The sequence below is a fragment of the Nocardia sp. PE-7 genome, assembly GCF_030486425.1.
In the GTDB taxonomy this organism is placed as follows: Bacteria; Actinomycetota; Actinomycetes; order Mycobacteriales; family Mycobacteriaceae; genus Nocardia; species Nocardia salmonicida_A.
This window is the reverse complement of record NZ_CP129614.1, coordinates 2,352,717-2,409,139: the sequence shown is the minus strand read 5'-3', so window position 1 is coordinate 2,409,139 and position 56,423 is coordinate 2,352,717. Positions and strand designations below refer to the sequence as shown.

The following is a 56,423-nucleotide window of genomic DNA, read 5'->3' as shown; positions in this document are numbered from 1 at the left end:
GTTGCATCGCAGCTCCGACGGAGCGGTGCCGGGAACCGAGGCGATTCCGACCCGACCGCCCCTGGCACATGTGGTGTTTACGATTCGAAATCGACTACAGGCGACAGGACCGGGTACGCGGCGGCCGAGGAGACCGATCGAGTACCATCCGGCCCCTTCCGCTTAAGTTACCAGCCATACTGCACATGATGGTCAGAGCAGTCGATCGCCGGTTCGGCTGGACCGCTGCGGGCACACCCCCATCGAGACTTGGACATTTCTGCATGTCAGAGCCATGTCTTGCTAGAGCTGCGGCGTGTCACACCGTTCAAATTCCAGCGGTTGCAAGGCGCAAGTCCGCATAACGTAGACACCACGCCGAGCGCCTGTTAAGTTACTGCACATTCTAGTCCGACTCGGGGCGGTACATCGAGTGCTCACGAGGTGGTCTGGAGGTCTGATTGTGCTCAATGAGGAGTCATGACATGGATAGTCTCAATAGGCGTAACGCGCTGAAGGCCGGCGGAATGCTCGGCGTCGCAGGCGCTATCGGATTGGGCGCGACCGCACGGGCCGATCCGTGGACGTGGTCGCCGGAAGGATCGATAGCCGGATCCGGAGCCGGTGTCGACCCGTTGACGGTATGGGATCCCGAAGCCGACGAACTCGTCGCCGGACTCATCGATCGCGGCGAAGTCCCCAAGATCAACGAGTTGTTGCGGACCTGGACCAGGAACGGCCAGGCACTGCCGGACGGTTTGCCCACGGAGTTGCGCGACTTCATGGAGTACGCCCGCCGACTGCCGCAGTGGACCGATCAAGGCAAGTTGGATACCGCGATCTCGTTCAACAAGAAGCGCGGACTGTATCTCGGTGTCCTCTACGGGTTCGCCAGCGGCATGATGAGCACCGTCATCCCGAAGGAAGCTCGGTCGGTCTATTACTCCAAGGGCGGCCACGACCTCAAGGACCGCATCACCAAGACCGCGAAACTCGGCTATGACATCGGTAGCGCGAATGCCTACACCCCTGACGGGGAAATGATCGTCACCTGCGTCAAGACTCGCCTCGTTCACGCCGCGGTGCGCCACCTGCTGCCGCAGTCACCGCACTGGGTGCACTCCGCGGAGGAGGACATCCCGATCAGCCAGAACGACATCATGGTCACCTGGCACAGCCTGCCGACGACCGTGATGAAGCACCTCAACTCGTGGAAGGTGCCGATCCCGGCACACGAATCGGAGGCTTTCCTGCACTCCTGGCAGGTGGCCGCGCACCTGCTGGGTGTCCGCGACGAGTACATCCCCAAGTCTTGGCCCGACGCCAATTCCCAAGCGGCGCAGATCCTCGATCCCATCCTCGCGCCGACGCCGGAAGGCGCCAAGCTGGCCGATCGGCTCCTCAGCCTCGGCGCCAACATCGATCTGTCGATTCTGAGCAAGCCGGTTCTCGGCGCGTTCACTCGTTTCCTGCTCGGCGACAAGATCGCCGACGGGCTCGCGATTCCGAGGGAACCGGTCTGGGATCCCCTGCTCCAGGTCGCGTGGGGTCCGTTCATCGCCGTGCGCGAGGGCCTGCTCACCGTGGTCCCGCCACTCGAGGATCCCTACTGGCTCCTCGACGAATTCCTGCGTAAGGCCGCCCTGATCTATCTGGCCGAACTGCGCCTGCCGATCAGCATCGAACTCCCGATGATGAACCGCGACATGAGCAAGCCGCCGCGCTGACACGTCGGCGACGGTCCCCCACGAACCCAATTCTCAGGGAGTTCCCACTCCCCAGCAAGGAGCACGACATGCGCAACACTCTTCGTATCGCCGCGGCCTCGGTCGCGGTGGCCGGCCTCGTCGGAGCCGCAGCGGGCACGGCAGTAGCCGAGACAGGCTCATCGGGAGCCGACGCAGGCTCGGCCGCGGCCAACTCGGCCGCTCTGCTGGCCGGGCAAGGCGACATCATCGGATTGATCGTCCTGCTCGGTGTCACTCCGTTTCAGATCCTGACCGGTGGCGTCTGTGATGTGGCGACACTGACGGGTTCGGCCAGCCCGTGCACGCCGGGACCCAAGCACTACTGAAAGGCGCTTGCCTCGAATTGTCGCGACGACGGACCCTTCTCGTCGTCGCGACAAGAGGAGAGATCCAAAATGCGCGACAGTGCAGTCGAACGCACAGATCCCATGCCTTGGATGCCGAAACCGGTAGCTGCGTCCGGAGTTCGCGAGGTGCTCGACTACTTCGGAAAATGCCCGACTTGCGGTTATCCGGCGCGGGCCAGCACGCACACCGTCTATTACAGCGACGGATCGACCACCGCGAAGGTAACCGGCATGTGCGAGTCACCCTGCGGGTGGTCCGGGCCCGTCACCCTCACCACGATGACAGATCGTCGCCGGTTCGATCAGCCGGATTGACGGCGCACCGACGGCGTGATGCCGCGGAAACCAGTTCGGCGCATCGGGCGTGAGTACCACACCCGATGCGCCGAATCTGTTGCCTCCACAATGATTTGGTCACCCTCGCCGGCGGCCCCCTCGTCTGCCACGCCGCACGCTTGTCGAGACGCGCAGGCAATGTTGCCCGATGTCGCGGCACCGCAATGTAGTCGGACTACGCTGACCGCCATTGCCGCCCATCGATGCATTGAGGGGATCAAGCGTGACCAGCAGCGAATTCGCGTACACCGGGTGCGACAACCTGGAGGCGATGACCGAAGCGGTCAACTACAACAAGTTTCTGATCGACTGCGTGGATAAACATGTCACGTCGCCAGATCTGCGCATTCTCGACTTCGGCGCCGGTAGAGGCACCTATGCCGATATGTTGGCCGAGCGTCGGATCATCCCGGATTGTCTCGAACCCGACGCCGATTTGCAGAAGTTGCTGCTGTCGAAGGGCTACAAGGTCGTCGATTGCGAGGCCGAGCCGTCCGAATCCGAAATGTACAGTCTCATATATTCTTTCAACGTTTTCGAGCACATCAAGAATGACCAGGAAGCCTCGGAACACCTCACCTCGCTGCTGCGGCCGGGAGGGACGCTGGTGATCTATGTGCCTGCGCTCGAGATGCTGTTCACGTCCATGGACACGAAGGTCGGGCACTACCGTCGTTATCGCCGGACCCAGCTCAACCGCATACTGCGCAACGCCGGGCTGGAGATCGTGGAGTCGCGGTACTGCGACCCGATCGGCTTCTTCGCCACTTTGGCGTACAAATTCGCGGGCAGCGACGACGGCACGATCAACACGCGGGCGCTGAAGCTCTACGACCGGGTGGTGTTCCCGCTCAGCAAGCTCCTGCAGGTCGTCACCGGCAAGCTCTTCGGAAAGAACATCCTGGTCGTCGCCACGAAGGCCTGACCGTCACCCTCGTCGCCCCGGCGGTAGCGGCGACGAGGGTCGACGCGGTCGGCTCAGCTGGTCCGACTGCCGACCGACTGTGCCAGGAAAGGCCACGAGGATCGCAGGTCGTCTTCCCAGTATCCCCACGAGTGTGTGCCGACAGGACGCTCGTCCAGCGTGACCGGAATGTTCAACTCGCGCAGTCGGTTGGCGAGGTTCACGGTGCAGAAGTGCACTGCGGCTTCGATGGGGCCGCCGAACGCGATCTGAACGGGGAGCGGGATCCTGCCGTCCTGGACACGGGGGTCGGCCGGTGTGTCGTGCGGTGCGCCGGGGATACCGGTCCCGGTGCTCAGATAGACCTGGGTGCCTCGCAGCCCTTCCGCGTTGACGAGCGGATCATTGGCTCGCCACAGCGGACCGTTGCGCGGTCCCCACATATTCTCGATGCTTTGGCCGCCACCCCAGTTCTCCACCGTGATCCGGACGAATTCCTGGCCGATGGGATCCGAGGTCTGCGCGCACCCGCTGTAGGAGGCCACGCTGTTCCAGAAGCCGGGCTTGGCGATCGCCAGATTCAGCACCGAGGTGCCGCTCATCGACACACCGACCACAGTGCGGTTGCCGTCGGCGCGCAGGAACCCCTCGATGACCGAGGGCAACTCTTCGTTGAGGAAGGTCTGCCATTTGTTGCGACCGAGCACAGCGTCGTCGCGTACCCAGTCGGTGTAGTAGGAGCTGGCGCCCCCGACCGGGGTCACGACGTTGACGTCCTTGTCCCGAAGGAAGCTCACGGCGTCGGTCTGCGCGTCCCACCCGCTCTGATTCGGGCCGCCTTGGGAACCGTTGAGCAGGTACATCGTCGGCCGCGGGTTCGCGGTGTCGGCGGCCCGGATGACCTGCAACGGGATGGATTTGTCCATCGCCGGAGAGAAGACGGTCACCAGTTGGCGCCTGTCGTCGATGTCGACCGCCGAGACCACACGCGCGGCGTCGGGCTCGGCGACCGCGACCTTCGCTGGCAGCGCCAGACCCGCCACGGTCAGCGCGCTCACCAATGTCGCGTACACCCTCGCCGTACGGATCGATCGCCGTGTTCTTCTCACTGAGAAAACCTCTCGTCTACCGGGTGCACTGTCGAGGCAGTGCGGGTCACCCCACGGTCGACGTGAGGCATGTAGGGAGGTTCGGGCTGCCCCGGCCCGCGGTTTGGTGGAGGGCGAAAATTTGCCGATCCGGGTACGGCGGTCAGCGGCCGAGGAACTCCTCGATCGCGGGCCAGGTCGTATCCGCGGCCGACACCATGCCCAGGTGACCGCCGCTGACCTCGACGAATTCCACCTCGGCGGCGTTGGGCAGCACCTCGAGGCCGCGGCGCACCGAGGCGGCGGGCACCACCACATCGCTGCGGCTGCCTGCCAGCAATACCCGGCAGGTGACCTTCGACAGTTCGATCACCAGGTCCGACCGCAATCGGATAGACCCGCTCGCGAGTTCGTTGCGCAGCACCAGGCTGCGGTAGATCTGCCAGTACGAGCGGCCGGGATAGCCGGGCATGGTGGCCATGAACCGGTCGGTGGCCTCCATCTTGGCCAGCGCCTCGGTGTCGAAGGCGTTGCGGGCCAGGTATATCGGTTTGGCGAGCTCACGGTCGAAAGCCTGGATCCGGAACCCCAGCCGCACGAATTCCTGCGGGATGCCGCCCATGACCTTGGTCGCCACGGCCATCTCCCGACCACCGGTGACCTTGGCGACCAGGCGCAGCGGGATCAGGAACGCGGTGCGGGCTTGGTCGATCGGCGCGGCCAGGCAGGTGATCGAGGCGATCGGCAGGTCGGCATGGGAGGCCGCCGTCAGCAGGGCCAGCACACCGCCCAGCGACCAGCCGATGATGTCCACGCCGCGGCCGTCGTGTTCTTCGCAGACTCGCGAGATCGCCTCGGGCAGGATGTCGTCGGTCCAGTCCTCGAGGCCGAGATCGCGATCGGCATAACCGAATTCGCCGTAGTCGATCACGTAGGGCTGCCTGCCCTGGTCGAGCAGATAGCGCACCAGACTCTGCCCCGGACGTAGGTCGAAGCACGCCGTGGTCACCGCGAGCGGCGGCACGAGCAGCACCGGATTGCCCTTCGCCGACGTGGCGCGGTCGTAGCGCTTCAGATGCCGGTGCGCCCCGGCGTACACCGTCGTCGACGGTGCGGGGCGGTAGGACTCGAGTCCACCACCGAACGACACCGACCACACATTGCGCACCGCGCGCGGCAGCTCGGCAACGATCCCCATCGGTAAACCCCTTACCTCACCAGTCACTGCCTACCGGCAGACCCACAATTTCCATATCTTACCAGTGAGTAAGTTTCTGTTTCAGGCTGCGCGATGCGCCCTGCTCGCCGTGTTCTCATGGCCGTATACGGCCGTCGAGGCCGTGATGGGCCGCCCGAACAGGGCCCGCAGCGCGGCGAGCAGGAAGGCGCCCAACCCCCGACGACCCGCGGGCAGCGCGAGCACGCTGCGCACCGTGCGGGTGTCCGACGGCGTCACCGCTACTCCGGTGAATCGGTCGCTGAGCCAGTTCAAGCTCAGCGGTGTCGACAGCGGAAGCAGGGTGAGGTGTTCGCTGGCCCGGTCACGCAGGTAGGTCACGTGCGCGCCGTGCTCGCGATAGCGCTGCACGAGCGCGTCGATATCGGCCACCGAGATGATCTGGTCGTGCACGGCTTGCACGACCAGCAGCGGTACCGCGGGCGCGCGGTCGCCGAGCGTGAGATCGGCGAAGACGGCCAGCATCGCTTCCATCGCGAGGAGCTCGGCGATCGGGGTACCGCTGTGCCGGTCGACGTTGTAGCGAGCCAGCCGCACGACCGCGGCGGCGGTCGTCGACTGGGCGGCCTTGTCGAGCACCGCGCGACCTTCGTCGCTGAAATGGGTGGTGACGAGCTCCTCGAACGCCGGATACACCCGGCGCAGCGCGGCGACGACGAGTGTCGGCAGTCCGGCGTGCAGGCCGCCGTTGAGTCGATGGAAGGTCGAGACCAGATCGCCCACCGGGGAACCGAGCACCGCACCGACGATGTCGAGCTCAGGGGCGTAGGTCGGCGCCATTTCCGCGGCCCATGCCGTGGCCAGCCCGCCGCCGGAGTAGCCCCACAGACCGACCTGCGCCGACGGGTCGAGCCCGCCGGGTTCGAAGGCCAGCGCGGCACGGATGCCGTCGAGGGCGCGGTAGCCCGGTTCACGTGGCGCTCCCCACGCGCCGAGCATGCCCTCGTGATCCGGAATCGAGATCGCCCAGCCCTTGGACAGCGCGTCGACGAAACACAGGAGTTCCACGTGCGCGAAAGTGCCGATGGCGCGGGAGCCGCGTTGCAACGAATAGGAGGGAAAGGCGCGCGGCGAGATGGCGTCGATCGCGCACTGGAAAGACAGCAGTGGCGCACCGGGAGCGACACCGCCGACCGGGGCCACCACGGTGGTGACGGATGCCTCGGGCATGCCGTTGAGATCGGTCGTGCGATACAGCAGCTGCCAGGCCTCGACCTTCAGCCCGATCAGACCGAACGCGGCGAGTTCGACCGGTCGCGAACGCAGGATCGTGCCCTCGGCGAGGCTCTCGAATCCGGGCCGGGGCGCGAAGAACGGATCCTCGTCAGGGAGCACGGCCTTCGTGGGCGCCGGCCAGCTCTCGGGCCTCATGCGGTCCTGCGCGCGGGCTCGCTGCGGTAGCGCGATACCGGTCCGTCGATGCCGAGCAGCCGCCACACCCGGGTGGCGACCGGGTTCATCAGGCCGATGTCGGTGGCCAGCGCGCGCACATCGGTGAACACGTCACGCTTGATGTGTCGCGATCCGGGGCTGCGCCAGTACGCGTCTCGCATCACCTCGTCGGGAATGCCGAACTTCTCGACGAACTGCTTCGGCGGGGTCGCGATCATCGACAGCATCACCCGCATCGTGATCGGAAAGGCCACCGACAGCACGGTTTTCGATACCGGGTTCATCGACGGCACGTTGCGGTGCAGATACTCGTGCGCGAACGAGATGTGCCTGGCCTCTTCGGCCACATGGATCTCCATCACCCGATGGACCATCGGATGCAGGTCGGCGCCGCTGCGCAGCAGCGCTTTCTGCAGATGATCGATCGGCTCCTCGCCACCGAGGACCATCGTGAAGAAGAACCCGGGGAAGAACTTGACCGCAGGCGAGATGACCAGGGCGAGCGTGCGATCCACGGACCCCAGGCCCACCACATCGCGATAGCCGATGCGATTGATCATCTCCTGGAACATCATCGTGTGGTTGCACTCTTCGGCGGCCTCGTGCGTGACGTAGCGGAATTCCGGGTCACCGTTGGGTACCGAGGTCAGGTACTGCATGAGCCCGCGGATCAGCAACTGCTCGAAGTCGATGCCGACCTTGGCGATCCCGGCCTGGCGCCACAGACCCATCGCGATCTGCCGTTCGACCGGCTGCGCCTTGTACCAAGGGTGACGGCCCAGCGGGTCTTCCTCGGGCATGATCCAGCGCGGGTCGTCGGAGTGCACGGCGAACTCGGGCGAGTCCCAGTCGATATCGACATAGGGATCGAAGTGTTTGGCCACCGAGCCTTCGGACAGGCTCTGCAGGACCTCGTGGTAGCTGGACAGCGTCATCGGTGTCTCCTCGGTACGATTCACTACCCAGTTTAGTGGTACCAGCGGTACCACACAAGGGTTGACGCTACCGCGTGTTACATCTAATTCTCCGCGGTCAGTTCGGCGATCGACGTCTGCGGATCGAGCGTGACGCCGACCTCGCGCAGACTCGCGTCGATGATCGCCCAGATGGCGACCTGCAGGTAGGACGACAGTTCCGCGGCGTCCATCGGCTGCATCGACCGGCTCAGCCACCGGTTCACACTGCCGTCGACGAAGCTCACCAGGCCGAAGGCCATCGGTTCGGCGACCGCCTCCGGCGCGGACTGTGCCCGCAGCGCGCTCGCGAACACCTCGCGCACGGTCCCCGCGATGGCGATCTTGGTCCCGGACACGATGGGTGAGTTGTGATCCTTGCTGGCACCGGATCCGGCGCCGAGGAAGTAGTGCAGGCGCGGGTTGGTCGCGATCCAGCCCACGTAGGCGTCGACGGAGCGGGCGATCGCCTCGGTGACGGTGCCCTCCGGATTCAGAGTGGGCGCGAGCACGGCCATCAAGTCGTCGATGATGCGGGTGCGCAGCTGTTCGTCGAGGTCCTGGCGGTCCTTGAACAGGCGGTACAGGACCGAGCGAGGGACGCCGGCGAGGTCGGCGATCTCCTGGACGCCGACCGAGGCGCCCTGCGACTGCACGGCGTCGAGAGCGGCGGCGAGGATCAGTTCACGGCGGTCGGCGCGGTGGCGGTCCCAGCGACTGGCTCTACCGTCGGTGCGCTGTGCGGTCACATTCCTCCTGTGTTCCTGGAGCGCTGGCGCGCTCGAGTCGGGGCCCTTCGGGCCCCCGATCTTCCCTCCCTCCGGGTACTCCTTCGTCGCACCCTCCACTCAGTCCAGATCGGGGCGGGCCCCTCCGGAAAGAACCATCGGTTTCGCCGAGACCGGAGAGGCGGTTTACCGAATACAACGACGAACTGTAGTGCAGCGGGTCGGGCCCGTAGGGCACCGGTGAGCGGCGGGCGTCAGGCGATCGCTCCGGCGCGGCGCAGACGGTCGGTCTCGTCGTCGCTGTAGCCGAGTTCGCGCAGTACCGCGCCGGTGTCGGCGCCGGTGGCGCTGCCCGGGCGCGGCACCGGTGCGGGGGTGCGCCCGAACCGGGGGGCGGGCGCGGGCTGCCTGATGCCGCCGACCTCGACGAAGGCGTCACGGGCCTTGTTGTGCGGGTGCTCGTGGGCGTGCCACGGCGACAGCACCGGTGACACGCAGGCATCCGAGTCCACGAACACCGCGGCCCACTCGTCGCGCGACTTGGTGGCGAACGCCTCGGCCAGCGCGGTGCGTAGTTCCTCGGCACTGTCGAGGTCGTACTGCGCGGGCAACTCGGCCGACGCCAAGCCCAGCCGGTCGAGCAATTCGGCGTAGAAGTGCGGCTCGACGGCGCCGACCGCGACATAGCCGCCGTCGGCGCAGCGATAGGTGTCGTAGTAGGCGCCGCCGCCGTCGAGCAGGTTCTCGCCCCGCTCGCCTTCCCACAGCCCCGCGGCGTGCATGCCGTGCAGGAACGCCGTCAGCAGGGCCGCGCCGTCGACCATCGCGGCGTCGACCACCTGGCCGAGGCCCGATCGCGTCCGTTCCTGCAGTGCGGCGAGCACACCGACGACGAGCAGCATTCCGCCACCGCCGAAGTCGCCGAGCAGGTTCACCGGCGGCGTCGGCTTCTGTCCGGCCCGGCCGAGCAGATCCAGCGCGCCGGCGACGCCGATGTAGTTGATGTCGTGACCGGCGGCGTCGGCCAGCGGTCCGTCCTGGCCCCACCCGGTCATCCGGCCGTAGATCAGCCCGGGGTTGCGAGCAGCGCAGGCATCGGGCCCGATGCCCATGCGTTCGGCCACGCCCGGCCGGAACCCTTCGACGAGAATGTCGGCGGTTTCGGCTAGGCGAAGTACGACCTCCCGGCCCTCGGTCGATTTCAGGTCCACCGCGATGGAGGCGCGGCCGCGGTCGAGCACACCCGACGGGGCGAGCAGCCCCGCCGAGTCACCGACCCGGTCCACGCGGATCACCTCGGCACCGAGATCGGCCAGCACCATGCACGCGAACGGACCCGGTGCGAGACTGGCGATTTCGATCACCCGCAGACCGGCCAGCGGTCCGCTCGTCCGAGAGCCGGGAGTACTCACCCGTTCACCGCCGCATCCCGTGGCAGACCGAGCATCCGTTCACCGATGACATTGAGCTGGACCTCGGTGGTGCCGCCGTAGATGGTGGTGGCACGGCCGGCGATCAGCTGTTCCATCGCGTGGTCGCTGCGCTCGCCGGGCACCGACACCACACCGGCGACGCCCAGTTCGGCGACGACGTATTCCGAAATCGCCTGTCCCAGTGCCATTCCCAACAGTTTGCCGACACTGGACGTGGTGGACACGTCGATGCCGGACAACTGCTTGAGCACCACCCGCGAACTGATCACGTCCACCGCTCGGCTCTCTGCCATGAGTTCGCCGAGCCGGTAGCGGGCCACCGGCGAGAGGTCGCGGCCGATCGCGAAGCGCAGCAGATCGGTATCGGTGGCGTAGGCCTCCATCTTCTGACTCAGCGCCACCCGTTCACCGGCGAGGGTCGTGCGGGCCACGTGCCAGCCGTCGTCGACCTCGCCGACCACGTTCTCGTCCGGAATGAACACCTCGTCGAGGAACACCTCGTTGAACAGTGCCGACCCGGTCATCTCCCGCAGCGGACGCACCGTGATCCCGGGTGAGGACATGTCGAGCACGAAGTAGGTGATGCCTTCGTGCTTGGGCTTGTCGGGGCTGGTGCGCGCGATCAGCATCGCCCAGTCGGAGAACTGCGCGACCGTGGTCCAGATCTTCTGTCCGCTCACCCGCCAGCCACCGTCGACCTTGGTGGCCTTGGTGGTCAGGCTCGCCAGATCCGAGCCGGCGCCCGGTTCGCTGAACAGCTGGCACCACACCAGTTCGCCGCGCAGTGTCGGCACGACCAGTTCTTGTTTCTGACGGTCGTCACCGTGCGGAACGATCGCGCCGACCGCCCAGGTGCCCATCAGCAGCTGGGGCATCTGGATGCCGGAGGCCTTGATCTCCTGCGCGATCACCACCTGCTCGAGCGGGGACGCCGAGCGGCCGTAGGGCCGGGGCAGGTGTGGGAGATTCCAGCCGCCGTCGCCGAGGGCGACGAGTTGGTCGTCCTCGTCGTCGATCGCCGCGATCTGGGCGAGTTCGGCCCGGACCGCGGCCCGGATCTGTTCGGCCTCGGCGGGCAGTTCCAGTTCGCTGGACAGGGTCAGCCCCGACAGCGCGTAACCGGCCACCGCCTCGGCACGTTCGTCGCGCGCGCCGAGCTGGCCACGCAACGCCAGGGCCCGCCGGTAGTACAGGTGCGCGTCGTGTTCCCAGGTGAAGCCGATGCCGCCGTGCACCTGGATGCACTCCTGGGCGACCTGTACCGCGGCGTCTGGGATGATCAGCGCGGCGACGGCCGCCGCGTAGTCGGCGGTGTCGTCGTCGCGATCGAGGGCGTACGCGGCGTCCCACAGCACAGCGCGCGCCTTCTCCAGCGCGATGCCCATCTGGGCGCACTTGTGTTTGACACCCTGGAACTGACCGATCGGCCGACCGAACTGCACCCGGGTCTTGGCGTATTCCGATGCGGTCGACACACACCACGACATCACGCCGACCGCCTCGGCGCCGAGCACCACCGCGGCCACCGAACGCACGCGCGCCGAGGTCACGTCGAGCACCGCATCGAACGAGACCTCGACCGAATCCGCGTGCAGGCGAGCCGAACCACGCAGTACGTCGATGCTGTCCTGCACGTTGATCGTCAGATCGATGTTCTCGAAGACGACCCACCGTTGTTCGCCGGCCACGGTGACCGGCGCGATGACGACATCGGCCGACAGTGCCCCGAGCACACCATCGGCCGTGCCGCTGACGGTCAACGTGCCGTCGGTCAGCGTGCCGGTGAGGTTCGAGGTCAAGGCCACCGCACCGGTGCGCGATCCGTCCGCCAGCCCGGCGAGCCGAGCGCGAGCCGATTCCGACGTGCCCTCGGCGCGGGTGCCGGACGCGGCGGCCAGCACCGCACCGGCGAGAACCGTGGGGACGAACGGGCCGGTGTGCAGGCCACGACCGAGTGGTTCGAGTGCGACGGCCAGGGTCAGCAGACCGGCCCCCTGACCGCCGAGTTCCTCGGCGATGTGCAGGCTCAGCAGATCCTGGGCGACGAGCGCGTCCCAGTACGGCAGGACTTTGCCCGAGTCGGTGGACTCGACCGCGGCCCGAACGACATCGGCCGTGACGGTCCGCTCGACGAATCCGGCCACCGCGTCGGCGAGGGCCAGATGGTCCTCGCTGACGCCGACGCCGAGCTCATAACTGTTGCGCGCCATGGCTAGTCGGTCTCTTTCAGCTGGGCGGCCACCTCGTCGATGGTCCACGGTCCGTCGGTTTCCACGGTGCGCACGTCGTGCCAACCGGCCAGTTCGACGATCGCACCGCCCTGCACGGCGAACACCTTGCCGGTGAGCGCGCAGTCGGACGCGGCGAGGTGGGCGACCAGCGGCGAGATATTGGCCGGGGCGAACGCGTCGAACTCGCCCTCGGGCACCTCGGCGGCGAACAGCGCACCCATGCCGGGGGTCGCGAGGGTCAGTCGGGTGCGGGCGATCGGAGCGATCGCGTTGACGCGCACGCCGTAGCGTTCGAGCTCGTCGGCGGCGACCAGTGTCAGCGCGGCGATGCCCGCCTTGGCCGCACCGTAGTTGCCCTGACCGGCATTGGGCATGAACGTGCCCGAGGCCGACGCGGTATTGATCACCGAGGCCGACACGGGGGTACCGGCCTTGGACTGTGCCTTCCAGTACGCCGCGGCGTGATGCAGGGTGGCGGCGTGGCCCTTGAGGTGCACCGCGATGACCGAGTCCCACTGCGACTCGTCCATGCCCGCGATGAACGCGTCGCGCAGGATGCCCGCGTTGTTCACCACGATGTCGAGGGTGCCGTACTCGCTGATCGCCTGGTCGACAAGCGCTTTCGCGCCGTCCCAGGTGGCGATGTTGTCGGTGTTGGCGACCGCGGCTCCGCCGGCGGCGACGATTTCGTCGACCACCTGCTGGGCCGGGCCTGCGTCGGTGCCGGTGCCGTCGTTGGCGCCGCCGAGGTCATTGACCACGACCTTGGCGCCTTCGCGGGCGAACAGCAGCGCGTGTTCGCGACCGATGCCGCGACCGGCACCGGTGATGACCGCGACGCGACCGTCGAGTTTTCCCATGAGTCTTGTCTCCTAGTTGATTTCGACGCGGCCGTCGGTGATCGCGATCTGGCCCGCGGCTTCGGTCTCGAAGGCGTAGGCCCGCACGCCGGGATCGTCGGATTCGGTGGGCCAGAAGGTGCTGGTGATGTCCTGGCCGGGGAGCACCGGCTTGGCGAACCGCACGGCGAGCCTGCGCAGGCGCGCGGTGTCGCCGTCGGCGAGTTCGGTCAGTGCGGCCCACGAGGTGAACGCCATGGTGCACAGACCGTGGTTGATGATGCCGGGAAGCCCTGCCATGCGGGCGATCTCGTCGTCGAGGTGGATCGGCATCGGGTCACCCGAGGCCGGGGAATAGCGGAAGGTCTGGTCCTCGTCGATGTGGGCGGTGACCTTCGCGGCCGGATCAGCGGCCCGGTCCTCGTCGGTGATCCGGTGTGCTGGCGCGAGTTCGCCTTCACCGGGACCGGCGTCGACCTTGCGGAAGAACGCGGTCATCCACTGCTCGTTGACGAGTTCACCCGCCGCGTCCCTAGTTTCGGCATAGACGACCACCGTCGACCCGTTGGGTCGGCCCACGTAGCCGATCGGCTTGGCCCGTACCACCAGCTCGTCACCGGCCCGGATCGGCCGATGGAAGAGGAAGTCCTGCTCGCCGTGGACCAGCTTCATCAGCAGCTCCACCGGCGCGACCGACAGCGCGGCCGGCGCCATCGAGGTGAAGACCGGCACCACCGCGAACACCGGCGGGGCGATCTCGCCCGACAGGTGCGCGGCGATCGGATCATTGGTCGCCGCGGCGTATTGCGCGATCCGCTCGGCGGTGACCGAGAACCGCTCTTCGTCGGTCCACTCCCCCAGGCCGGAGCCGTCGAAGACGACTCCGGCCGATTCCGAGGTGGTCATGCGGCCGAGCCGACGAGCGCGGTGAACTTCTCCATCGACTCCAACAGATCGGCTTCGGCGTGCTTGGCCACGGCCTTGCCGATCGGGCCCACGATCATCGCGCCCTTGAAGCTCGCGTCGAACGCGGCCTCCGAGCCGGTCTCGGTGGCCTCCACCTTCAGCGCGAATTCGATGGTGACACCGGCCATTCCGGCGCCGGTGATGCGCAGGAACGAGTTCGGGACGACTTCGGCGACAGTCCACTCGATCTTGTTGGCCATGTTCATCACCGACACGACCTCGGTGAAACGCGAGCCAGCGGCGAGCTCGGCGGGCAGATCGCCGCGCCAGCCCTGGTGGATGGTCAGCCATTCCTCCCAGTTGGCGAGGTCGCTGAGCCGGGCCCACGCCAGCTCGGGGGCGACGGGAAGGGCGGTGGAAACGGAAACAGATGCCATGGGTTTCTCCTGGTGTGATTCGGTGAGGGAGGTTCAGCGGACGGCGGGACGGTAGGCGGTCACCACGACCGCGCCACCGAGACCGATGTTGTGTTGCAAGGCGATGCGCGCGTCCGCGACCTGGCGGGCATCGGCGTCGCCGCGCAGCTGCCAGGTGAGTTCGCTGCACTGGGCCAGCCCGGTCGCGCCGAGCGGGTGGCCCTTGGAGATCAGACCGCCCGACGGGTTGACGACCCACTGGCCGCCGTAGGTGGTGGCGTTGTCGTCGACGAGCCGACCGCCCTCGCCCGGCGCGCACAGGCCCAGGGCCTCGTAGGTCAGCAGTTCGTTGGTGGAGAAGCAGTCGTGCAGTTCGATCACGTCGATGTCGGCGGGGCCGATCCCGGCCTGCTCGTAGACCTTGCGCGCCGCCGTGCGCGACATGTCGGCGCCGACGAGGTTGATCGCGCTGTTGGTGGAGAAGGTGGTCTGCAGGTCGGTGACCATGGCCTGTCCGACGATCTCGACCGCGCGGTCGGCCAGATTGTGCCGGTCGACGAAGTCCTCGTTGGCCAGGATCACCGCGCCGGAGCCGTCGGAGGTCGGCGAGCACTGCAGCTTGGTGAGCGGACCGTAGATCTGCTTGGCGTCGAGCACTTCTTCCAGGCTGTATTCCTTCTGGAACTGCGCGTACGGGTTGTTCACCGAGTGCTTGTGGTTCTTGACGCCGATCTTGGCGAACTGCTCGGCGGTGGTGCCGTAGAGCTCCATGTGCTCCTTGCCCGCGGCGCCGAACATGTACGGCGCGGGCGGCATGGCGAACTCCTGCAGTTCGGCCAGCGCCAGCAGGTGCTTCATCATCGGCTGCTCACGGTCGTCGTAGGTCGAACCGAGCGAGCCCTTCTGCATCTTCTCGAAGCCCAGTGCGAGCGTGCACTCGGCGAGGCCGCCGCGAATCGCCTGCGCCGCGAGGTAGAGCGCGGTCGATCCGGTGGAACAGTTGTTGTTGACGTTGATCACCGGAATGCCGGTGAGGCCCAGCTCGTAGACCGCGCGCTGGCCCGAGGTGGACTCGCCGTACACATAGCCGACGTAGGCCTGCTCGACCTGGTCGTAGTCGATTCCGGCATCGGCGAGCGCCTTGGTCCCGGCTTCGCGGGCCATCTCCGGGTAGTCCCATTCCAGCGAACCCGGCTTCTCGAACTTCGTCATGCCGACGCCGACGACGAACACCTTCTGTGTCATGTACGCACTCCCGTGTGCCGTGTGTCCCGGATACCTGAGACACGGTGTCCATGTAATTTATGTTGGACACGGCGTCCAGGTCAATACCCTGGGGAATACAGCCCGAACACGACAAGGGCCGCACCGGTGACGGTGCGGCCCTGGTGGGTCAGATCAGCGGAGTCAGCTCTGCTGGCCGAAACGGCGTGGCTTCTTCGCGCCCATGATGTCGGTCCACCACGATTGCAGCGGGCTCGGTTCGGGCCAGTGGACGGTCGGGTCTTCTTCCTCGGGGTCGGCGGGTGTCATGTCGGGCGGGTCGTCGTCGAGATCGCTGGTCATGCAGGGCTCTTCCTCGGATCGATCGACGGCGCCGCTGCGGCAGACGAGACTAAGGAATGGGAGCCGGTGACTCGAGGCCGAGTGCGGCGACGACGCGTTGGTCGCCGCTGGTCACGGCCGACCTGTATCTGTTCCACCGTACACGGCGAGGGTAAACCGCCGGTATCGATTGACGAGCCCTACACCACAATGCGAGTCACGTTCTGCGGCAACCCCTTTGGTGCACTCGGCAATTCGCACTGCTAACGTGTCCGGCATCGCCGAAACGCCGGGCAGCGAGCCCGGAATCGACCGAACTCACGCGCGCGGTGCCGAATTGTGGTGCGGCGCAGTTCTTGTGAGGGCAGGGCGTCGGCGAGAAGTCTCGTCGGAGGGACCGGCGAGGACCCGGCCACCACGGCTCTTCGGTCGGTACAAACGACAAAGGAACCGATGACTCCGACGCTCGCGGTCTTCTTGTTCTCCCTAGCAACACTGGTCCTGCTCGGCGCGGTCGCTGTCGCGCTACAGGCCCTGCGCACCGAACGTCAGATCCGCGGTCGCCTGGTGGCGGCCGAGCGCGATCTCCATGCCAAAGACGCGGCGATGAAACAGATGTCGCTCGCCCACGCCGAGGAACTACGTGCGCGAGAACACGAGACAGAACTCGCCGAGCGGGCCGCCGAAGAACGCATCGCGGCGCAGGTCGAGGCGGCACAGGAACAAACGCGCGCCCAGGTCTCCGCCGACGCGCGGTCCGCCACCAGTAACGCGGTCCGCGCCTTCGGCACCACCGTGGTCAGCCTCGGCGCCGACGTCGGCCAGGTCGTGAGCAACGCGCTGCGGGAGAACCGCAACGACGAGGTCTACGCGACGCTGACCCGCATCGATCACACGGTCCAGCAGATGATCCGCCAGGCGCAGGCCTACGTCATCGTCTCCGGCGGGCTGCCCGGCCGACGCTGGCCGCAGCAGACCGTGGGCGACGTGGTGGGCGGCGCCACCGGTCGCGTGCGCGACTATCTGCGCGTGCGCACGGGCAACTGCGATCTCGTGGTCATGAGCCGGGCGGTCGAACCGCTGGTGCACACAGTCGCGACCCTGCTCGACAACGCGCTGCGCTACTCGCCGCCGTCGTCGTTCGTCGACATCTCCTACCAGCAGGGCCACCACGGCGTCACGGTGATCATCGACGACGCGGGTGTGCGGATGAGCCGCGAACAGATGGAGGAGGCCCGCCAGGTGCTCTCGGGTGAGCGCCTCGTCGACATCAACGCGCTCGGCCCGTCCCCACGGGTGGGGTTCCCCGGTGTCGCCGCGCTCGCGCGCCGCTACGGCTTCGCCGCCTATGTCGACGGACCCAATATCTACGGCGGCACCAGAGCGATGGTGTTCGTTCCCGCCGCCCTGCTCGTCACGGCCGCCGAGGCGCACCGCCCCAAGCATGCCGAGGCACCCGAACCGGTAGCGCCGCCACCACCCGTTTCCGAGATCAGCGCGTCGGCGCCCGAACTGGACGTGGCCGAGCTCGACCGCACCACCGGCGGGCTGCCCAAACGCACGCGCCGCACCGTCGCCCCCGCCGACGAGCGCGTCGACACCGGCGAGGTGCTGGCCCGTCCCGAGCTCGCCGCGGCATGGCACAGCGGCTCCAGACACGGCCGCGCCGCGGCCGCACGCTCGACGAAAGGGCATGACAGCTGATGAGTACTCCGATCGCGAACAGCACCAACCGCCTCGCGTGGCTGCTGGACGACCTGGCTCTCGACGGCGTCCGCTTCGCGGTGTTGTTATCCGAGGACGGTCTACGCGTGGCGCATTCCGGGAGTATCTCCATCGATGACGCGGAGCGTTTCGCGGCCGCCGCGTGCGGGCTGCGTTCGCTGGGCAAGGTGCTCGGCGAGTTCTGCGGTGGACTCGCGAACACAGTGCGCCAGAACATGACCGAGTACGACGAGGGCATGGTCCTGATCACGGCCGCGGGCGCGGGCACCCTGCTCGGGGTCGCCACGACCGGCGATGTGGACCTCGCGCTCATCGCCCATCGCATGAACGAGCTGGCCGCCAGGGTCGGCCACGAACTCGGCGCGTCGCCGAGGCACCGATCCTCGAATCAGGAGTACTCGCTGTGACACTGGATATTTCGCCGGACTCGCGCAGCGGCCAGGACCGGGTGCCGCTGTACTCGCCGGAATTCGCGGCCGACCCGCAGAGCACCTACCGCGATATGCGGCGCCGCTTCGGTTCGCTGGTGCCGGTCGACCTGGTGCCCGGGGTACCCGCCACCCTGGTGATCGGCTACCGCACCGCGGTGCAGATTCTCAACGATCCCGACCATTTTCCCGCCGATCCGAAGATGTGGCAGCGCGACATTCCCGACGACTGCCCGGTGCTTCCGATGATGCGCTACCGCCCCAACGCGATTCGCACCGCGGGCGCGGAGCACACCCGCCACCGGCAGGTCACCGTCGCGGGTCTGGCGGGGGTGGACCTGTACCAGCTGCATCGCACCGTCGAGCAGATCGCGATGCCGGTGATCAACTCCTTCTGCGCCGACGGCAGCGCGGATCTGTTGAGCCAATACGCCTTTCCCGTCATCTTCGCCACCATCAACGCGATGCTGGGTGTGCCCGCCGATATCGGCGGGGACATCGCGACCGGCATGGGACAGATGTTCGAGGGTGGCGACACCGCGGCCAGCGGCACCAAGCTGATGGAGGACGCGCTCTACGACCTGGTGCGGCTCAAGCAGCGTGAACCCGGCGACGATGTGACAACCCGGTTGGTGCAGCATCCGCAGCGACTCACCGACGAAGAGTTGATGAACCAGGTGCTCACGCTCTACGGCGCGGGGATCGAACCGATGCTCAATCTGATTCTCAATACGGTGCGGCTGATGCTCACCGATCAGCGTTTCGCGGGCAGCCTGCTCGGCGGCAGCCTGTCCACGCGCGACGCTCTCGACGAGGTGCTCTACACCGACCCGCCGATGGCCAATTTCTGCACCACGTATCCGCGTCAACCGATCCTGGTCGACGATGTGTGGCTGCCCGCGCATCAGCCGGTCGTCATCAGCATGGCCGCGTGCAACAACGATCCCGCGATCGGGACCGGCGATTTCCTCGACAACCGCGCGCACCTGGCGTGGAGCACCGGCCCGCACGGCTGCCCGGCGAAGTCACCGGCCTACCTGATCGCCCAGGAGGCCATCGACCAGCTCCTCGACGCGTTGCCGGAACTCGAGCTGGCGGTCCCGGCGGAGGAATTGGTCTGGCGGCCAGGGCCTTTCCACCGGGCGTTGGCGGGCCTGCCGGTGATGTTCCCGAGCACCGCTCCCCTGGTGGTACCCGGCCTCTGACCGCCGTGCTCGGCCGACCCGATCGGGTCGGCCGAGCAGGTTCGGCGCTAGCCGCCGTGGACGTAGGCGGGCAGGTGGCGGTGACCGTTGGAGATGAAGCTGGGCACCGTGCCGAGGTCGGCGACGGGAGCGGCCAGCCTGAGGTCGGCGAACCGTTCGAACAGGGCGGGCAGCGACACCAGCGCCTCCAAGCGGGCCAGCGGCGCACCGAGGCAGTGATGCGCGCCGTAGCCGAATGCCATGTGCGACTGCTTTTCTCGGTTGGGATCGAACTCGTCGGCGGTCTCGCCGTGCAGCTTCGGATCACGCGCGGCACCGGCGTAGCTCGCCAGAATCGGGTCGCCCTTGGCGATCTGCACACCGTCGATGTCGATGTCGTCCACCGCGAAACGCAACGGCAGGTGCGCGACCGGCGACTCGAAGCGCAGCGTCTCCTCGACCAGATCGGGCCAGGTGATCGTGCCCGCGCGCAGGCCGTCGAGCACATCGGGCCGGGTGAGCAGCGCGGTGATGGCCTGGTCGAGCAGGTTCACGGTGGTCTCGTGACCCGCCGAGATCACCAGCAGCAGCGTGCCGACGAGTTCTTCCTCGGTGAGCTGGCCCTCGTCCTCGTCGCGCTGGACGATCAGCAGGCTGGTGATGTCGTCGCCGGGCTGTTCGCGCCGCAGCGCCACCAGCTCACCGAGGATCCGGTACATCTCCATGTAGTTGGCCTGTGACTGCTCAGGGGTGAGCGTGGTGTCGAAGATGCCGTCGACGCACGTGCGCAGGCCGGGGTTCAGCGACTCGGGCACGCCCATCAGCTCCGAGATCACCTGGATCGGCAGCGGGTAGGCGAACTGCTCGCGCAGGTCCACCGTCTGACCCGCCGGGGTCCGTGCCAGCTCGTCGAGCAGTTCGTTGGTGATGCGCTCGACCTGCGCGCGCATGGCCTCGGTGCGCCGCGCGGTGAAGGCCGGCGCCACCAGCTTGCGCAGCCTGCGGTGTTCGGTGCCGTAGGCGGTGAACATGTTCGGCGCCGAAACCCACAGGTACAGCGGCCAATCCGGGGGGATCTCACCGGCGACGAAGGCGGGCCAGTGCCGGCTCGCGTCCTTGGATACCCGAGGATCGACGAGCAGCTTCTCCAGCAGCGCGGCATCGGTGATCGACCATGCCTGCACCCCGCCGGGCAGTTCGACCCTGGTGGCGGGACCGTGGGCCCTGATCTCGACGATCTCGCCCTGAATGTCTTGCCCAGTCGGATCCATTACGACCCGATTCGTCACCGTTTCCACTGCGAAACCTCTCGATCACCCGGTGCCCCGCGGACCCCGGTTCTCCGCGATCGCAACGAAACATCTTGCTGGACTAGACCTTACGGTCCGTTAGCGATGCTACCGGCCGAACGTGTCCGTCGCAGTGAACATGTGAAATGCGGGGCACGCGGTGAGATCGGGGCTATCGTCGCCGCAGGAGGGGATACCCAGCGACCAGCGGCGGGGTCACTTGGGCACGAGCACCCCGGTCAGATCGGCTTCCCGGATGGGGGTGTCCGGGTTGGCCTGCGCTCCGCACATCAGATCGATGGCGGCGACGGAAAGATCGATCTGGCTCGCATCCGGCTTCGCGTCGTTGCCACGCTCCTGTTCGAGGAACTTGGTCACCGTCGTCCGCCGGTCGTCCGAGCTCTGGGCGGTGTACTCGCTACAGGGGGTATCGCCGCCCTTGTTGACCGCCTTCTCCACCTGGTCACAACCGGTGCCGAGTACGGTGATCGCGGCCGCGGTGAGCACGGTGGCCACAACATTTCTGCGCAGTGTCGTCATGTGACGGCTTTACCCGATTTCGGCCGATGAACGCAGCCGAGGGGTTCGGCTGATTGGACCGACCGTTTCGGCATGAATCTTGTACTGTCGCAAACAGATCAGATGCTATGTCGCTGGTGGTTCTCCCCTGGGCGGGGCGCGCCACCGTCAAAGTTGCAGAGGAGCAAGGTTATGGCCGACGTGCAGACACCCGTGATCAGGACCGACATCCCCCACTCCGCGCGGATCTGGAACTACTGGATGGGCGGTAAGGACCACTACGAGATCGACAAGATCGCCGGCGACGCGGGACTGGCGGTCGACCCCGACATCTCGACCATGGCCGTGCAGTCCCGACAGTTCCTGATCAGGGCCGTCCGCTTCCTGGCGAAGGAACGCGGCATCAAGCAGTTCCTCGACATCGGTACCGGCCTGCCGACGATGCAGAACACCCACGAGGTCGCCCAGGGCGTCACCCCGGAGGCCAAGGTGGTCTACGTGGACAACGACCCACTGGTGCTCACCCACGCGCGCGCACTGCTCACCAGCACCACCGACGAAGGCGTCACCACCTACATCGACGCCGACTTCCACAACCCCGAGCAGATCGTCGCCGATGCGCGCAACGTGCTGAACTTCAACGAGCCGATCGCCGTGATGTTCATGGGTGTTCTCGGACACGCCCAAACCTACGACGACCTGCTGCGCATCGTGCGTACCGTCATCGGCGCGGTGCCCTCGGGCAGCCACCTGATCTACTGGGACGGCACCGACGACAGCAAGGCCTACGTCACCCTGTGCGAGAACTACACGGGCACCGGCGGCACACCGTACATCCCGCGCACGCAGGCCCAGATCCGCGGCGTCTTCGACGGTCTGGAAGTAGTCGAACCGGGCGTCGTCTCGATCACCCAGTGGCGTCCGGAGACCACCGAGGTAGGCCAGGTCCTCCCGATCTCGGCCTACGGTGCGGTCGCCCGCAAACCCTGACCCACGCCGTGGACGGCAGCGGTCATCGCTGCCGTGCGAGCACAGCACTACGCCCCGTTCGACAGGTACTCGAACGGGGCGTCGACGTTGCCGGGGTACCACCGAGCGGCGGTTCACCTGCGGATTCGGACGACTCCACGGGAGCAGATAAGGTGCTACAGGGAGTTACAGCTAGTTTTCTCCCGCCGTCTCGACGTTCCGGAGAATGACATGGGCCCCCTGTCGGTTGCACTGCGCAACGTGGTCGCGCTCTTGCGCGACGGTGTCGAGCCGTACGCGCCGACGCCGTCGGACATCGTCTACGACCAGCCGCACCGCAGGCTGCTGCGCTACCGCCGCGCCACCCCCGCCACCGGCGATCCCGTGTTGCTCGTGCCACCGCTGGCGGTGACGATCTCCTGCTACGACATGCGGCCCAGTCAGAGCCTGGTGCGATTCCTGCTCGAGCTGGGGCGCGAGGTCTATGTGCTCGACTACGGCGAGATCACCTACGCCGACCGCGATCTCGGCTTCGAGGAGTGGGTCGACGACATCGTGCCCACGGCGATCGAGGCGGTCAGCGCGGAGAACGAGCACTCCCCCGTCGAGCTGATCGGCTGGTCGTTCGGCGGCACCATCAGCGTGCTCACCGCCGCCGGGCACGCCGACCTGCCGATCGGGTCGGTCACCGCGGTGGGAACCCCGTTCGATCAGCGCCGCAACGGTCAGATCTCGTTGGCCCGCAGGTTCGGACAGCTCACCGGCGGACGCGAGGTCACCCTGCCCGTGCGCATGGCCGGTGGCGTACCGAAGTACGGGGTGCGAGCCGGGTTCCGGATCCAGTCGATCGACCGCGAGCTCACCAAGCCCTGGTACATCGCCCGCAATATCGCCGACGCCGAAGCGCTGGCCCGCATGCAATCGGTGGATCGGTTCATGGACAGCATGCCCGGCTATCCGGGCCGGTTCTATCGCCAGGCCTACCGGCAACTGATCATCCGCAACGAAATGCACAAGGGCACCGTGCATCTGGGCCCGCATCGCGCGATCGATCTGACCGCACTCACCGCGCCGACGCAGCTGATCGGCGGCACCAAGGACGCGCTGGCCTCGTCGACGTCCGTCGCCGCGGGCACCGGGGTCCTCACCGGCTCCTCGGAGGTTCGCTTCACCGAGGTCCCGGGAAGCCATCTCGGCATCATCGCGGGGCCGACCGCCCGCGACACCACCTGGGCGACGATCGCGGAATTCCTCGACAGCGCACGGCTGTCCGCCCGGACGCCGTCGCCCACCCACTGACCGAACGACCGACGAACCAGGGTCGACCACCTACGGCGCGGACATCACGCGCTGCGCATAGCCCGGTAGACGGCCGAACCGACGAAGGCACCGAGGTCGTCGGGGTTCCACTCGTCCTGGTTGGCGAACAGGGTTCGGACCGCGCTTTCGGCGGCCGAGACCCACAACTCCACCAGCGCGGGCAATTTGCGCTCGGCGTCGTCGATTCCCCAGGCCTGCAAGGTCGGACGCAGCAACGCCGTGCAGCGCTCGACCGCCAGCTGTCGACCTCGCCCGAAGGAACCGGCGACCGCGGGGTCGGGGTTGCCGTAGATCAGTCGCCAGGCGTCGGGCCGCTCGGCCGCCTTGTTGAGCAGAGTGCGGAAGCCCTCGACGAACACTGTCTCGTCGGCGTTCGTGGCGCGTGGTGGCAGCACGTCGAGGACCCCGGAGATCAGATAGCTCTCCTCGCGCCGGATCAGCGCGTCGATCAGCTCGACCCGATCGGGGAAACAGGCATAGATCACCGGGCGGGTGACCTTCATATAGTCGGCGACCGCGCCCATCGTGACCGCGGCGACGCCGTCGTCGGCGGCGATGGCCAGCGCCGCGTCGAGTACCTGTGGTCTGCGCCGCTCGGGGCCGAGGTGCGCGGCCCGCCCTCGCCGCTGCACTGCCGTCTCGCTACCCATGCGCCCACAATAGCAACCCACCCGGTGTTCCTACACTGATGTACGAAAATGCTACAGTGACGAATGAAGCGTTCGACCGTGCAGGACGCCCGCAGGAGGAGCGACGATGCCCCAGGATTTCTTCAACCCGAACACCGCCGACTTCGCGCAGTTCGATCCGGACACGCGCAGGCTGTTGCGCGCGACGGTCGACTGGTTCGAGACTCGCGGCAAGACGCAACTGCTCGATGACGATCGGTCCCGTGTCTGGCCTGCGGAGTTCCTGGATTTCGCGAAGAAGGAGCGCCTGTTCGCCACCTTCCTCACCCCGGCGGCCGAGGCGGGCGGCGACCCGAACAAGCGCTGGGACACCGCGCGCAACGCCATGCTGAGCCAGATCTTCGGCTTCTACGGCATGACCTACTGGTACGTCTGGCAGGTCACCATCCTCGGCCTCGGCCCGATCTGGCAGAGCAGCAACAGCGCGGCCAAGAAGAAGGCGGCGGCCCAGCTCGAATCCGGCGAGATCTTCGCGTTCGGGTTGTCGGAGAAGGAACACGGCGCCGACGTGTACTCCACCGACATGATCGTCGACCCGCAGCCCGACGGTGGCTACACCGCGACCGGCGGCAAGTACTACATCGGCAACGGCAACCTGGCCTCGATGGTCTCGGTCTTCGGCCGTCGGTCGGACAAGCCGATCATCGACAGCGCCGCGGCATTGCGGGGCAAGCCGACTCAGGAGGATTACGAGGGGTATCTCTTCTTTGTCGCCGACTCCCAGCACGACGCCTACAAGCTGCGCAAGAATGTCGTCAACAGCCAGATCTATGTCGCGGCTTTCGATCTCGAGAACTACCCCGTCGCCGAGGAGGACATCCTCCACCGCGGCGAGGACGCGTTCCACGCGGCGATGAACACGGTCAACGTGGGCAAGTTCAACCTCGGCTTCGGCGCGGTCGGCGCGTGTGAGCACTCCTTCTACGAGGCGATCGACCACGCCGAGAACCGGATTCTGTTCGGGCACAGGGTCACCGAGTTCCCACAGGTTCGCGCGCTGATCACCGATTCCTACGCGCGCATCGCCGCGATGAAGCTCTACAGCGCACGCGCGGTGGACTACATGCGTTCGGCATCGCCGGACGATCGTCGCTACCTGCTGTTCAACGCCATCGAGAAGATGTCGGTGACCCGGCAGGGCCAGCGCGTCATCGAAGATCTCGCCGACGTGATCGCCGCGCGCGGGTTCGAGAACGACATGTACTTCCCGGTCGCGATGACGGCCATGTTCGGCCTCCCGCGACTCGAGGGCACCGTCCACGTCAACATGGCGCTGTCACTGAAGTTCATGGCCAACTACATGTTCCACCCCGCCGATGCCGGTCTGGCCGCGATGCAGTCGCTGCCGGGCGCGTCGGTGGCATCCAAGGGCGCCACCCGCGCGGTCGCCAGTGCGCTGACCTGGTCGAGTCGCAAGATCACCCCGCGTCTGGGCGCGGTCGTGAAGCCGCTGCGGGCCGAATTCGCCAGTGCCGCCTACGCTCCGGTGCCGTCGCGGCACGACACCGCCGACGACGAGTTCCTGTTCCGACAGGGCCCGAGCAGCGGCTTGGGCCGCATCCGCTTCGCGGACTGGCGCCCGGTCTTCGAGAGCTTCGGCGACATTCCGAACGTGGCGGTGTTCCTCGAACAGGTGCTCGCGCTGCAGGCCCTGCTGGCGGTGGCCGCACCGACGTCCTCGCAGCAACAGGACGTGGACTTCCTGTTCGCGTTCGGTGAGCTGTTCACCGCCGTGCCCTACGCGCAGCTGGTCCTGGAGCAAGCGGTCATCGACGGCACCGATCCGGCGGTGATCGACCAGATCTTCGACGGGTTCGTGCGCGCCTTCTCCGCCAACGCGCTCAACCTGCACAACAAGCCGACCGCTACCCCCACTCAGCAGCGCCGGGCCCTCGACCTGGTGCGACGGCCGGTCTTCGACCGAGCTCGTTTCGAGCGTGTGCTCGGTCAGGCGCGCGCGCTGGCCGGAACGTACGAGATGAAGGCCTGACCCGGCAACCGGGGTCAGTCGAGCGGCGGCGCGGTTTCGGTGATCGTGGCCAGCGTCGCCGCCACCGACATATCGGGCTTGATGACGACACCCTTCTCCCGGAGAAAGCCGTCGAACAACTGGACGACGGCATTGGTCGTCCGATCGACGAACAATGCCGTCGGCTCCGGCAGCGGGACAGGATCGGTGTCGAGCCAGAGGTCGGTGACGGCCATGACGAAGCCGACGATGCCGCGCAGCAGATGATCGATACCGTCGGTATCGAGTGCGACCGAGGACAGCACACTGCGGCTGCGCTCGGCGAGATCGTGCGAGAGGCGCCGACCGATGTCCAACGGCCGAGCGGACGGGTCGGCGCTCGACACGCTCTGGGTGAGCACGAGAAAACGGAACACATCGGGATGCTCGGCGATGACCCCGGCATAGGCGGTGAGGAACCGATGGATCGTGGCCCGCGGCGGTTGCATGATCAGCGAGAGGTCCGGCGCGACGGCGGCGTAGACCTGCGCGACGAGCCAATCCGACACCGCGCCGTCGAGCTCGGATTTGTCGGCGAACATCCGGTACAGACGCGGTTTGGCCACGCCCATCTCCCGGGCCAGCGTTTCCATGCTCACCTGCGGTCCGTCGCGGTCGATGCACCGCACCGCACCCGCGATGACCTGTTCGCGGGTGAGCAACCGTACTGGCGACCGGCGCACCGGCCTCGACGATGTAGTCACTGTTCTCCCTGATCCGCCCTTCGCGTACGGCCAGGATAGCGGCGCGCGGCGACGGCTCCGCCGCCCTGTCGCGGGCAGTCTCGGCGGTCTTGTTGACAGCGGGCCGCGAGATCCCCACTATATTTTCGATACCCCGCGTACCGCATATCGGTACCGTCGGTACTATCGATTGTGCACGGAGCAACGAAGCCCCGTGCGGAAGGAGTCTCGTATGACGCGCGAAACCGGCACCGACAGTCCCGCGGCAGCGTCGTCCAGATCGCATCTGGTGCGCAACGGCGACATCTCGCTCGCTGTCTACGAATTCGGTCCCGAAGACGGCATTCCGGTGGTCCTCGTCCACGGGTGGCCCGACACCCATCACCTGTGGGACAGCGTCGTGCCGCTGCTGTCGGGCAGATATCGCGTGATCTCCTACGACACTCGCGGGTACGGTCGATCCAGCGCGCCGACCGAGGTGTCGGCCTACGAGCTGAACCGTCTCGCGACCGACTTCTTCGCCGTGGTGGAGGCCGTGAGCCCCACCGAACCCGTGCACGTCGTGGCCCACGACTGGGGCTCGGTCCAGGTCTGGGAAGCGGTGTGCGAGCCGGGCGCGGACCAGTACGTGGCGTCGTTCACCTCGATCTCGGGCCCGAATCTCGACCACCTGGCCACCTGGATGCGTCGTGGCGTGCTGTCGGGTACCCCGCGCGGCATCTGGGGCACGCTCAGCCAGTGCCTGTCCTCGGCCTACACCACCTTCTTCATGCTGCCGATCCTGCCGGGCCTGTTCTTCCGGCTCGTGGGCACCGAGAAGAGCTGGAAGCTGTTCCTTCGCGTGATCGAGGGCACCCCCGCCGAGCAGATCTCACTGGCGCCGACCCTGAAACAGGACATGATCTCGGGGCTGCGCTTCTACAAGGCCAACATCATCGCCCGCATGTTCGGGCCGCGGGAACGACGCACCACCGTTCCGGTGCAGTTGCTCGTGAACACCCGTGACATCGCCGTGCGCCCCGCGGGCTACGACGACACCGCGAAGTGGGCCGATCAGGTCGTGCGCCACGACCTGTCGCGCGGGCACTGGCTGCCCTACTCCGACCCCGCCGCAATCGCCGGATACGCCGACGCGTTCATCCAGGCTCAGCCCAAGTAGCGACGAAGGAGAGAAAAGCCGATGCTCGATTTCGATATCGTCATTACCGACGGTCGCTGGTTCGACGGCACCGGAGCCGCGTCCGCACAGCGCAATCTCGGCATCCGCGACGGCATCGTCGAGGCCGTCTCGGTGGACCCGCTGCCGATCGGCGCCGACACCGAGGTGATCGACGCCGCGGGTAAATGGGTGCTGCCCGGCTTCGTCGACGTCCACACCCACTACGACGCCGAAATGCTGATCAAGCCCGAGTTGTCGGAGTCGCTGCGCCACGGCGTCACCACCGTCGTCGTCGGCAACTGCTCGCTGTCGACGGTCCTGGCCTCCAACGCCGACTGCGCGGATCTGTTCAGCCGCGTCGAGGCCGTGCCCCGCGACGCGGTGCACGGCGCCCTCGACAAGCACCGAACCTGGTCGGATCCGGGCGAATACGCCAAGGCGCTCGACGCGTTGCCGTTGGGTCCCAACGTCGCCGCGTTCCTCGGACACTCCGATCTGCGCACCCATGTCCTCGGGCTCGGCCGCGCGGTCACCCGCGACACCGAACCCACCGCCGCCGAGATCGAGCAGATGACCACCCTGCTCGACGCCGCGATCGACGCAGGCTTCCTCGGACTGTCGTCGATGACGAACAAACTCGACAAGATCGACGGCGAGGAATACCGGTCGCGGTCGCTGCCGTCGACCTACACCCGCGGCAAAGAGGTGCGCGCGCTCAACAAGGTGTTGCGCAAGCGGGACCGGGTGCTGCAGAGCGCCCCGACGGTCAGCCTGAGCCCCAACATCGCCAAGTTCTTCCTCGCCAGCGCCGGCATCGGCCGACCGCGGCTGCGCACCTCGCTGCTGTCGGCGGCCGACTCCAAGGCCTACCCGCCGCTGGTGTGGTTCATGCTCTACGCCGCGCCGCTGCTGAATCGCTTCGCCCGCACCGACTTCCGGTGGCAGCATCTGCCCGTGCCGTTCACCGTCTACGCCGACGGTATCGACCTGGTGGTGTTCGAGGAGTTCGGCGCAGGCGCCGCGGCCCTGCATCTCAAGGATCAGGTCGAACGCAACGAGTTGCTGCAGAGTGAGCCGTACCGTCGCTGGTTCCGCAAGCAGTACGACAACAAGTTCACCCCCCGCATCTGGCACCGCAATTTCTTCGATGCCGAGATCATCGCCTGCCCCGACGAGTCGGTGGTCGGCAAGTCGATCGGCCAGGTCGGCAAGGACCGTGGCCTGCATCCGGTCGACGCCTACCTCGACATGGTTGTCGAGCACGGCCCGGCGCTGCGGTGGCGCACGACCATCGCCAACGATCGCCCCGACTATCTGAACAAGCTCGCCGCGAGCCCGGGCGTGCAGATGGGATTCGGCGACGCGGGCGCGCACCTGCGCAACATGTCGTTCTACAACTTCCCGCTACGCCTGCTCGAAAGGGTGCTGCGCGCCCAGGAATCCGGCAAGCCGTTCCTGAGCACCGAACGTGCCGTCCACCGTCTCACCGGTGAACTCGCCGACTGGTACCAGATCGACGCCGGTCACCTGCGCGAAGGCGATCGGGCCGACCTGGTCGTCATCGACCCGGCCGGACTCGACGAGGAGGTGCACCGGCTCCACGAAGCGCCGCTGCCCGAATTCGGCCTGGACCGGATGGTCAACCGCAACGACCGCGCCGTCGTCGCGACCGTCGTGAACGGCCGCCGCGTTTTCGGCGCGGGCGAAGTAGCGTCCGGCATCGGCGCGGACTGGGGAACCGGACAGTTCCTGCGCGCAGGACATCACAACTCCGCTCGCCTCGCACAGGAGACCCGATGAAACTCCCCAACCGGCGCGCGGCCGAGACCCTGCGCACACCTGATGTCGCCCTGCAGGCACGCAATGTGAAGTTCGACTGGACCTCGGCACCGCTGCACTGGATGCCGTCGGAGCCGATCGCCTCACACGTGGTGAACTCGCTGAACCTGCTGCTGCCCGAGGGCGAGCGGATGTTCTGTGCCACCTACCGCGACGCACTCCCCTACGTGCGGGACGCGAAGGTGCGCGAGGCCATGCTCGGGTTCATCGGCCAGGAGTCGATGCACGCCGAAACCCACGCCAAGGTGCTCGATCAGGTTTTCGCCGCCCACCACATCGACACCGCGCCCTACACCCGTCAGATGGAGTATGTCTTCCGCAACTCGCTCGGCGCGCGCGAGGGCAGCCCGCAAGCGGCCCAGACCCGCCTGGTCGAACGGTTGACGTTCATCGCCAGCCTCGAACACTTCTTCGCCTGGCTCGGTGACTGGATCCTCAACGCCGACTTGGAATCCCACGGCGCCGAGCCACGTGTGCTCGACCTGTTCCGCTGGCACGGGGCCGAGGAAGTCGAGCATCGCAGCGTCGCCCACGATGTCGCGATCTACTTCGGGGCCGGGTATATCCGGCGGGCGGGAATCATGCTGCTCGTCATCCCGATCCTGCTCAGCTTGATCGTGCGCGGCACGAAGTATCTGGTCAATCAGGATCCGGAGCTGCCGAATATCGGCTATCCCCGGTTGATCTGGAAGATCCTGGGAGCGATGTGGCGGGGCGCGCTGCCGGGCATCCCGGCCCTGTTGATCAGTGCCGGGTCCACGTTCAACCCGCGCTACGACCCGGCGAATGTCGGCTCCACCGAGCAGGCCATCGCCTATCTGGCCAAGTCACCGGCAGCCAGGGCGGCGGACCGGTGACCGTCTATCCCGCACCCACGGTGATCCCGCCGGATCTGTACGGCAAACACGAGCACGACCCGACGACCAGAGTGCTCGACACGGTCGCGAACCTGCGCGTGCGCTGGTCGACATTGATCAACCGTCGCCCCCTGCTCACCAGGGCCGACGACGCCCGCTTCCCGGTGGTCGTCACCGATCGGGCGCTGGTGGCCGAGGACCAGGCCGTGATCAATCTGGGGCTGCGCGCACCCGATGGCGCTCAGCTGCCCCGGTGGGCGCCGGGCGCGCACATCGACATCGAGCTCCCGTCCGGGCGGCTACGGCAGTACTCGTTGTGTGGCGACCCGGCCGAAACCGGGGAGTACCGCATCGCGGTGCGTCGTATTCCGCACGGTGGCGGCGGGTCGATCGAGATCCACGACGAGTTGCCGGTCGGCACCGCGGTGGTGATCCGTGGGCCGCGTAACGCGTTCCCGTTCGCGCCCCCGGGGCGTGGCTCGTCGGCGAAACGCCTGCATTTCGTCGCGGGCGGCATCGGCATCACTCCGATCCTGGCGATGGCGCGGGCCGCCGACCGGCTCGGCATCGCCTGGACCCTGGTCTATTGCGGGCGAAGCCGCGACACCCTGCCCTTCCTCGACGAGCTCGCCGAACTCCGCGGACACGTGGTGGTGCGCACCGATGACGAGCACGGAACACCCGGTGCCACAGATCTTCTCGACGGTGTCGACCACGACACGGCGATCTACTGCTGTGGACCCACCCCGATGACGGCCGCCTTGGTCGCCGCTGTGCGCACGATGCCCGGCATCGAGTTCCACTCCGAAAGGTTCTCTCCCACACCGGTTGTCGACGGCACCGCGTTCGAGGTGGAGTTGACGAGCACCGGCGAGGTCATCGCCGTCGGCGCCGACCAGACCATGCTCGACGCACTGCTGACGGTGCGCCCCGACCAGCCCTACTCGTGTCGCCAGGGCTTCTGTCGCACCTGCGTCGTCCGTGTCACCGACGGCACCCCCGATCACCGCGACGGCGCGCTGACCCCCGACGAGCATGCTGCCGGGGTGACGCTGGCATGCGTTTCCCGCTGCGCGGGAAAGCGCCTGGTTCTCGACCTCTGAGGCCGAGCGTAGTTTTCCCGTCTCATCCCCCACGGGTCAATCGGCATCGAAGAACACCACTGTCCGCGTAGTGTGCGATTTGCAATACCGTTCGCACACAAGGAGTTTCCGTGGCGTCCTCTCTGATCAAACGCCTGGCCGCGCTGTTCGGCGCGTCCTGCGCAGCCCTACTACTCGCGGTCCCGGCGGCCGCGCCAGGCCATGCCGACCGCGCAGTTCTCGAAAGTCCGGCTGCCGACGAATGCCCGACGCCGCCGAACTACCCCGGCAACATCGGGTTCGAAGGTCGGCACTACCGCGTTCACGTCCCGTCAGGCGTGCCGGCCGGGGCACCGCTCGTGGTCGCCCTCCACGGTGGTTACGACTCGCCCGAAAGCGTCGAGGGGGCGTGGGGGTGGAACGCCCTCGCCGATCAGCACAAGTTCATCGTCGTCTACCCCCGGGGTACCAAGAAGGAGTGCAAGTCGGACGGCTCCCCCGGTTGGGGCTGGAACGCCGATGCGGCCGACGTCACGCATATCAAGAATGTCGTCAACCAGGTCGCCACGCAGTACGGGGTGAACCGCAGTCGGGTCCATCTCACCGGCCACTCCAACGGTGGCCAGATGGCCTCGCGCGCGGCCTGCACCGCACCGGAGGTGTTCGCCTCGGGCGCTGTCTACGCACCCGCACCCCCGCCGACCGGCTGCAATCCCGCCCGCGCGGTCTCGTGGGGCGTGTTCGCCTCGGCGAGCGATCCCATCGTGCTCGAGCCCATCGCCTACGGCCACGTCATGTATTGGAGCTGGGAAAACCGGCCGTGCCAGAACGAGCAGCCCGGCGGCGGCACCGACGTCAAGGATTCCCGGCACTGGGACTGTGAGGCAGGCACCGAGGTCCTGTGGCGGGTCTACAACGGCGGCAGCCATACCTGGCCGTCGGGAGCGCGGCGCACCGAGATGATGAACCGGATGTGGCAGTTGTTCCAGGCCAACCCGCGCCCGTAACACCCCCGGCGCGAGGGCTGGTCGCCGTGCTCCGGCTCAGCCGACCAGCCCTTCCGGGTCCACCAGCAACCGCTTGAGCACCTTGCCGGTCTCTCCGCGCGGCAGCGCGTTGAGGAAGGTGACATCGCGCGGGACGGAGAAGCGGCTGAGGCGGTTTCGCACGTAGGTGCGCACCATGTCCGAGTCGAGTCCCGAGCCCTCGTTCTTGACCAGGAACGCGGCCAGTCGCTGGCCGAATTCGCGATCCGGCACGCCGACCACCGCGACATCGCTGACCTGCGGCAGATACGCCAACGCTTCCTCCACCGGTCGAGGGAAGACGTTCTCACCGCCGGAGATGATCATCTCGTCGTCGCGCCCCGCCACGAACAGCCTGCCTTCGGCGTCGAGGTAACCGAGATCGCCGGTGTCCAGCATGCCGTCGGATTCCTCGGGCGGTGAATCGCTGACGTAGCCGTCGAAGAGCATGTGGTTGCCGACGAAGATCCGCCCGACCACGCCGATCGGCACTGCTTTGTGCTCGGCATCGAGGATCGCGATCTTGGTACCCAGTGGGGGGCGTCCCGCGGTAGTGGGCGCGGCGCGCAGGTCGTCGGGCCCGGCCACGCTGGCCCAGGAGACCTCCGTGGAACCGTAGAGGTTGTAGAGGACGTCGCCGTAGTCGTCGAGGAACCGGTCGACGGTGACCGCCGCCAGTGGTGCGCCACAGCTGATCACATGCTGCAGGCTGCTCAGGTCGTACCGATCGCGCACCTCGGCGGGCAGGTCGACCAGTCGCTGCACCATGGTCGGCACCGCGATGAGCGTGTTCACTCCATGTTCGGTGATCCGGCGCAGGCATTCCTCGGCGTCGAAGCCCTGCGTCAGCACCACTGTGGCCCGCACCGCGGTGCTCAATTGCAGCGCCGACAACCCCCAGGTGTGAAACAGCGGCGCCGGGATCATCATGGTGCTGCCCGCGCGGATCGGGATCAGTGACAGCAGCGCGACCAGGGTTTCGAAGCCCTTCGGGTGCGGGCGCCGCGCTCCCTTCGGGGTGCCGCTGGTGCCCGAGGTGAGCACGATCTGACGTCCTGGCACCGTCGGGACGGGAAACTTCGAGTCGCGGGCCGCGATGAGCTCTTCGATCGTGATCCGCGTCGGGTCGGCGGGGACGTCGTCGGTGAAGAAACGCGGCAGGTCGGCGTGCAGGTACTGCACGAGATGAGCCAGATCGGTGTCGACGAACAACGCCGAAAGCCGGTGCCGCTGCACGATATCCTCGATCTGACGCCCCGAGAGCCCCGAGTTCAGCAGCGCGACGTCGACACCGAGCTTGCCCGCCGCGACCATGGATTCGACCATGCCGCAATGGTTTCCGGCCAGCAGGCCCACCGCGTCACCCGCACGCAGCCCCACCTCGTACATCGCGCCCGCCAACGCGGTGGTCCGTTTGTCGGTTTCGGCGAAGCTGGCGGTGCTGCTGTCGTCGATCAGCGCGATCTGGTCCGGGCTGTGCGCGGCGCCGGCGGCGTAGCCGCCCGCCAGATTGAATCCCCATCGGTACAGCGACCGCAGCTGCCTGGCCGAGGTCAGCGGCGGCGAGACCTGACCCGAGTGCACCCACCAGCGCACGATCTCGGATTTGCGTCGGATCGGCGCCCGGTTGCCATTGGCCACCACCGAGGTGCGCGCGCCGCCCACGACATCGGCCGCGCGACGCAGACCGTCCTTGACCCACCCGACGATCACCGAGTTCGTGACGCCGGCCAGCGACGGGTGCAGCCGCGGCACGGCGAAGACGGTGACGCTCACCCTCGTGCGTCGCTCGTCCCCGGTGAGCCGGATCATGGCGAAACTGCCGGATTCAGGATTGTGCAGTTCGAAACTCTCGTACCAGCGCCCGATGGTCAGCACCAGCCCGGTCCGGCGCACGCCGACCGCCCTGTCCCCGATCCTGACCTCCCACACGGTGCTCCCGTCGGGGTTCGACACCCGATCACAGCCCCCGATCCCGGCCCACAGCCGCGGGTAGCTCTGCGGCTCGAGTAATACATCCCACATCGCCCGGCGCGAGACGGAGAACTCCACGGACACATCGACGACATCACTCGGCATTGCTGCGCGCCTTCCTCGGCCCGGCCACACTGCCGGGTAGTGCCTGCTCGCCTCGGCCCCCGTGCCGTGACGGTGCCCGTCGTGAGGCACTGCACCAGAAGTCATCATCGGCCCGTCCGCGCGTGGCCGAACGAAATATCTACGGATTCTGGTGACCGAACGAACACAACCCCCGGTGCCTGTGACAGATGCCAATATCTCCCGTCAGCGGCCGGCCGAGGCATTCGCCATGAAAACGGCACAATGGATATCGATGAAACCTTGGCAGCGCGATCCCAGCACCGACGAGAGCACCCTCGGCAACGGCGAAGGCGTCGGCATCGATGACCTGCGGGCCTTGCGGGAGCAGTTCGTCGACTTCATGCTCGGCTACAAGTTCGCGATCGACGAGGTGACGACCAAGATCAATATCTTACGCGAGGACTTCAACAACACCCACGAGTACAACCCCATCGAGCACGTGGGGTCGCGGCTCAAGTCGCCCGAAAGCGTCCTCGAGAAAGTCCGGCGCAAGAATTACGCGATGAATCTGGCCGCGATCAGGGACAACGTGCTCGATATCGCCGGGGTCAGGGTGGTGTGCAGCTTCATCTCCGATATCGGCACCATCCGGGACATGCTGGCCGGTCAGGAAGACATCACGGTCATCGAGGAGCGCGACTACATCACCCACCGCAAACCGAACGGCTACCAGAGCATGCACCTGATCGTGTCGATCCCGGTGTTCCGCTCCGACCGCACCGAGCGGATTCCGGTGGAGATCCAGATCCGCACGATCGCGATGGATTTCTGGGCCAGCCTCGAGCACAAGATCTACTACAAGTACCGCGGCGAGGTCCCCCCGAACCTGCGCACCGACCTCGCCCAGGCCGCCGAGGTCGCCACCCAGCTCGACGAGAAGATGGAAGCCCTGCACCGCCAGGTCGACCGCAGCGCGCACCCGAAGCCGAAGCCGAGCGCCGACTCCCTGGACCTCAGCGTGCTGTACAACAGCCTCACCGGCGGCCACCCCGTCTACCTCCGCCCCACCGATCCACCGGCCTGACATCGCCTGCTGGGCGCCACAACCAGGAAGGAGCCGAAGATGACCGACCGAACGCTGACAGGAAAGCGCGTCGCGATCCTCGCCACCGACGGGGTGGAGCAGGTCGAACTCGTCCGACCCCGCGCAGCGGTGGAAGACGCGGGCGCCGTCACCACGCTGGTGTCCCTCGCCTCCGGCACCATCCAGGCGATGAACCACGACATCGAGAAAGGTGACACCTTCACCGTCGACGAGCTGGTCGCCGACGTGAGCCCGGCCGACTTCGACGCACTACTTCTCGCGGGCGGCACCACCAACCCCGACAAACTCCGCCGAGATCCCGCGGCGGTCCGCTTCGTCAAAGAATTCGTCGGCACCGGTAAGCCGGTCGGCGTGATCTGTCACGGACCGTGGACGCTGGTCGAGGCCGACGCCGTGCGCGGCCGCACGCTCACCTCTTATCCCAGCGTGCGCACCGATATCCGTAATGCCGGTGGCACCGTTGTCGACGAGGAGGTCGTCGTGGACCGGGGCTTGGTCTCGAGTCGCAATCCCGATGATCTGCCCGCGTTCTGCGCCAAGATCGTCGAAGAGTTCGCTCAGGGACGCCACCCGGCCGCCACCTAGCCTCGGCCGCGGTGCCTCGATATCGAACTCACAACCACTGCGACCTCTGGGTATTTCCGCCATCCGCCCACCGGCGAGTCCGCTACTGTCCGAGCAGGTTCATCTCGAACAGCGTGGTGCGAAAGGAATCCGGTGGCGCTCTCACGTCGGAAGTTGATCACCGCGGCCGCGGCGGGCGGCGCGATGGTCGCGCTCGGAATGCCCGCGGGCCGCGCCGAGGAGCGGGTGCTCGGTGCGGGTGATTTCGAGTCGCTGGCCTCGCGCGGGTACAACCGGCGGTTCCTGGCGCAACCGGCGAAGATCTATGTGCCGACCAGCGCCGAGGAGGTTCGCAGCGCGGTCGCCAGGGCTGTGGGCGCAGACGGCGGAATCGCGGCGCGCTCGGGCGGGCATTGCTTCGACGATTTCGTCGACAACGCGCGGACCCGTTCGATCATCGACCTCGGCAGACTCAGTGCGGTGTACTGGGACGAACACCACCGCGCGTTCTCCGTCGACGCGGGCGCCGATATCGGCACCGTCTACAACGCGCTGCACCGTTGGGGCGTGACGGTGCCGGGTGGGATCTGCCTCGGTGTCGGGATGGGCGGTCATGTCTGCGGTGGCGGATATGGTCCGTTGTCACGGCGATTCGGCCTGGTGGCCGATCACCTGGCCGGGGTCGAAGTCGTCACCGTCGATGCCGACGGCACCGCGAAAGTGGTTGTGGCGACCGAAGACGGTCCCGAGCGTGACCTGTGGTGGGCGCACACCGGTGGCGGCGGCGGCAATTTCGGTGTGGTGACCCGCTATCTGCTGCGATCTCCCGATTCCGACGGCGCGGACCCCACGCGCGCACTGCCGAAACCGCCGGCGAGCATGCTGAACGCGCGACTGATCGTGCCGATCACGACCGAGGATTCGTTCGTCCGGTTGCTCGGTAACTATCTCGGGTTCTTCGAACGCCACAGTGCGCCGGGGAATGAATTCGCCGGTCTCTACGCGCCGCTGATGATCAGGACGACCGGCACCGGCGCGGCCGAGATGCTGATCCTGTTCGATGCCGAAACACCCGATGCGCGAAAACGTTTCGACGAATTCGTCGCCAGTGTGAGCGACGGGGTGTTCCCGCCGCCCATACTGACTCCGGTCACCCAGCTGTCCTACCCGGATACCGTGAACCAGGTGTATTACGCGAAGGGCGTGAACACCACACGGGTCAAAGTGAAAGCCGCCTACCTGCGTCAGGCGTACTCCCCCGAACAACTCCGAATCTTCTACCGCTACATCACCGATCTCGGCTTCCTCGGCGAATCCCAGCTCGAATTCCTGCCGTTCGGCGGCGCGATCAACGCCGTCGCCGCCGACGCGACGGCGATGCCCGCACGGGATTCGTTCATGAAGATGCTGATCCACGCGTCGTGGCGACTGCCCTTCGACGACGAACGGTATCTGCGCTGGGCGCGCGAGATGTATCGCGAAGTGCATGCCGACACCGGTGGTGTTCCGGTGCCGAACGCGGCCTACGGCGGCAGTTACATCAACTACCCGGACCCGGATCTGGCCGATGCCGCCTGGAACACCTCCGGCCTGCCGTGGCACGCCTTCTACTACGGTGACAACTATCGGCGACTACTGCGCGTCAAAGCGGCGGTGGATCCGAGAAATGTCTTCCAGCACCGGCTTTCGATCGGCCGACCGGACTGGTGAGGACATTCAGGTGAGCGCGAGCACCCGGCACGGTCCGCCGGTGCCGCCCGCGTGTTTCGGTGCGCCGATGACGACCGTCGCGCCCTTCGGCGGTACCGCGGCGAGGTTGGCGAGCATTTCCACGCCGTAGCGACCAGCTCCGAGAAATGTTGTGTGCGCCCCGTATTCGGGATCGGCACCGCAATCCAGGCTGAGCGTGTCGACACCGGCGCCGACGATTCCGCAGTGCGCGACAAGGTATTCCGCCGCGCCGGCGGAGAACCCCGGTGCGTGGGGCGTTCCGCGCTCGTCGAGATTGAGGAAGGTCGACGGTTGGTCGAGGCGGCGTTCCCACCCGGAGTACATCGCGACGAATGCCCGTTCCGGAAGGTCGCCGTGCTGTGATCGCCAGGTGTCGATATCGGCGACGGTCACCACCGCGTCGGCGTCGACGGCGGCCTTGGCGCTGATATCGATGACGACGAGCGGCGCGACGAGGTCGTCAACGACGAGGGCATCGGTCGTGGTGGCGCCGGAAATCCGATGCGCGGGCGCGTCGAGATGGGTTCCGGTGTGCTCCCAGTACCCGAGCGCGAACTGCCCGAACCCCCCTGAGGCGTGCGTGGCTACCGGAACCATGACCAGCGGCGGATTACCCGGCCATACCGGCAGGTGCGGCGTGAGTGTGTGGGTCAGGTCGACCACGCCGGAACGCGGCGCGGCGACGGCGGGCGCGGGCGCAACGGCGGCCAGTGCGGTGAGGCCCGCGAGGCCGAGCAGCGCCCGCCGACTCGGCTGCGGCGCGCTCTGCTGGGCGAGACGAACGATCTCAGGCGAACACATCGGACTCAAGATAGCCGAGCGAACCGGGTCCGGCGTCTGATCGGGGCCGATGCCGCGCCGCGGTTCTTCCGGCCGACCGGGCGGACCGCCGACGCCGACGCCCGACTACCTGTCGACGTGGCGAAAGCCGCTGTCCTGCAGCCGATCGTCGGTCGGAGCAAGGGCTCGGTGCAGGTTCGAGGGGCCGAGACCTCGGGACAGGCCGAGAATCATTGCGGCGCAACCGAGTCCGGACAGGGCGAGCCCGGTGGCGAAGAGCGCGGGATAACCGGCCAGTTCGCCGACGACGCCCGCGGCCATCCCGGCCACGCCTTGGACGACGACGATCGCGCAGGCGAGCAGGGTGTAGTCGCTGCCCGCGTAATCGGGTTCGGACGCGTCCATCATCAGCGCGAAAACGGCGACGGTGGCCGCACCACCGAAGACGTGCTCGGCCAGGCTCGCGGCGACGAGAAGTTCGAAACCCCCCAGGCCGAGGGCGGCGAACAGGTACAGCGCGATGCTCGCGGTCTGGGTGACGCCGCCGATCAGCAGGGCCTTGCCGCGACCGAAGCGGTAGGCGAGCCAACCGCCGAGGGCCGCGCCTGCCAGCGCGCCCGCCGAGGAGAGCACACCTTTGATCAGGGCGATCTCGCCGAGGTCGAGTCCGGCGTCGGACAGGAAGGGACCGGTGAGCGCCGCGGCCATCGAGTCACCGAATTTGAACGCGCCGATCAACGCGATGAAGGCGAGAACGCCGGGTCGGCGCAATCTGGTCCACCAGGCGCCGAGCAGCTGTGCGGGCTTCGGGCTCGGCAGCCGGTCGGCGACCGGCTCGCGCATCAGCCACACCGGCACGGTGGTGAGCACGATCAAGGCCGCCATCGCCAGGAACAGCGCCCGCCACCCGGCCAGCGCGTACAACCACAGCAGGGCGCCGCCGCCGACGATCATCCCGACCCGGTAGGCCCCGACCTGGATGCCGTTGCCCAGCCCGCGCTGACGCGGACCCAGCAACCGCACGGCCGAACCGTCGGTGGCCACGTCCTGGGTGGCCGAGAGCAGATTCACCACCACGATGCCGACAAACAACCAGCGCAGCGAGGACGACAGATCCAGGCAGGCCAACACCGTCGCGACCGCGGCCGACAGCAGTTGCAACACCAGCAGCCAGGTGCGCCGGGTGCCGTACCGATCGACATAGGGCGCCCAGAGGAACTTCAGCGCCCAGGGCAGGAACAGCACACCCGAGGCGCTGATCGCCACCAGCGAATAGCCCGATTCGCGCAGTACCACCGGCAGCGCCTGGGTGAAGAAGCCGAACGGCAACCCTTGCGCGAAATACAGCGACGACAACAGAACCAGCGTGCCTGCCGTGATCACACCCGGTCGGGTGGCGGTGCTCATGGGCACATCGTCGCAGAGAGGACGCCCGAGCACAGCGCCCGGACTCGGCGTGATCCGATGTCAGAGCGTGGGCTGCGGACTGCGGAGGTGCTCGAAGACCAAGCTGGTCTCGGTCGAGGCGAATTCGCGGGTCGCGCTGAGCTCCTGAGTCACGAACTCGCGCAGCGCGTCCGGCGAAGCCGCCGAGACCTGGATCAAGAAGTCGACCGTTCCGGCCAGGAAGTACACGTTCACCACACCCGGCAGTGCGGCGAGCTTGGCGCTGAGCTCACCGATGCGGGCCCGAGCCGCCGGTTGGACCTGGACCGAGATCATCGCCTGGATCGGCAGCCCCAGTGCCTCCGGGGCGATGTCGGTGTAGAAACCGCGGATCGCACCGAGTTCGCGGAGCCTGCGTAGCCGCAGCGAACAGGTCGAGGCGGCGATGCCCACCCGCGCCGCCAGGACATTGTTGGGTACGCGCGCGTCCTCGGCGAGTTCGGCGAGGAGCCTGCGGTCGATGTCGTCCAGGTTCGCCGGGGACCCACGGAACGGTTGCACGGGTTGCGGTCGGTGTTGCTCTCGCGACGCCATCACCGCAGGATACTCGGCTTCAACATCATATTCCGTCGATTGTGCAGGTGTTATCGCTGATCGCCGCACTGATTCTCGATGCTCGTAGCAGAACCCGATCATCCTGAAGGAGCAGCTCCCATGCGTATCGGTGTCCCCCGAGAACTCAAGAACAACGAATTCCGCGTCGCGATCACGCCGATCGGTGTGCACGAACTCGTGTCGAACGGTCATCACGTGGTCATCGAAGCGGGTGCCGGGCTGGGATCGTCGATTCCCGATGCGGAATACCTCGCAGCAGGAGCGCGGATCCTCGCCGAAGCCGACGACGTCTGGGCCGAGGCGGACCTGGTGCTGAAGGTCAAAGAACCTGTCGCGCAGGAGTATCACCGCTTGCGCGAAGGGCTGGTCCTGTTCACCTATCTGCATCTGGCGGCGGACCGGCCGCTGACCGAACAGCTACTGGCGCAAGAGGTTACGGCCATCGCCTACGAGACCGTGCAATTGCCGTCCGGCGTGCTGCCGTTGCTGTATCCGATGTCGGAGGTCGCGGGCTGCCTGGCGCCGCAGGTGGGCGCGCACGCGCTGATGAAGCCCTATGGCGGTCGCGGGGTGTTGCTCGGCGGCGTCGGCGGCGTCGACCAGGCCGAGGTGGTCATCATCGGGGCCGGGGTCGCGGGCCAGAACGCGGCCAATATCGCCTTGGGCATGGGTGCGCACGTGACCCTGCTCGACACCGACCTCGACAAACTGCGCATGTCGTTCTGGCGCTACAACAATCGCGTGCGCGGCTTGGCCTCGTCGAAGCTGGCGATCGCCGAACAGGTCCGCGCGGCGGACATGGTGATCGGCGCGGTCCTGATCCCCGGCGCGGCGGCACCGAAGCTGGTGAGCAACGATCTGGTCGCGCAGATGAAACCGGGATCGGTGCTGGTCGATATCGCGGTCGACCAGGGCGGCTGTTTCGAAGACACCCACCCGACCACGCACGCCGACCCGACCTATCCGGTCCACGCCTCGACGTTCTATTGCGTGGCGAACATGCCGGGCTCGGTGCCGCATACCTCGACCTACGCGTTGACCAACGCGACGCTGCCCTATGTGGTGGCCTTGGCTGACAAGGGCTGGGAACGCGCCTGCGCGCAGGACACGAGCCTGGCACTCGGCCTGAGCACCCACGCGGGCAACGTCACCAACGCAGCGGTCGCTGCCGCCCATGACCTCGTGACACCGGTCCGGTGAGGGCACAGGCGGCAGCGGATCAGTCCTGTCGTGGGCCGGGTATGTCGACCAGCTCGGCCAGGTGGGACCGATGAATACCACCCGTACCGAAGGCGATCTGGTCGGCTTTGGCCCGCTTGAGGTACAGGTGCGCGGGATGTTCCCAGGTCATACCCATACCACCGTGTAGCTGCACGGCTTCCTCGCCCGCGAAGACCGCGAGATCGCCGCAGAAGGCCTGGGCCACACCGGCCGCCACGACGGTGTCGGCGTCGTGCGCGGCGAGAGTGGCCGCGGCGTATCGAGCGGCCGCGTTGGCGGACTCGACCGCGGTGTAGAGATCGGCCAGCCGGTGCTTGATCGCCTGGAAGCCGCCGACCACCCGACCGAACTGGCGTCGCTCCTTCAAGTAGGCCACGGTCTCGTCGAGGCACCACCGGGCGATGCCGTATTGCTCCGAAGCCAGCAGGGCGGTGCCCGCCTCGAGCGCGCGACGCACCGCGACCTCTCCATCGGCGACGACCTGCTCGCCTGTGACGGCGTCGAAGGTGATGTCGGCCAGCTGCCGAGTCATGTCGAGCGAGATCACCGGGCTGATGTCGGCACGGTCGGCCGAAACGGCGTACACCGCAATGCCATCGGGCCCGCTGACCGGAACCAACAGGATGTCGGCCTCGAGCGCACCGGCCACGCTGGTGATGGTGCCGGTCAGGCCGTCGGGCCCCAACGACGCCGTGGGAAACACCCCGTACGCCGACGTGGACAACGGTGTCACGAGCGCGGCGGTCAACTCCCCCGCCGCCAGCTGACCGAGCAGCGGACCGTCGGTGTCGAGCAGCAGGGTGGTCGCCACTACCGCGCTGGTCAGGAACGGCACCGGCGCGACGAAGCGGCCGAGTTCCTCGAGCACCACCGCGGCTTCCCGGGCCGAGGCTCCCGCACCGCCGCGATCCTCGGGGACCAGCAGCCCGGCCAGACCGAGGTCGACGGCGATGCTCTTCCACAGGCTTGCGACCAACGATCGGTCACCGTCGTAGAGCGCGGTCACCGCGCCCGGAGCACACTGCGCGGCGAGCACAGCGCGCACGACATTGCGCAGGTCGTCCTCGACCTCGGTGTAGAGCAGGTCCAGCTCGGTCATCGAGCAACCTCGTTCCATGGTCGGTCCTTGTCGGTTCGTGACTCGGGTGGCAGGCCGAGAATCCGCTCGGACACGATGTTGCGCAGAATCTCGGACGTGCCGCCTTCGATCGAGTTGCCCTTGGCCCGCAGGTAGCGGTAGCCCGCGTCGCGGGCGTTGAAATCGACCCGGTCGGGCCGGACCATGGTCCAGTCCGAGTAGCGCAGGCCCTCCTCGCCGAGGATCTCCAGCTCCAGGCCGGACAGCTGCTGGGCGACCCGGGCGAAGGTCAGCTTCATCGCCGCCCCTTCCGGACCCGGCCTGCCCTGAGCCAGCTTCTGCCGCAGTCGCATACCGGTGATCCGGCCGACCTCGGCATCGACCCACAGCCGCAACAGCCGATCGTGCAATTCCGATCTGCGCCGGTCCGGATGCGCGCGCCAGGTGTCGGTGACCACGCCGACGATCCCGGCCTCGCGGTCACTGGCCCTGCCGCCGATCGCGACCCGCTCGGTATTGAGCGTCGCGTTGGCCACCCGCCATCCGTCACCCTCGCCACCGAGACGCTGGGCATCGGGAATCCGGACACCGGTGAGGAAGACTTCGTTGAACTCGGCCTCGCCGGTGATCTGACGCAGCGGCCGGACCTCCACGCCGGGATCGGTCATATCGCACAGGAAATACGTCATGCCGCGGTGTTTGGGCAGCCCGGTGTCGGTGCGGGCCAACAGGATCGCGAACTGCGCGAGGTGCGCCCCCGAGGTCCACACTTTCTGTCCGTCCACGACCCAGTCCTCGCCGTCGCGGACCGCGCGGGTGCTGACGTTGGCCAGGTCGGAGCCCGCGCCAGGCTCGCTGAAGAGCTGGCACCAGATTTCCTCGCCGGTCCACAGCGGCCGCAGGAAGCGCCGCTTCTGCTCGTCGGTCCCGTAGGCCAGGATCGTCGGCGCTGCCATGCCGAGCCCGATGCCATTGCCCTCGGGGTTGTTGTCGGGTGCGCCCGCCTGCGCGAAGGCACGGTCCACCTCGAGTTGCCGGGCAGGCGCCAGACCCAGCCCGCCGTGGCCGTGCGGGAAGTACACCCAGGCCAGTCCCGCGTCGTAGCGGGCGCGCAGGAACTCCAGGCGCTCGGTCGTGGCCGGATCATGGGCGGCGAGGAACTCCTCGATCGCCCGGGCCAGTTCGTCGACTGTCATCGTGCCTCCCGTTGACTGTGCGGCTCGCGGCCGGCTGGAGCGTTCTCGTCGGCCTCGAAACGTAGTGCGGCGAGGCCGGTTTCGAGCAGCGGTTCGACCGAGGCGCCGATGGTCTCGAATCCTTCGCCCACGGTCTGGCCGTGCAGGTAGCGGTAGTGCACCCCTTCGAGGATCGCGGCGAGCTTGTAGGCCGCCAGACCCAGGTAGAAGCCGAAGCGCGACATGTCGCGGTCGCTGCGCGCGGTGTAGCGCGCGATGATCTCGACTTCGGACAGGAACCCGGGCGCGACGGAGGCGTCGGCCACATTCGTGTTGCCCGAGGTCGCGGCGGCGAGGCGGCCGTAGACGACCATCAACGCCAGATCGGTGAGTGGGTCACCGAGCGTGGCCATTTCCCAATCGATGACGGCAGCGACACGGTCGTCGGCGTCGGTCAACACATTGTCGAGGCGGAAGTCGCCGTGCACGATCCCGACCGCTGACTCGGCGGGCACGTCGGCGGCAAGGCGCGCGTGGAGCTCGACGGCCGCGGGCAGGTCGCGGGTGTGCGAAGCGTCGAGCTGTTTGCGCCACCGGTTCACCTGGCGCGCGAGAAATCCCGTCGGGCGACCGAAGTCCGCCAGCCCGACCGCTACCGGATCGACAGCGTGCAACGCGGCCAGGGTGTCGATCAGACCGGTCGAAATCGCCCTGGTCCGTTCGGGTCCCAGCACCGCCAGCTCCGCGGCGTTGCGATACGGCGTGCCCTCGACGCGCTCCATCACATAGAACGGCGCGCCGAGAACGTCGGCGTCACCGCACAGCGCGTACATCTCGGGCACCGGGACCGCGGTCGGGTGCAGCGCCGCCATCACCCGGTATTCGCGCGCCATGTCGTGCGCGGTCGCCAGCACATGGCCCAGCGGCGGACGACGAACGATCCACCGCCGGGTGCCATCGGTGACCTCGTAGGTCAGGTTCGACCTCCCACCCGCGATCAGCCGACCGCTGATCGGCGAGTCGGCACCGGGGATCTCGGTCCGCAACCATGCGGAGAAGCGATCGAGATCGAGCCCGGGAAGTTCGGTCCGGAGCCCCATCACACCACCACGAGCGACACGGTCTCGACCACGCACACCGGCTTGTCGCCGCCCGCACGCTCGACGGTGACCTGTGCGGTGACCAGGTGTCCGCCACCACCGGGCTTCACCGAGAGCAACTCGACCCCGGCGCGAACCTTCGAGTCGACCGGCACCGGCGCCGGGAACCGAAGCTTGTTGGCGCCGTAGTTGACACCCATGCGGACGCCCTCGATCCGATAGACCTGCCCGACCAGATCCGGGACCAACGACAGCGTGAGATAGCCGTGGGCGATGGTGGTTCCGAACGGGCCGTCGGCCGCCTTCGCCGGATCGACGTGGATCCATTGGTGATCGCCGGTCGCGTCCGCGAAGGTGTCGATCTGGGCCTGGGCCACGGTGTGCCACTCGGAGTAGCCGAGATGGGTGCCGACAGCCTCGGTCAGTTCGTCGATGCCGTGGAAGGTCCTCATGCCTTCGGCCCGCCCGCGACGTAGAGCACCTGTCCGGAGACGAAACCGGCGCCCTCGCTGACGAAGAACGACACCGCGTGCGCGATATCGTCGGGCACGCCGGTGCGCGCCACGGGGATCTCGGCCGCGGCCCCGGCCTTGAAGTCCTCGAACGCGACACCGACGCGCGCCGCCGTTGCCGCGGTCATCTCGGTCTCGATGAAACCGGGCGCGATCGCGTTCGCGGTGACGCCGAACTTGCCGAGCTCGAAGGCGAGGGTCTTGGTGAATCCCTGCAGCCCGGCCTTGGCCGCGGCGTAGTTGGCCTGGCCTCGGTTGCCGAGCGCCGAGGTGCTCGACAGGTTGACGATGCGTCCGAAACCGGCCTTGGTCATGTGCTTCTGGACCGCCCGGGTCATCAGGAACGACCCGCGCAGGTGCACGTTCATGACGGTGTCCCAGTCGTCGGCGGTCATCTTGAAGATCAGGTTGTCGCGCAAGACGCCTGCGTTGTTGACCAGGACGGTGGGCGCGCCGAGATCGGCGGTGACCCGCTCGACAGCGGCGTCGACGGCGGCCTCGTCGGCGACGTCGGCGCCGATCGCGATCGCCCGGCCACCGGCGGCCTCGATCTGGTCGACCACGGGTTTGCCCGCTGCCTCGTCGAGATCGATGACGGCGACAGCGAATCCGTCCGCGGCCAGACGGCGGGCCACGGCCGCGCCGATTCCTCGGGCGGCACCGGTGACGATCGCGGTGTTGGTGGTACTCATGGGAGTCACTCCTGTGGGTTCGATGTGTGTTCGGTCGGGCGAGCGGATATCTCAGACGCCGCCGGTCAAGGTCACGCCGCCGTCGACGACCAGCAGCTGGCCGGTGATCCAGGCGGCGTCGGCGGAGAGCAGGAACGCGACCGCGCCCGCGATGTCCTCGGGCACTCCCAGCCGCTTCAGCGGGTAGGTCTCGGCGAGTTCCTGCTCGCGACCCTCGTAGAGCGCGGTGGCGAACTTCGTCTTCACCACGGCGGGCGCCACCGCGTTGACCCGGATGTTCGGGCCGAGCTCGACAGCCAATTCCTGGGTGATGTAGGTCAGCATCGCCTTGCTGGCACCGTAGAAGCCGATACCCGGCGCGGGCCGCACGCCGGCGACCGAGGAGACGTTGACGACCGCGCCGCCGTGCTCGCCCATCCACGCCTTGTGCGCCTGCTGCGCCCACGACAACGCCGCGAGACAGTTGACCTCGATGATCTTGCGGGCGGCCTGCAGATCCATCTCGATCATCGGCCCGTACACCGGATTGATTCCGGTGTTGTTCACCAGCAGATCGACGCTGCCGAACGTGGCGATCGCCCGACCGACCGCCTCCGCCTGGTGCTCGATGTCGTCGGCGCGGCCGGCTACCCCGAGCGCGTGCTCGGCGCCGCCCAACTGCTCGACCGCGTCGTCGAGCGCGTCCTGGGTGCGTGCGGTGATCACGACTTTCGCCCCGTCGGCCACCAGCCGCTCGGCGATGCCGAAGCCGATTCCCCGGCTCGCCCCGGTCACGATCGCGGTCTTGCCCGCGAATCGGCCGGTCACGACAGACGCTCCAGCACCATCGCCATGCCCTGGCCGCCGCCGACGCACATGGTCTCGAGGCCGAACTGCTTGTCGTGGTAGCGCAGTGAGTTGATCAGGGTGCTGGTGATCCGCGCGCCGGTCATGCCGAACGGGTGTCCCACCGCGATCGCGCCGCCATTGATATTGAGCTTGTCCTCGGGGATGCCGAGCTCGCGGGCCGAGCCGATCACCTGCACCGCGAAGGCCTCGTTGATCTCCACCAGGTCGATGTCGTCGACGGTGAGACCGGCGCGCAGCAGCGCCTTCTTCGACGCTTCGATCGGGCCCAAGCCCATGACCTCGGGCGACAGCGCCGAGACTCCGGTGCTGACGACCCGGGCCAACGGGGTGAGCCCGAGTTCCTTCGCTCGCGTGTCGGACATGATCACCAGGGCGGCCGCGCCGTCGTTGAGGGCGCAGCAGTTGCCTGCGGTGACGGTGCCGTCGGGACGGAACACCGGCTTCAGCGCCGAGACCGCTTCCAGGGTGACCCCCGCGCGCGGACCGTCGTCGGTGCTGACAACCGTGCCGTCGGGCAAGGTCACCGGGGTGATGTCAGTGGCCCAGAAGCCGTTGGCGATCGCCTTCTCCGCCAGGTTCTGCGACCGCACACCGAAGGCGTCCTGTTCCGCGCGGGTGATGCCGGTGAACTGGGCGACGTTCTCCGCGGTCTGCCCCATCGCGATGTACACGTCGGGCGCCAGGCCGTCGACGCGCGGATCACTCCAGGTAGAGCCGCCCGCGGCGCGGGTCTCGGTGCGAGCCACCGCGTCGGCGAAGTACGGATTCTGCGTGTCGGGCAGACCGTCGGCGTTGCCCTTGAAGTAGCGGCTCACGGTCTCGACACCGGCCGAGATGAAGACATCGCCCTCGCCGGCCTTGATCGCGTGCAGCGCCATCCGGGTGGTCTGCAGGCTCGACGAACAGTAGCGGTTGACCGTCGTCCCCGGGACGCCGTCGAGTCCGGCCAGTACCGAGACCACCCGGGCCATGTTGAAGCCCGACTCCCCCGCGGGCTGTCCGCAGCCGAGTACGAGGTCCTCGATCTCGGCGGGATCCAGCGCCGGTACCCGTGCCAAGGCCGCCTGGACCATCTGAACGGTCAGGTCATCGGGGCGCATGTCTTTGAGCGACCCCTTGCCCGCCCGGCCGATCGGGGAACGGGCGGCGGCGACGATCACGGCTTCCGGCATCGAATCTCCTCAATTAAGTAAGCGCTTGCTTAGTCAGCATGGTGCAACAGTCCCCCTGCGGCCGTCAATACGCGGATCCTTGTAATCCACGTCACACCACCTGGTCCGACGCACGCGATTCCGGGGCGAGATAATGACCCGGCGATGACCGACATGACAGAAGCCCGCTCCGACGCGACCCGCGCGCGTCTACTCGGCGCGGCCATCGCCGCGTTCGCCGAGAAGGGCTTCAACGGCACCACCACGCGCGATATCGCCGCGGCCGCGGGCCTAAGTCCCGCCGCGGTGTACGTGCATCACAAATCGAAGGAAGAGCTGCTCTATCTGATTTCGCGCGCCGGGCACGAGGAAACACTCGACCTCGTACTACAGGAGGTCGAGTCGTCCGACGAGCCGGCCATCGCGCTGCGAAATGTGGTGCACGCCTTCGCTGTTCACCATGCCAGAGGACACACCGGCGCCAGGATCGTGAACTACGAAATGTCGGCGCTCACCCCCGAGCACTACGCCGAGATCCTCGACATCCGCCACCGGATCGACCGGGAGATTCGCGGACTCGTCGAGCGTGGCGTCGCGGCGGGCGTCTTCGACACCGCGAGCCCGCGGATGGCGGCGGTCGCGCTGCTCTCGCTGGGCATCGATATCGCCCGCTGGTACCGCGACGAGGGCGAATGGAGCCCCGAGGACATCGCCGACGCCTACGCCGACATGGCGCTGCGTATCGTCGGGGCGCGCTGACCCGACACCCCGGTGAGCTGTCGCGAATCAGCGAATCAGCGATCCAGCGGGTTCAGCGCGATGGCGACCCGCATTCCCGAGCGCCAGAGCGTTGCCGCTGTCGAGCGCGGCCGGATGCGCGCCTCGCTGCGCATGGTCGCGGTGAACTCGGCGGCGAATCCCGCCCTACTGTGGCGGGCGTCGATGGCGGCGAGTTGACGCGAATCCAGTTGGTGGGCACGTAAACCCGTGACGTCCAGATGGGCGGCGTCGTGCAGCAACGCCGCTTCCGCCCCACGATCACGCGGTGTCGCCGGGTCCATGTGGCGTGCGATGGCAGTGTGGACGCACTCCCCCAACTCGGGTGTGGCGCCACGGTCGAGGACGAACGTGCGAGCGCGCCGTGCGCCGAGCAGCGCGAAACACCCCACCGCGGGGTCGGCCGGCTCCCCCACCGCAACGTCGTGCAGCACACAGGCGACATAGAGCGCCTCGGGATCGGGCCGTAGGTTGTCCACCTGCGCCAAGGCCATGCTGAATTCCCAGCATCGCAAACTGTGGGCGAGCAGTGCGGGCGTGAGTACCTGGGTGGCCTCGTCCAGGGCGGATCGACACAGTCTCGAATCCGGTGGCACCGGCGCCGCCCACCCCGGGCCGGCCGCCTCGCGCCGCAGCCCTCGGATCAGACGGGGCAACGACGTGGCCTGTATTCCCAATGCCGAACCGGCAGTGCGGATCTGCCGCATCGCACTCAATTCGCCGTCACGCCTCATGGTCATCTCCTACATGGGAAAGCAGATCGGCGCGGGCGATGGCGAGCATGGCCGCCAGGGTCGATTCGCCGACGATCCCGCGCTGGAACAGCGAGTACGCCCCGTTCACGGTGGCCCACGAAACCATCACCAGCGCATGGGGTTCGACGTCACAGTTCGCCAGTCGCACTGCGGTGGCGGAGGATTCGACCAAGCCGCCGAGCACGGCGTCGATGCGCACCTTCGCCTCGGTCGCCAGTTCGGATTCGCCGACGTCGATGTCGGTCAGCGCGAGGATTCGCAGCGCGAGCGGGTTCTCCCGATGGAAGGCGACGTAGCGGTCGCATACGGCGGCGACCTCGCCGCGCGGGGTCGATGCAGCGCCGATCGGCGCGGACATCGCCGCCGCGTGCAGGGTCGCGATCCGCCAGGCCAGCGCGGCGTACACGTCGGCCTTGCCCTCGCGAAAGTTGGCGTAGATCGAGCTCACCGCCACGTCGGCCTCGGCGGCGAGCATGTCGATGGTGGTGCCGCGGTAGCCCTCTCGAAGGAACAGGACCTGCGCGGCGTCGAGCACCGCGGTGTGGGTCCGGCGTTTGCGTCGGTCGACAGGGGGTTCCAACGTCATAGCAAATACCGTAATCTGGTTCCGATATCGTAGTCAACTTCCGATAGGACTCTCGATGACTCTCTCCCCGCAGCTTCCCCGCACCGGCAGCGAAGCCATGGCCCTGTTCCTGCCCCAATCCCCCTTCGTCCGGCACATGGGCATCGAACTCGTCGACATCGAGGAGGGCTCGGCTCGCCTCCGGATGCCCTTCCGCGAAGAACTCGTCACGGTCGGCGACATGGTCCACGGCGGCGCCCTCGCAGGCTGCATCGACATCGGCATCATGGCCGCAGCCTGGGCCGGCGCCCGGCGCCCCGAGCAATTGCGCGGGGTGACCGTCTCGATGTCCATCGATTTCATCCAGCCGGCCAACGCCGAAAGCGTCGACATCATCGGCACCCGCCTGCGCGCCGGGCGCCACCTCAGCACCTGCCGGGTCGACATCGTCGCCACCGACGGCGGTCGTCTCATCGCCGCGGGGGCGGGCACGTACAAAGTGGGCTGAAACCACCGGCCGGCGGGCCTAACCTCGACAGCATGGAGTTCCGCAAGACAGCGTTCCTCGTCGCGCCCGCCCTCGCTTCGGTACTGCTGTGCGCGTGTTCTCCGGGCGAGGAAGCCGAACGGTCGAGCACCCCGTCCCACTCCGCCGCGCAGGATTCCCCCGTCACCGATCAACTCGACGCGCCGTGGTCGATCGCCTTCCTCGGCCCCACCGCGTTGGTGAGCGAGCGGGACAGCGGTCGCATCGTCGAAATCGGTACCGACGGAACACAACACGAGGTGGGCACCGTCGACGATGTCGAGGCCTCGGGCGAAGGCGGCCTCCTCGGCATCGCCGTGCGTGGGGCGCAGTTGTTCGCCTACTACACCGCCGACGACGACAACCGCATCGAACGATTCGACCTCACCGGAGGGCCGGGCAACCTCGCGCTCGGCGGCGGCACCACCATCCTCACCGGGCTGCCCGCCGCGGCCAACCACAACGGCGGCCGGATCGCCTTCGGTCCCGACGGGATGCTGTATGCCACCGTCGGCGACGCGGGCAACCGGCCCGCCGCCCAGGATCGCGCGGCCCTCGCCGGAAAGATCCTGCGCATGACACCGGAGGGGCAGGCCCCTGCCGACAACCCCGTCGCGGGCTCACTCGTCTACAGCTACGGCCACCGGAACCCGCAGGGCATCACCTGGGCGGCGGACGGCAGGATGTTCGCCAGTGAATTCGGCCAGAACACCTGGGACGAACTCAATCTCATCGAACCCGGCGGCAATTACGGCTGGCCCGAGGTCGAAGGCATCGCAGGCCGAACCGGTTTCATCGACCCTCTGCAACAGTGGAAACCATCCGAGGCCAGCCCGAGCGGGATGACGAATGTCGGCGGGTCGCTCTACATCGCGAATCTGCGCGGCGAGCGACTGCGTCGAATCCCGCTCGACGACCTCACCCGGTCGACCGAGTATCTGGTCGGCGACTACGGGCGCCTGCGCGACATCACCGTCGCCCCGGACGGATCGCTGTGGGTGCTGACCAACAACACCGATGGTCGCGGCGAACCCGCCGCCGGTGACGACCGCATCATCCGCCTCGAGCCGATTGCGTTCACCGCTCCGGATGCAACACCAACACGGTGATCTCACTGGGCGCGAACACCCGCATCGGCGGACCCCAATAGCCGGTGCCGCGACTGGTGTAGAGCTGGGTGTCGTTCGCGTGCCTGCTCAGGCCCGCGACCACCGGCTGGTCGAGCCGGACCAGGTAGTGGAACGGCCAGATCTGACCGCCGTGTGTGTGCCCGGAGATCTGTAGTTCCACCCCGGCCGCGGAGCTGTCGGCGACCTGTTTGGGCTGGTGGGCCAGCAGGACGACCGGCAACTCGGGGTCGGTGCCCGCGAGCGCGGCGGACAGGTCGGGACCGTGGCCGGGCACATCGGCGGTGGGGTCGTCGATTCCGGCGACGACCAACCGGTCACCGTCGCGCTCGACGGTGCGGTGCGCGTTGTGCAGCGGCTGCCAGCCGATCGAGGCCATGTAGTCGATCCAGCTCTGGGCATCGTCGAGGTACTCGTGATTGCCGGTGATGTAGAACCGGCCGAGCGGTGCCTCGACGCGCGCGAGCGGGGCGACCTGATCGGCCCGCTTCGCCACCGAACCGTCGACGAGATCCCCGGCGAGACCCACGATGTCGGGCCGCTGCGCGTTGACGACGTCGACCACGTCTCGCGACCACTGCTCCCGGTCGATCGCGGCGAAGTGGGTGTCGGTGAGCACCACGACGCGCAGCCCGTCGAGCCCCTCGGCCAGGCCCGGGATCGCGACGTCGACGGTACGCACCTGCGGCACCCGCCGCGCCTCGTACACCCCGTACCCGGTGAGCACCACCGAGACCACCACGACGGCGAGCGCCACACCCCGACCTGCGCGCAGCCGATCGACCCCGGCGACGCGCAGCGCGCCCCGCACGATCGAACCGATCACCGACCAGACGAACACCACCCACAACACCCCGAGCAAGACGTCACCGACAATCGCCGCGGGATCGAACTGCGGCGGCCCGTGTCCGAGGAACAGCGCGACGAGCAGACACAGATACCCGACCACACAGGCCGCGGTGCCGACCCGGAACAGAGTCCCGCTACGCCCCGTCGGCGCGGCAACGAGGGTCCACCACGGGACCGCGAACATCGCCGCCGGAACCAGCAGGACCACTATCACCAGCACCACCGAGGTCACGAGATCCCGTCCTGAACAAGGCCGCCCCCGGTCGGGCCGCACCACATCAGATCATCTCAGGTCACTGTCGACCCGAACGCTACCCATGCCCCCATGCCCCTTAAAGCAAGAGCACTGCTCTTTCTTTAACGAGCCGATTGTGTGACCATCGAACTCGATAAAGAGCACCGCTCTCGAAACAGGGCGGCGCACCGCAAAGGAGTGTCATGTCCGTTCCCTCGCTCGCATCGCGTCCCGACAACCGCGCCCGCCGGGGCGCCTTTGCCTTCGCACTCGCGGGCATCCTGTTCGTGATCTATGAGGCCGCCGCCCCGCGCGTTGCCGACCAGACCACGCTCGACAGCGCCGAGTCGTGGACAAGCCTGGTCTGGTCCCTGGCACATATCGCCGCGATCGCCGGGCTCGTCCTCATCCCGCTCGGATACGGCGCACTGCGCGATCGGCTCCGAGGCACGCCCCACGAGAGCACGGCCGCCGCGGCCGCGACGATCGGCTACATCGGATCCGCCCTGACGATCTCGTACTACGGCGCGGAGGTGTACGGCCTCAAAGCAATAGGACAGCGAGCGGTCGCCGACCAGGACGCCACGCTGACCGAGGTCGGCAATGCCTTCCGGTACGACCCGACCGCGATGAGCGTCTTCGCGATCGGCCTCGTCCTGATCGCGGTCGCGGCGGTACTGGCCGCGGTGGCGGTGTGGCGTTCGGGCACTCTGCAGCGCTGGAGCGCCGTCCCGCTCGCGGTACTACTGGCAACGATGCTGCCGCAGTACTTCCTGCCCCACCCCGGCCGAATCGCCTGGGGCGCAATGGTGGCGGTCGCGGCCATGTGGCTCACCGCCGAGATGGCGCAGGACCGCACCCCCACCGCGCGGGTCGAAACTACCCACCGGCCACGATCCGCAGCATGATGGTGGAATGGCCGAGATGATGAATGCATGCGCGCACTGCTGATACTGATCGTCGTGCTGATGATCGCACTGGTCGTCGGTGATCGAGTCGGAGTCGTCATGGCGCAGAACGAGATCGGACGCCAGATCGCCGCCGAGTACGGCCTCGCGCACCGACCCGAGGTCGAAATCGGCGGCTTTCCGTTCCTGACCCAGGCAGTGGACGGCACCTATCACGACATCGATATCCGGATCGGCGACTGGAGTGGGTACGACATCTCCGTCCACCACCTCGATGTCGCACTGGCCGATGTCTCCGCACCGCTGACCGACGTGCTCAACAACCGCAGCTCGAACCTCGTCGCGGCCACGGCGACCGCGACCGCCGTGGTCCCCTACGACGTCGTGCTGGGTTTCGCGCCGTCGCAAGTGGATTCGATCTCCGACAGCCCAGACGGACTACGCGTCACCGGCAGGTTCCCGGTGGCGGGCATCTCGGTCCCGGCAACAGTGTTCGTCACCGTCGCACCGACCGAGGCCGGCATCGAGGTCACCCCGGTCTCGGTCCAGTCCGCGGCAGGCGGTCCGACGATCTCCCTTGCCCTGATTCGCCAGTCCCTGACCTTCGTCGTGCCGCTTCAGGAATTGCCACTCGGCGCGCGCTTGACCGCGATCCAACCGGGCGCGGACGGCCTTCACGTCACCGCCGTAGCGCATGACGTTCGGCTCGACAGCCTGCCGTGAGAATCTCGTAGCGCCCCTTCGTCAGTGCCGATCGGTATCGGTGAAGGTGATCCGGACGGAGATCGGCGCGCTCTGCAGCGCCCGGAAGGTGGCGGCGGTCAAGCCGGCGAAAGCGGGATGCGACGCGAAGGTGCGCGCCCGAGCGTCGACATCGTCGTCGGGCACCAACTGCGCGGTACCGGCGCGCCAGGCGCCCCCTTGCCGAATGCGCACCCGCGGGTCGGCGGTGATGTTGGCGGTCCACCCCGAGCGGGTGCCGTGCTGGGAGATCACCCACGCGCCGGACTCGTCGAAGGCCGCCGCGATCGGGACCTGACGCAGTGTGCCGCTCTTGCGTCCGATCGTTTCCAATTCGGTGGCGAGCGCGGTATCTATTCCCAGGCGGCGCAGCGCGCGCACGGTCGGGTTGGCGACGTAGCGACCCACGCCGCGCTCGACGAGAAACTTGCGCCGGGCGCGCTGGTCGATCTGCTCGGTCATCGTTGTCGGCCTCTCTGTTGCGGGGTGCGGTGAACCGTCAGAGTTCGAGAAGTTTGACGAGGTTGGTACCGGCGTCATCGAGCGGTTGCAGGGATTTCGTGCTTCGGCACTGGATGATCGCGCCTTCGATCGTGCTGATGATGACGCTGCCGATCGAGGCGGCCGCGGCCGAGTCCATCCCCGTCGACCTCAGGAAATCGGCCAGCCGACTTGTCCAGTCGCCGAACACCGTGGCCGACGCTTCTTGCACGGTCGGTGAGTCGCTGCCGCTCTGTGCGGCGGCCACGATCGGACATCCGGCGGTGAACGACGAAGTCTCGAGTATCTGCTTCCAGACTTCCACGAGTCCGACGACAACCTCCGCCGGTGACGACGACGCGGCGATCAGCGCCTCGATCATCGCGGTGATCTGCTGCCCGGCGTGCAGAGTCGCCTGCTCCATGAGCTCGCTCTTGCCGCCGGGGAAGTGCAGATATATCGAACCTCGGGCGGTCTTGCTGTGGGCGAGCAGGTCGGTCAGCCCGGTCGCCGCGACTCCGTGTTCGCGCATCATGAGAATCGCGCTGCGGATGAGGCGTTCTCGTGGTCCCGCTACCGGGTTCATCGGCACCTCTTTCGCCA

General features: G+C 67.4%; 54 protein-coding genes and 1 pseudogene. 23 read left to right on the top strand and 32 right to left on the bottom strand.

Translation table 11 applies throughout. The features are described 5' to 3' along the window. Window positions 1-464: 464 nt before the first annotated feature. The 3 genes from QX204_RS11260 (at window position 465) to QX204_RS11250 (ending at window position 3,335) form a co-directional block, all read left to right on the top strand. Entirely contained in the window at window positions 465-1,706 is a 1,242-nt protein-coding gene (locus QX204_RS11260) for an oxygenase MpaB family protein (protein ID WP_301906623.1), read from the top strand. A 68-nt stretch (window positions 1,707-1,774) separates the two neighbouring features. After that, window positions 1,775-2,053, top strand: a complete 279-nt coding sequence (locus tag QX204_RS11255; protein ID WP_301906621.1) for a hypothetical protein — start codon at window positions 1,775-1,777, stop codon at window positions 2,051-2,053. Between the two features lie 580 nt (window positions 2,054-2,633). Next, entirely contained in the window at window positions 2,634-3,335 is a 702-nt protein-coding gene (locus QX204_RS11250) for a class I SAM-dependent methyltransferase (protein WP_301906620.1), read from the top strand. 53 nt (window positions 3,336-3,388) lie between these two features. Here the strand turns inward: QX204_RS11250 and QX204_RS11245 are convergent, their stop codons facing one another. The 12 genes from QX204_RS11245 to QX204_RS11190 form a co-directional block, all read right to left on the bottom strand. Continuing rightward, the gene (locus QX204_RS11245) at window positions 3,389-4,372 is read right to left on the bottom strand and encodes an alpha/beta hydrolase (protein ID WP_301906619.1); all 984 of its coding nucleotides are present in this window, start codon (window positions 4,370-4,372) and stop codon (window positions 3,389-3,391) included. Between the two features lie 193 nt (window positions 4,373-4,565). Continuing rightward, window positions 4,566-5,600: an alpha/beta fold hydrolase gene (locus QX204_RS11240; protein ID WP_301906618.1), complete on the bottom strand. Its 1,035-nt coding sequence runs from the start codon at window positions 5,598-5,600 to the stop codon at window positions 4,566-4,568. Between the two features lie 81 nt (window positions 5,601-5,681). Further along, a complete protein-coding gene (locus QX204_RS11235) occupies window positions 5,682-7,010 on the bottom strand; it encodes a lipase family protein (RefSeq protein WP_301906616.1) in 1,329 nt (442 codons plus the stop codon). Then, a complete protein-coding gene (locus QX204_RS11230) occupies window positions 7,007-7,966 on the bottom strand; it encodes an AurF N-oxygenase family protein (RefSeq protein ID WP_301906615.1) in 960 nt (319 codons plus the stop codon). Before QX204_RS11230 ends, QX204_RS11235 begins: the two co-directional genes overlap by 4 nt. A gap of 83 nt (window positions 7,967-8,049) precedes the next feature. Next, window positions 8,050-8,733, bottom strand: a complete 684-nt coding sequence (locus QX204_RS11225) for a TetR/AcrR family transcriptional regulator (RefSeq protein ID WP_301906614.1) — start codon at window positions 8,731-8,733, stop codon at window positions 8,050-8,052. Window positions 8,734-8,966: 233 nt separating this feature from the next. Beyond that, entirely contained in the window at window positions 8,967-10,124 is a 1,158-nt protein-coding gene (locus QX204_RS11220; RefSeq protein WP_301906613.1) for a CaiB/BaiF CoA transferase family protein, read from the bottom strand. Further along, window positions 10,121-12,355 carry an acyl-CoA dehydrogenase family protein gene (locus QX204_RS11215; RefSeq protein WP_301906612.1) on the bottom strand — a complete coding sequence of 745 codons (2,235 nt, stop codon included), beginning with the start codon at window positions 12,353-12,355 and terminating at the stop codon, window positions 10,121-10,123. Before QX204_RS11215 ends, QX204_RS11220 begins: the two co-directional genes overlap by 4 nt. Window positions 12,356-12,357: 2 nt before the next feature. After that, window positions 12,358-13,236, bottom strand: a complete 879-nt coding sequence (locus QX204_RS11210; protein ID WP_301906611.1) for an SDR family oxidoreductase — start codon at window positions 13,234-13,236, stop codon at window positions 12,358-12,360. A gap of 12 nt (window positions 13,237-13,248) precedes the next feature. Beyond that, the gene (locus tag QX204_RS11205) at window positions 13,249-14,121 is read right to left on the bottom strand and encodes a MaoC/PaaZ C-terminal domain-containing protein (RefSeq protein ID WP_301906610.1); all 873 of its coding nucleotides are present in this window, start codon (window positions 14,119-14,121) and stop codon (window positions 13,249-13,251) included. Next, window positions 14,118-14,558 carry a type II toxin-antitoxin system Rv0910 family toxin gene (locus QX204_RS11200; protein WP_301906609.1) on the bottom strand — a complete coding sequence of 147 codons (441 nt, stop codon included), beginning with the start codon at window positions 14,556-14,558 and terminating at the stop codon, window positions 14,118-14,120. Before QX204_RS11200 ends, QX204_RS11205 begins: the two co-directional genes overlap by 4 nt. A 33-nt stretch (window positions 14,559-14,591) precedes the next feature. Further along, window positions 14,592-15,782 (bottom strand): lipid-transfer protein, encoded by a 1,191-nt coding sequence (locus QX204_RS11195; RefSeq protein ID WP_301906608.1) that lies wholly within the window; start codon window positions 15,780-15,782, stop codon window positions 14,592-14,594. Window positions 15,783-15,944: 162 nt separating this feature from the next. Further along, a complete protein-coding gene (locus QX204_RS11190) occupies window positions 15,945-16,103 on the bottom strand; it encodes a hypothetical protein (protein WP_156677555.1) in 159 nt (52 codons plus the stop codon). A 432-nt stretch (window positions 16,104-16,535) separates the two neighbouring features. Between QX204_RS11190 and QX204_RS11185 the strand changes: the two genes are divergently transcribed. From QX204_RS11185 to QX204_RS11175, 3 genes are read left to right on the top strand one after another with little or no spacing between them, the layout of a single operon-like run. Further along, on the top strand, window positions 16,536-17,786 hold the full coding sequence (locus tag QX204_RS11185) for an ATP-binding protein (RefSeq protein ID WP_301906607.1): 1,251 nt from the start codon (window positions 16,536-16,538) through the stop codon (window positions 17,784-17,786). Next, on the top strand, window positions 17,786-18,214 hold the full coding sequence (locus tag QX204_RS11180) for a roadblock/LC7 domain-containing protein (RefSeq protein ID WP_301906606.1): 429 nt from the start codon (window positions 17,786-17,788) through the stop codon (window positions 18,212-18,214). Before QX204_RS11185 ends, QX204_RS11180 begins: the two co-directional genes overlap by 1 nt. Then, complete coding sequence (locus QX204_RS11175) at window positions 18,211-19,440, top strand: cytochrome P450 (RefSeq protein ID WP_301906605.1); 1,230 nt, start codon at window positions 18,211-18,213, stop codon at window positions 19,438-19,440. Before QX204_RS11180 ends, QX204_RS11175 begins: the two co-directional genes overlap by 4 nt. A gap of 47 nt (window positions 19,441-19,487) precedes the next feature. On the opposite strand, the gene QX204_RS11170 is transcribed toward QX204_RS11175, so the two are convergent. Together QX204_RS11170 and QX204_RS11165 are read right to left on the bottom strand one after the other, a co-directional pair. Continuing rightward, entirely contained in the window at window positions 19,488-20,690 is a 1,203-nt protein-coding gene (locus tag QX204_RS11170; RefSeq protein WP_301906604.1) for a cytochrome P450 family protein, read from the bottom strand. A 234-nt stretch (window positions 20,691-20,924) separates the two neighbouring features. After that, entirely contained in the window at window positions 20,925-21,248 is a 324-nt protein-coding gene (locus QX204_RS11165) for a hypothetical protein (RefSeq protein WP_301906603.1), read from the bottom strand. 171 nt (window positions 21,249-21,419) lie between these two features. Between QX204_RS11165 and QX204_RS11160 the strand changes: the two genes are divergently transcribed. Continuing rightward, a complete protein-coding gene (locus QX204_RS11160; RefSeq protein WP_301906602.1) occupies window positions 21,420-22,217 on the top strand; it encodes an SAM-dependent methyltransferase in 798 nt (265 codons plus the stop codon). 210 nt (window positions 22,218-22,427) lie between these two features. After that, window positions 22,428-23,495: a polyhydroxyalkanoate synthase family protein gene (locus QX204_RS11155; protein WP_301906601.1), complete on the top strand. Its 1,068-nt coding sequence runs from the start codon at window positions 22,428-22,430 to the stop codon at window positions 23,493-23,495. 44 nt (window positions 23,496-23,539) lie between these two features. Here the strand turns inward: QX204_RS11155 and QX204_RS11150 are convergent, their stop codons facing one another. Continuing rightward, window positions 23,540-24,166 (bottom strand): TetR/AcrR family transcriptional regulator, encoded by a 627-nt coding sequence (locus QX204_RS11150; protein ID WP_301906600.1) that lies wholly within the window; start codon window positions 24,164-24,166, stop codon window positions 23,540-23,542. Window positions 24,167-24,272: 106 nt separating this feature from the next. On the opposite strand from QX204_RS11150, the gene QX204_RS11145 reads away from it, so the two are divergent. Then, a complete protein-coding gene (locus QX204_RS11145) occupies window positions 24,273-26,195 on the top strand; it encodes an acyl-CoA dehydrogenase family protein (RefSeq protein WP_301906599.1) in 1,923 nt (640 codons plus the stop codon). Window positions 26,196-26,209: 14 nt separating this feature from the next. Here QX204_RS11145 and QX204_RS11140 read toward each other — a convergent pair whose 3' ends face one another. Beyond that, window positions 26,210-26,917 (bottom strand): TetR/AcrR family transcriptional regulator, encoded by a 708-nt coding sequence (locus QX204_RS11140; protein WP_063816068.1) that lies wholly within the window; start codon window positions 26,915-26,917, stop codon window positions 26,210-26,212. A 211-nt stretch (window positions 26,918-27,128) separates the two neighbouring features. Between QX204_RS11140 and QX204_RS11135 the strand changes: the two genes are divergently transcribed. The 5 genes from QX204_RS11135 (at window position 27,129) to QX204_RS11115 (ending at window position 32,840) form a co-directional block, all read left to right on the top strand. Further along, window positions 27,129-28,055 carry an alpha/beta fold hydrolase gene (locus QX204_RS11135; protein WP_301906598.1) on the top strand — a complete coding sequence of 309 codons (927 nt, stop codon included), beginning with the start codon at window positions 27,129-27,131 and terminating at the stop codon, window positions 28,053-28,055. A 21-nt stretch (window positions 28,056-28,076) separates the two neighbouring features. Further along, window positions 28,077-29,855, top strand: a complete 1,779-nt coding sequence (locus tag QX204_RS11130) for an N-acyl-D-amino-acid deacylase family protein (protein ID WP_301906597.1) — start codon at window positions 28,077-28,079, stop codon at window positions 29,853-29,855. Continuing rightward, window positions 29,852-30,751: a metal-dependent hydrolase gene (locus QX204_RS11125; RefSeq protein ID WP_301906595.1), complete on the top strand. Its 900-nt coding sequence runs from the start codon at window positions 29,852-29,854 to the stop codon at window positions 30,749-30,751. Before QX204_RS11130 ends, QX204_RS11125 begins: the two co-directional genes overlap by 4 nt. Continuing rightward, a complete protein-coding gene (locus QX204_RS11120) occupies window positions 30,748-31,854 on the top strand; it encodes a PDR/VanB family oxidoreductase (protein ID WP_301906594.1) in 1,107 nt (368 codons plus the stop codon). The genes QX204_RS11125 and QX204_RS11120 overlap by 4 nt, the downstream gene beginning before the upstream one ends. 110 nt (window positions 31,855-31,964) lie before the next feature. Further along, on the top strand, window positions 31,965-32,840 hold the full coding sequence (locus QX204_RS11115; RefSeq protein WP_301906593.1) for a CE1 family esterase: 876 nt from the start codon (window positions 31,965-31,967) through the stop codon (window positions 32,838-32,840). A gap of 36 nt (window positions 32,841-32,876) precedes the next feature. Here QX204_RS11115 and QX204_RS11110 read toward each other — a convergent pair whose 3' ends face one another. After that, window positions 32,877-34,937: an AMP-binding protein gene (locus QX204_RS11110; RefSeq protein WP_301906592.1), complete on the bottom strand. Its 2,061-nt coding sequence runs from the start codon at window positions 34,935-34,937 to the stop codon at window positions 32,877-32,879. A 253-nt stretch (window positions 34,938-35,190) separates the two neighbouring features. Here QX204_RS11110 and QX204_RS11105 point away from each other — a divergent pair, with 253 nt between their 5' ends. The 3 genes from QX204_RS11105 to QX204_RS11095 all read left to right on the top strand — a co-directional run bounded on the left by QX204_RS11105 (window position 35,191) and on the right by QX204_RS11095 (window position 38,277). Beyond that, a complete protein-coding gene (locus tag QX204_RS11105; protein ID WP_301906591.1) occupies window positions 35,191-35,982 on the top strand; it encodes a GTP pyrophosphokinase in 792 nt (263 codons plus the stop codon). A gap of 39 nt (window positions 35,983-36,021) precedes the next feature. After that, on the top strand, window positions 36,022-36,588 hold the full coding sequence (locus QX204_RS11100; protein ID WP_301906590.1) for a type 1 glutamine amidotransferase domain-containing protein: 567 nt from the start codon (window positions 36,022-36,024) through the stop codon (window positions 36,586-36,588). A 132-nt stretch (window positions 36,589-36,720) separates the two neighbouring features. Next, entirely contained in the window at window positions 36,721-38,277 is a 1,557-nt protein-coding gene (locus QX204_RS11095; protein ID WP_301906589.1) for an FAD-binding oxidoreductase, read from the top strand. A 6-nt stretch (window positions 38,278-38,283) separates the two neighbouring features. Here QX204_RS11095 and QX204_RS11090 read toward each other — a convergent pair whose 3' ends face one another. From QX204_RS11090 to QX204_RS11080, 3 genes are all read right to left on the bottom strand, one after another. Next, complete coding sequence (locus tag QX204_RS11090) at window positions 38,284-39,099, bottom strand: cyclase family protein (protein WP_301906588.1); 816 nt, start codon at window positions 39,097-39,099, stop codon at window positions 38,284-38,286. Between the two features lie 105 nt (window positions 39,100-39,204). Then, entirely contained in the window at window positions 39,205-40,485 is a 1,281-nt protein-coding gene (locus QX204_RS11085; protein WP_301906587.1) for an MFS transporter, read from the bottom strand. A gap of 60 nt (window positions 40,486-40,545) precedes the next feature. Then, window positions 40,546-41,058, bottom strand: a complete 513-nt coding sequence (locus QX204_RS11080; RefSeq protein ID WP_301906586.1) for an Lrp/AsnC family transcriptional regulator — start codon at window positions 41,056-41,058, stop codon at window positions 40,546-40,548. A gap of 120 nt (window positions 41,059-41,178) precedes the next feature. On the opposite strand from QX204_RS11080, the gene ald reads away from it, so the two are divergent. Further along, window positions 41,179-42,279: an alanine dehydrogenase gene (gene ald / locus QX204_RS11075; protein ID WP_301906585.1), complete on the top strand. Its 1,101-nt coding sequence runs from the start codon at window positions 41,179-41,181 to the stop codon at window positions 42,277-42,279. Between the two features lie 19 nt (window positions 42,280-42,298). Here the strand turns inward: ald and QX204_RS11070 are convergent, their stop codons facing one another. The 7 genes from QX204_RS11070 to QX204_RS11040 are packed head-to-tail and all read right to left on the bottom strand — an operon-like array spanning window position 42,299 to window position 48,878. Continuing rightward, on the bottom strand, window positions 42,299-43,399 hold the full coding sequence (locus tag QX204_RS11070; protein WP_301906584.1) for an acyl-CoA dehydrogenase family protein: 1,101 nt from the start codon (window positions 43,397-43,399) through the stop codon (window positions 42,299-42,301). Beyond that, window positions 43,396-44,574: an acyl-CoA dehydrogenase family protein gene (locus QX204_RS11065; RefSeq protein WP_301906583.1), complete on the bottom strand. Its 1,179-nt coding sequence runs from the start codon at window positions 44,572-44,574 to the stop codon at window positions 43,396-43,398. The genes QX204_RS11070 and QX204_RS11065 overlap by 4 nt, the downstream gene beginning before the upstream one ends. Continuing rightward, window positions 44,571-45,653 carry a phosphotransferase family protein gene (locus tag QX204_RS11060; RefSeq protein WP_301906582.1) on the bottom strand — a complete coding sequence of 361 codons (1,083 nt, stop codon included), beginning with the start codon at window positions 45,651-45,653 and terminating at the stop codon, window positions 44,571-44,573. Before QX204_RS11060 ends, QX204_RS11065 begins: the two co-directional genes overlap by 4 nt. Further along, entirely contained in the window at window positions 45,653-46,105 is a 453-nt protein-coding gene (locus QX204_RS11055; RefSeq protein ID WP_301906581.1) for a MaoC family dehydratase, read from the bottom strand. Before QX204_RS11055 ends, QX204_RS11060 begins: the two co-directional genes overlap by 1 nt. Beyond that, a complete protein-coding gene (fabG, locus tag QX204_RS11050; RefSeq protein WP_301906580.1) occupies window positions 46,102-46,857 on the bottom strand; it encodes a 3-oxoacyl-ACP reductase FabG in 756 nt (251 codons plus the stop codon). Before fabG ends, QX204_RS11055 begins: the two co-directional genes overlap by 4 nt. 51 nt (window positions 46,858-46,908) lie before the next feature. After that, complete coding sequence (locus QX204_RS11045) at window positions 46,909-47,664, bottom strand: SDR family oxidoreductase (protein ID WP_301906578.1); 756 nt, start codon at window positions 47,662-47,664, stop codon at window positions 46,909-46,911. Further along, the gene (locus QX204_RS11040; protein ID WP_301906577.1) at window positions 47,661-48,878 is read right to left on the bottom strand and encodes an acetyl-CoA C-acetyltransferase; all 1,218 of its coding nucleotides are present in this window, start codon (window positions 48,876-48,878) and stop codon (window positions 47,661-47,663) included. The genes QX204_RS11045 and QX204_RS11040 overlap by 4 nt, the downstream gene beginning before the upstream one ends. Before the next feature lie 144 nt (window positions 48,879-49,022). Here QX204_RS11040 and QX204_RS11035 point away from each other — a divergent pair, with 144 nt between their 5' ends. Next, window positions 49,023-49,616: a TetR/AcrR family transcriptional regulator gene (locus QX204_RS11035; protein ID WP_301906576.1), complete on the top strand. Its 594-nt coding sequence runs from the start codon at window positions 49,023-49,025 to the stop codon at window positions 49,614-49,616. Between the two features lie 35 nt (window positions 49,617-49,651). Here the strand turns inward: QX204_RS11035 and QX204_RS11030 are convergent, their stop codons facing one another. Next, window positions 49,652-50,368 carry an HD domain-containing protein gene (locus tag QX204_RS11030; RefSeq protein WP_301906575.1) on the bottom strand — a complete coding sequence of 239 codons (717 nt, stop codon included), beginning with the start codon at window positions 50,366-50,368 and terminating at the stop codon, window positions 49,652-49,654. Beyond that, a complete protein-coding gene (locus QX204_RS11025) occupies window positions 50,358-50,975 on the bottom strand; it encodes a TetR/AcrR family transcriptional regulator (protein ID WP_301906574.1) in 618 nt (205 codons plus the stop codon). The genes QX204_RS11030 and QX204_RS11025 overlap by 11 nt, the downstream gene beginning before the upstream one ends. Before the next feature lie 55 nt (window positions 50,976-51,030). Here QX204_RS11025 and QX204_RS11020 point away from each other — a divergent pair, with 55 nt between their 5' ends. Then, window positions 51,031-51,462 (top strand): PaaI family thioesterase, encoded by a 432-nt coding sequence (locus QX204_RS11020; protein WP_301906573.1) that lies wholly within the window; start codon window positions 51,031-51,033, stop codon window positions 51,460-51,462. Window positions 51,463-51,494: 32 nt separating this feature from the next. Then, a complete protein-coding gene (locus tag QX204_RS11015) occupies window positions 51,495-52,589 on the top strand; it encodes a PQQ-dependent sugar dehydrogenase (protein ID WP_301906572.1) in 1,095 nt (364 codons plus the stop codon). On the opposite strand, the gene QX204_RS11010 is transcribed toward QX204_RS11015, so the two are convergent. Beyond that, the gene (locus QX204_RS11010; protein ID WP_301906571.1) at window positions 52,558-53,688 is read right to left on the bottom strand and encodes a metallophosphoesterase; all 1,131 of its coding nucleotides are present in this window, start codon (window positions 53,686-53,688) and stop codon (window positions 52,558-52,560) included. The two genes, QX204_RS11015 and QX204_RS11010, sit on opposite strands and share 32 nt — an antisense overlap. A gap of 206 nt (window positions 53,689-53,894) precedes the next feature. Between QX204_RS11010 and QX204_RS11005 the strand changes: the two genes are divergently transcribed. After that, window positions 53,895-54,599 carry a hypothetical protein gene (locus tag QX204_RS11005; RefSeq protein ID WP_301906570.1) on the top strand — a complete coding sequence of 235 codons (705 nt, stop codon included), beginning with the start codon at window positions 53,895-53,897 and terminating at the stop codon, window positions 54,597-54,599. A 27-nt stretch (window positions 54,600-54,626) separates the two neighbouring features. After that, window positions 54,627-55,322 (top strand): LmeA family phospholipid-binding protein, encoded by a 696-nt coding sequence (locus tag QX204_RS11000; RefSeq protein ID WP_301906569.1) that lies wholly within the window; start codon window positions 54,627-54,629, stop codon window positions 55,320-55,322. Between the two features lie 21 nt (window positions 55,323-55,343). On the opposite strand, the pseudogene QX204_RS10995 reads toward QX204_RS11000, so the two are convergent. After that, window positions 55,344-55,787: pseudogene (locus QX204_RS10995) on the bottom strand (nitroreductase family deazaflavin-dependent oxidoreductase); the annotation flags it as partial. Window positions 55,788-55,839: 52 nt separating this feature from the next. Further along, the gene (locus QX204_RS10990) at window positions 55,840-56,406 is read right to left on the bottom strand and encodes a TetR/AcrR family transcriptional regulator (protein ID WP_301906568.1); all 567 of its coding nucleotides are present in this window, start codon (window positions 56,404-56,406) and stop codon (window positions 55,840-55,842) included. Between the last annotated feature and the right edge of the window lie 17 nt (window positions 56,407-56,423).

What these genes read in the sequence shown, in the direction of transcription:
- QX204_RS11200 (WP_301906609.1), bottom strand. Translation starts at nt 14,558, where the DNA reads ATGGCATCTGTTTCCGTTTCCACCGCCCTTCCCGTCGCCCCCGAGCTG.
- QX204_RS11065 (WP_301906583.1), bottom strand. Translation starts at nt 44,574, where the DNA reads ATGACAGTCGACGAACTGGCCCGGGCGATCGAGGAGTTCCTCGCCGCC.
- QX204_RS11170 (WP_301906604.1), bottom strand. Translation starts at nt 20,690, where the DNA reads ATGGATCCGACTGGGCAAGACATTCAGGGCGAGATCGTCGAGATCAGG.
- QX204_RS11100 (WP_301906590.1), top strand. Translation starts at nt 36,022, where the DNA reads ATGACCGACCGAACGCTGACAGGAAAGCGCGTCGCGATCCTCGCCACC.
- QX204_RS11105 (WP_301906591.1), top strand. Translation starts at nt 35,191, where the DNA reads ATGAAACCTTGGCAGCGCGATCCCAGCACCGACGAGAGCACCCTCGGC.
- QX204_RS11030 (WP_301906575.1), bottom strand. Translation starts at nt 50,368, where the DNA reads ATGAGGCGTGACGGCGAATTGAGTGCGATGCGGCAGATCCGCACTGCC.
- QX204_RS11070 (WP_301906584.1), bottom strand. Translation starts at nt 43,399, where the DNA reads ATGACCGAGCTGGACCTGCTCTACACCGAGGTCGAGGACGACCTGCGC.
- QX204_RS11110 (WP_301906592.1), bottom strand. Translation starts at nt 34,937, where the DNA reads ATGCCGAGTGATGTCGTCGATGTGTCCGTGGAGTTCTCCGTCTCGCGC.
- QX204_RS11155 (WP_301906601.1), top strand. Translation starts at nt 22,428, where the DNA reads ATGGGCCCCCTGTCGGTTGCACTGCGCAACGTGGTCGCGCTCTTGCGC.
- QX204_RS11005 (WP_301906570.1), top strand. Translation starts at nt 53,895, where the DNA reads ATGTCCGTTCCCTCGCTCGCATCGCGTCCCGACAACCGCGCCCGCCGG.
- QX204_RS11135 (WP_301906598.1), top strand. Translation starts at nt 27,129, where the DNA reads ATGACGCGCGAAACCGGCACCGACAGTCCCGCGGCAGCGTCGTCCAGA.
- QX204_RS11145 (WP_301906599.1), top strand. Translation starts at nt 24,273, where the DNA reads ATGCCCCAGGATTTCTTCAACCCGAACACCGCCGACTTCGCGCAGTTC.
- QX204_RS11015 (WP_301906572.1), top strand. Translation starts at nt 51,495, where the DNA reads ATGGAGTTCCGCAAGACAGCGTTCCTCGTCGCGCCCGCCCTCGCTTCG.
- QX204_RS11150 (WP_301906600.1), bottom strand. Translation starts at nt 24,166, where the DNA reads ATGGGTAGCGAGACGGCAGTGCAGCGGCGAGGGCGGGCCGCGCACCTC.
- QX204_RS11020 (WP_301906573.1), top strand. Translation starts at nt 51,031, where the DNA reads ATGACTCTCTCCCCGCAGCTTCCCCGCACCGGCAGCGAAGCCATGGCC.
- QX204_RS11125 (WP_301906595.1), top strand. Translation starts at nt 29,852, where the DNA reads ATGAAACTCCCCAACCGGCGCGCGGCCGAGACCCTGCGCACACCTGAT.
- QX204_RS11080 (WP_301906586.1), bottom strand. Translation starts at nt 41,058, where the DNA reads ATGGCGTCGCGAGAGCAACACCGACCGCAACCCGTGCAACCGTTCCGT.
- QX204_RS11255 (WP_301906621.1), top strand. Translation starts at nt 1,775, where the DNA reads ATGCGCAACACTCTTCGTATCGCCGCGGCCTCGGTCGCGGTGGCCGGC.
- QX204_RS11060 (WP_301906582.1), bottom strand. Translation starts at nt 45,653, where the DNA reads ATGGGGCTCCGGACCGAACTTCCCGGGCTCGATCTCGATCGCTTCTCC.
- QX204_RS10990 (WP_301906568.1), bottom strand. Translation starts at nt 56,406, where the DNA reads ATGAACCCGGTAGCGGGACCACGAGAACGCCTCATCCGCAGCGCGATT.
- QX204_RS11000 (WP_301906569.1), top strand. Translation starts at nt 54,627, where the DNA reads ATGCGCGCACTGCTGATACTGATCGTCGTGCTGATGATCGCACTGGTC.
- QX204_RS11240 (WP_301906618.1), bottom strand. Translation starts at nt 5,600, where the DNA reads ATGGGGATCGTTGCCGAGCTGCCGCGCGCGGTGCGCAATGTGTGGTCG.
- QX204_RS11025 (WP_301906574.1), bottom strand. Translation starts at nt 50,975, where the DNA reads ATGACGTTGGAACCCCCTGTCGACCGACGCAAACGCCGGACCCACACC.
- QX204_RS11090 (WP_301906588.1), bottom strand. Translation starts at nt 39,099, where the DNA reads ATGTGTTCGCCTGAGATCGTTCGTCTCGCCCAGCAGAGCGCGCCGCAG.
- QX204_RS11215 (WP_301906612.1), bottom strand. Translation starts at nt 12,355, where the DNA reads ATGGCGCGCAACAGTTATGAGCTCGGCGTCGGCGTCAGCGAGGACCAT.
- QX204_RS11195 (WP_301906608.1), bottom strand. Translation starts at nt 15,782, where the DNA reads ATGACACAGAAGGTGTTCGTCGTCGGCGTCGGCATGACGAAGTTCGAG.
- ald (WP_301906585.1), top strand. Translation starts at nt 41,179, where the DNA reads ATGCGTATCGGTGTCCCCCGAGAACTCAAGAACAACGAATTCCGCGTC.
- fabG (WP_301906580.1), bottom strand. Translation starts at nt 46,857, where the DNA reads ATGAGTACCACCAACACCGCGATCGTCACCGGTGCCGCCCGAGGAATC.
- QX204_RS11035 (WP_301906576.1), top strand. Translation starts at nt 49,023, where the DNA reads ATGACCGACATGACAGAAGCCCGCTCCGACGCGACCCGCGCGCGTCTA.
- QX204_RS11180 (WP_301906606.1), top strand. Translation starts at nt 17,786, where the DNA reads ATGAGTACTCCGATCGCGAACAGCACCAACCGCCTCGCGTGGCTGCTG.
- QX204_RS11260 (WP_301906623.1), top strand. Translation starts at nt 465, where the DNA reads ATGGATAGTCTCAATAGGCGTAACGCGCTGAAGGCCGGCGGAATGCTC.
- QX204_RS11235 (WP_301906616.1), bottom strand. Translation starts at nt 7,010, where the DNA reads ATGAGGCCCGAGAGCTGGCCGGCGCCCACGAAGGCCGTGCTCCCTGAC.
- QX204_RS11230 (WP_301906615.1), bottom strand. Translation starts at nt 7,966, where the DNA reads ATGACGCTGTCCAGCTACCACGAGGTCCTGCAGAGCCTGTCCGAAGGC.
- QX204_RS11130 (WP_301906597.1), top strand. Translation starts at nt 28,077, where the DNA reads ATGCTCGATTTCGATATCGTCATTACCGACGGTCGCTGGTTCGACGGC.
- QX204_RS11055 (WP_301906581.1), bottom strand. Translation starts at nt 46,105, where the DNA reads ATGAGGACCTTCCACGGCATCGACGAACTGACCGAGGCTGTCGGCACC.
- QX204_RS11185 (WP_301906607.1), top strand. Translation starts at nt 16,536, where the DNA reads ATGACTCCGACGCTCGCGGTCTTCTTGTTCTCCCTAGCAACACTGGTC.
- QX204_RS11210 (WP_301906611.1), bottom strand. Translation starts at nt 13,236, where the DNA reads ATGGGAAAACTCGACGGTCGCGTCGCGGTCATCACCGGTGCCGGTCGC.
- QX204_RS11160 (WP_301906602.1), top strand. Translation starts at nt 21,420, where the DNA reads ATGGCCGACGTGCAGACACCCGTGATCAGGACCGACATCCCCCACTCC.
- QX204_RS11165 (WP_301906603.1), bottom strand. Translation starts at nt 21,248, where the DNA reads ATGACGACACTGCGCAGAAATGTTGTGGCCACCGTGCTCACCGCGGCC.
- QX204_RS11085 (WP_301906587.1), bottom strand. Translation starts at nt 40,485, where the DNA reads ATGAGCACCGCCACCCGACCGGGTGTGATCACGGCAGGCACGCTGGTT.
- QX204_RS11040 (WP_301906577.1), bottom strand. Translation starts at nt 48,878, where the DNA reads ATGCCGGAAGCCGTGATCGTCGCCGCCGCCCGTTCCCCGATCGGCCGG.
- QX204_RS11190 (WP_156677555.1), bottom strand. Translation starts at nt 16,103, where the DNA reads ATGACCAGCGATCTCGACGACGACCCGCCCGACATGACACCCGCCGAC.
- QX204_RS11205 (WP_301906610.1), bottom strand. Translation starts at nt 14,121, where the DNA reads ATGACCACCTCGGAATCGGCCGGAGTCGTCTTCGACGGCTCCGGCCTG.